This window comes from Terrabacter sp. 2YAF2 (assembly GCF_052114705.1).
Taxonomy (GTDB): Bacteria; Actinomycetota; Actinomycetes; order Actinomycetales; family Dermatophilaceae; genus Terrabacter.
On record NZ_JBFRFG010000018.1, the window covers coordinates 1 to 56016 of the forward strand.

General features: G+C 71.1%; 57 protein-coding genes and 1 tRNA gene (1 of these 58 only partly in view). 46 read left to right on the forward strand and 12 right to left on the reverse strand.

Features of this window, described 5'->3' with window-relative positions; genetic code table 11:
• Positions 1-151 precede the first annotated feature (151 nt).
• A tRNA-Arg gene (locus AB4030_RS17465) sits at positions 152-223 on the reverse strand.
• Between the two features lie 160 nt (positions 224-383).
• Between AB4030_RS17465 and AB4030_RS17470 the strand changes: the two genes are divergently transcribed.
• From AB4030_RS17470 to prmC, 13 genes are all read left to right on the forward strand, one after another.
• Positions 384-1178, forward strand: a complete 795-nt coding sequence (locus AB4030_RS17470; RefSeq protein WP_442280480.1) for a DALR anticodon-binding domain-containing protein — start codon at positions 384-386, stop codon at positions 1176-1178.
• A gap of 2 nt (positions 1179-1180) precedes the next feature.
• Entirely contained in the window at positions 1181-2599 is a 1419-nt protein-coding gene (gene lysA / locus AB4030_RS17475; RefSeq protein ID WP_442280481.1) for a diaminopimelate decarboxylase, read from the forward strand.
• A gap of 84 nt (positions 2600-2683) precedes the next feature.
• A complete protein-coding gene (locus AB4030_RS17480) occupies positions 2684-4000 on the forward strand; it encodes a homoserine dehydrogenase (protein WP_442280482.1) in 1317 nt (438 codons plus the stop codon).
• Positions 4000-5094 carry a threonine synthase gene (gene thrC, locus AB4030_RS17485; RefSeq protein ID WP_442280483.1) on the forward strand — a complete coding sequence of 365 codons (1095 nt, stop codon included), beginning with the start codon at positions 4000-4002 and terminating at the stop codon, positions 5092-5094. Before AB4030_RS17480 ends, thrC begins: the two co-directional genes overlap by 1 nt.
• Before the next feature lie 4 nt (positions 5095-5098).
• Positions 5099-6076, forward strand: coding sequence for a homoserine kinase (locus AB4030_RS17490; protein ID WP_442280484.1), 978 nt, complete (start codon positions 5099-5101; stop codon positions 6074-6076).
• 283 nt (positions 6077-6359) lie between these two features.
• A complete protein-coding gene (gene rho / locus AB4030_RS17495; RefSeq protein WP_442280556.1) occupies positions 6360-8471 on the forward strand; it encodes a transcription termination factor Rho in 2112 nt (703 codons plus the stop codon).
• Positions 8472-8636: 165 nt separating this feature from the next.
• Entirely contained in the window at positions 8637-8990 is a 354-nt protein-coding gene (locus tag AB4030_RS17500; RefSeq protein WP_442280485.1) for a response regulator transcription factor, read from the forward strand.
• 13 nt (positions 8991-9003) lie between these two features.
• Positions 9004-10062: a HEAT repeat domain-containing protein gene (locus AB4030_RS17505; protein WP_442280486.1), complete on the forward strand. Its 1059-nt coding sequence runs from the start codon at positions 9004-9006 to the stop codon at positions 10060-10062.
• Complete coding sequence (locus tag AB4030_RS17510) at positions 10059-11507, forward strand: glycosyltransferase (protein ID WP_442280487.1); 1449 nt, start codon at positions 10059-10061, stop codon at positions 11505-11507. Before AB4030_RS17505 ends, AB4030_RS17510 begins: the two co-directional genes overlap by 4 nt.
• On the forward strand, positions 11504-13585 hold the full coding sequence (locus AB4030_RS17515) for a sensor histidine kinase (RefSeq protein ID WP_442280488.1): 2082 nt from the start codon (positions 11504-11506) through the stop codon (positions 13583-13585). Before AB4030_RS17510 ends, AB4030_RS17515 begins: the two co-directional genes overlap by 4 nt.
• A gap of 169 nt (positions 13586-13754) precedes the next feature.
• Complete coding sequence (rpmE, locus tag AB4030_RS17520) at positions 13755-13970, forward strand: 50S ribosomal protein L31 (protein WP_442280557.1); 216 nt, start codon at positions 13755-13757, stop codon at positions 13968-13970.
• A 98-nt stretch (positions 13971-14068) separates the two neighbouring features.
• Positions 14069-15157, forward strand: a complete 1089-nt coding sequence (gene prfA / locus AB4030_RS17525; RefSeq protein WP_442280489.1) for a peptide chain release factor 1 — start codon at positions 14069-14071, stop codon at positions 15155-15157.
• Positions 15154-16026: a peptide chain release factor N(5)-glutamine methyltransferase gene (prmC, locus tag AB4030_RS17530; protein ID WP_442280490.1), complete on the forward strand. Its 873-nt coding sequence runs from the start codon at positions 15154-15156 to the stop codon at positions 16024-16026. Before prfA ends, prmC begins: the two co-directional genes overlap by 4 nt.
• 36 nt (positions 16027-16062) lie before the next feature.
• Here the strand turns inward: prmC and AB4030_RS17535 are convergent, their stop codons facing one another.
• On the reverse strand, positions 16063-16653 hold the full coding sequence (locus AB4030_RS17535; protein ID WP_442280491.1) for a TetR/AcrR family transcriptional regulator: 591 nt from the start codon (positions 16651-16653) through the stop codon (positions 16063-16065).
• Positions 16654-16789: 136 nt separating this feature from the next.
• Here AB4030_RS17535 and AB4030_RS17540 point away from each other — a divergent pair, with 136 nt between their 5' ends.
• The 17 genes from AB4030_RS17540 (at position 16790) to AB4030_RS17620 (ending at position 32011) form a co-directional block, all read left to right on the forward strand.
• Positions 16790-17467, forward strand: coding sequence for an NADPH-dependent F420 reductase (locus tag AB4030_RS17540; RefSeq protein WP_442280492.1), 678 nt, complete (start codon positions 16790-16792; stop codon positions 17465-17467).
• Position 17468: 1 nt separating this feature from the next.
• Positions 17469-18347 (forward strand): SDR family oxidoreductase, encoded by an 879-nt coding sequence (locus tag AB4030_RS17545; protein WP_442280493.1) that lies wholly within the window; start codon positions 17469-17471, stop codon positions 18345-18347.
• A gap of 65 nt (positions 18348-18412) precedes the next feature.
• Complete coding sequence (locus AB4030_RS17550; RefSeq protein ID WP_442280494.1) at positions 18413-19213, forward strand: L-threonylcarbamoyladenylate synthase; 801 nt, start codon at positions 18413-18415, stop codon at positions 19211-19213.
• 48 nt (positions 19214-19261) lie between these two features.
• The gene (gene glyA, locus AB4030_RS17555; protein ID WP_442280495.1) at positions 19262-20539 is read left to right on the forward strand and encodes a serine hydroxymethyltransferase; all 1278 of its coding nucleotides are present in this window, start codon (positions 19262-19264) and stop codon (positions 20537-20539) included.
• Between the two features lie 44 nt (positions 20540-20583).
• A complete protein-coding gene (locus tag AB4030_RS17560) occupies positions 20584-21681 on the forward strand; it encodes a glycosyltransferase family 4 protein (RefSeq protein ID WP_442280496.1) in 1098 nt (365 codons plus the stop codon).
• 143 nt (positions 21682-21824) lie between these two features.
• Complete coding sequence (locus tag AB4030_RS17565) at positions 21825-22298, forward strand: hypothetical protein (RefSeq protein WP_442280497.1); 474 nt, start codon at positions 21825-21827, stop codon at positions 22296-22298.
• A 14-nt stretch (positions 22299-22312) separates the two neighbouring features.
• Complete coding sequence (locus AB4030_RS17570) at positions 22313-22606, forward strand: hypothetical protein (RefSeq protein WP_442280498.1); 294 nt, start codon at positions 22313-22315, stop codon at positions 22604-22606.
• A 151-nt stretch (positions 22607-22757) separates the two neighbouring features.
• The gene (gene atpB, locus AB4030_RS17575; RefSeq protein ID WP_442280499.1) at positions 22758-23540 is read left to right on the forward strand and encodes a F0F1 ATP synthase subunit A; all 783 of its coding nucleotides are present in this window, start codon (positions 22758-22760) and stop codon (positions 23538-23540) included.
• A 127-nt stretch (positions 23541-23667) separates the two neighbouring features.
• Positions 23668-23877 carry an ATP synthase F0 subunit C gene (atpE, locus tag AB4030_RS17580; protein WP_020142944.1) on the forward strand — a complete coding sequence of 70 codons (210 nt, stop codon included), beginning with the start codon at positions 23668-23670 and terminating at the stop codon, positions 23875-23877.
• Between the two features lie 56 nt (positions 23878-23933).
• Complete coding sequence (locus AB4030_RS17585) at positions 23934-24512, forward strand: F0F1 ATP synthase subunit B (protein ID WP_442280500.1); 579 nt, start codon at positions 23934-23936, stop codon at positions 24510-24512.
• On the forward strand, positions 24512-25324 hold the full coding sequence (locus AB4030_RS17590) for a F0F1 ATP synthase subunit delta (protein WP_442280501.1): 813 nt from the start codon (positions 24512-24514) through the stop codon (positions 25322-25324). Before AB4030_RS17585 ends, AB4030_RS17590 begins: the two co-directional genes overlap by 1 nt.
• 73 nt (positions 25325-25397) lie before the next feature.
• Positions 25398-27029, forward strand: a complete 1632-nt coding sequence (gene atpA / locus AB4030_RS17595; protein ID WP_442280502.1) for a F0F1 ATP synthase subunit alpha — start codon at positions 25398-25400, stop codon at positions 27027-27029.
• Positions 27030-27178: 149 nt separating this feature from the next.
• Entirely contained in the window at positions 27179-28117 is a 939-nt protein-coding gene (locus AB4030_RS17600; protein ID WP_442280503.1) for a F0F1 ATP synthase subunit gamma, read from the forward strand.
• A gap of 30 nt (positions 28118-28147) precedes the next feature.
• Positions 28148-29608: a F0F1 ATP synthase subunit beta gene (gene atpD / locus AB4030_RS17605; protein ID WP_442280504.1), complete on the forward strand. Its 1461-nt coding sequence runs from the start codon at positions 28148-28150 to the stop codon at positions 29606-29608.
• Positions 29609-29736: 128 nt separating this feature from the next.
• A complete protein-coding gene (locus tag AB4030_RS17610) occupies positions 29737-31164 on the forward strand; it encodes an NAD(P)/FAD-dependent oxidoreductase (protein ID WP_442280505.1) in 1428 nt (475 codons plus the stop codon).
• Positions 31165-31290: 126 nt separating this feature from the next.
• On the forward strand, positions 31291-31566 hold the full coding sequence (locus tag AB4030_RS17615; protein WP_344255666.1) for a F0F1 ATP synthase subunit epsilon: 276 nt from the start codon (positions 31291-31293) through the stop codon (positions 31564-31566).
• A gap of 7 nt (positions 31567-31573) precedes the next feature.
• The gene (locus AB4030_RS17620) at positions 31574-32011 is read left to right on the forward strand and encodes a DUF2550 family protein (RefSeq protein WP_442280506.1); all 438 of its coding nucleotides are present in this window, start codon (positions 31574-31576) and stop codon (positions 32009-32011) included.
• 80 nt (positions 32012-32091) lie between these two features.
• Here AB4030_RS17620 and AB4030_RS17625 read toward each other — a convergent pair whose 3' ends face one another.
• Positions 32092-32736, reverse strand: coding sequence for a cob(I)yrinic acid a,c-diamide adenosyltransferase (locus AB4030_RS17625; protein ID WP_442280507.1), 645 nt, complete (start codon positions 32734-32736; stop codon positions 32092-32094).
• A 66-nt stretch (positions 32737-32802) separates the two neighbouring features.
• On the opposite strand from AB4030_RS17625, the gene murA reads away from it, so the two are divergent.
• The 4 genes from murA (at position 32803) to AB4030_RS17645 (ending at position 37142) form a co-directional block, all read left to right on the forward strand.
• Positions 32803-34089 carry a UDP-N-acetylglucosamine 1-carboxyvinyltransferase gene (gene murA / locus AB4030_RS17630; protein ID WP_442280508.1) on the forward strand — a complete coding sequence of 429 codons (1287 nt, stop codon included), beginning with the start codon at positions 32803-32805 and terminating at the stop codon, positions 34087-34089.
• 194 nt (positions 34090-34283) lie between these two features.
• Positions 34284-34652 (forward strand): STAS domain-containing protein, encoded by a 369-nt coding sequence (locus tag AB4030_RS17635; protein WP_442280509.1) that lies wholly within the window; start codon positions 34284-34286, stop codon positions 34650-34652.
• Positions 34653-34755: 103 nt separating this feature from the next.
• Positions 34756-36774 carry a protein meaA gene (locus tag AB4030_RS17640; protein ID WP_442280558.1) on the forward strand — a complete coding sequence of 673 codons (2019 nt, stop codon included), beginning with the start codon at positions 34756-34758 and terminating at the stop codon, positions 36772-36774.
• 20 nt (positions 36775-36794) lie between these two features.
• Positions 36795-37142 (forward strand): hypothetical protein, encoded by a 348-nt coding sequence (locus tag AB4030_RS17645; protein WP_442280510.1) that lies wholly within the window; start codon positions 36795-36797, stop codon positions 37140-37142.
• A gap of 57 nt (positions 37143-37199) precedes the next feature.
• On the opposite strand, the gene nucS is transcribed toward AB4030_RS17645, so the two are convergent.
• Positions 37200-37895 (reverse strand): endonuclease NucS, encoded by a 696-nt coding sequence (gene nucS / locus AB4030_RS17650; RefSeq protein ID WP_442280511.1) that lies wholly within the window; start codon positions 37893-37895, stop codon positions 37200-37202.
• 85 nt (positions 37896-37980) lie between these two features.
• Here nucS and AB4030_RS17655 point away from each other — a divergent pair, with 85 nt between their 5' ends.
• Complete coding sequence (locus tag AB4030_RS17655) at positions 37981-39759, forward strand: 3-hydroxyacyl-CoA dehydrogenase family protein (RefSeq protein WP_442280512.1); 1779 nt, start codon at positions 37981-37983, stop codon at positions 39757-39759.
• Between the two features lie 16 nt (positions 39760-39775).
• The gene (locus AB4030_RS17660; RefSeq protein ID WP_442280513.1) at positions 39776-40084 is read left to right on the forward strand and encodes a hypothetical protein; all 309 of its coding nucleotides are present in this window, start codon (positions 39776-39778) and stop codon (positions 40082-40084) included.
• A 12-nt stretch (positions 40085-40096) separates the two neighbouring features.
• On the opposite strand, the gene AB4030_RS17665 is transcribed toward AB4030_RS17660, so the two are convergent.
• Positions 40097-40675: an LmrA/YxaF family transcription factor gene (locus AB4030_RS17665; protein ID WP_442280514.1), complete on the reverse strand. Its 579-nt coding sequence runs from the start codon at positions 40673-40675 to the stop codon at positions 40097-40099.
• A 114-nt stretch (positions 40676-40789) separates the two neighbouring features.
• On the opposite strand from AB4030_RS17665, the gene AB4030_RS17670 reads away from it, so the two are divergent.
• The gene (locus AB4030_RS17670) at positions 40790-41704 is read left to right on the forward strand and encodes an NAD(P)-dependent oxidoreductase (protein ID WP_442280515.1); all 915 of its coding nucleotides are present in this window, start codon (positions 40790-40792) and stop codon (positions 41702-41704) included.
• A 25-nt stretch (positions 41705-41729) separates the two neighbouring features.
• Here AB4030_RS17670 and AB4030_RS17675 read toward each other — a convergent pair whose 3' ends face one another.
• Complete coding sequence (locus tag AB4030_RS17675; RefSeq protein ID WP_442280516.1) at positions 41730-42236, reverse strand: DinB family protein; 507 nt, start codon at positions 42234-42236, stop codon at positions 41730-41732.
• Positions 42237-42295: 59 nt separating this feature from the next.
• Complete coding sequence (locus AB4030_RS17680) at positions 42296-43675, reverse strand: AI-2E family transporter (RefSeq protein ID WP_442280517.1); 1380 nt, start codon at positions 43673-43675, stop codon at positions 42296-42298.
• Positions 43676-43845: 170 nt separating this feature from the next.
• Here AB4030_RS17680 and AB4030_RS17685 point away from each other — a divergent pair, with 170 nt between their 5' ends.
• The gene (locus AB4030_RS17685; RefSeq protein WP_442280518.1) at positions 43846-45192 is read left to right on the forward strand and encodes a phosphoribosyltransferase family protein; all 1347 of its coding nucleotides are present in this window, start codon (positions 43846-43848) and stop codon (positions 45190-45192) included.
• Here AB4030_RS17685 and ccrA read toward each other — a convergent pair.
• The gene (ccrA, locus tag AB4030_RS17690) at positions 45170-46510 is read right to left on the reverse strand and encodes a crotonyl-CoA carboxylase/reductase (protein WP_442280519.1); all 1341 of its coding nucleotides are present in this window, start codon (positions 46508-46510) and stop codon (positions 45170-45172) included. The genes AB4030_RS17685 and ccrA overlap by 23 nt on opposite strands.
• A gap of 205 nt (positions 46511-46715) precedes the next feature.
• Here ccrA and AB4030_RS17695 point away from each other — a divergent pair, with 205 nt between their 5' ends.
• Positions 46716-47369, forward strand: coding sequence for a DUF998 domain-containing protein (locus AB4030_RS17695; RefSeq protein WP_442280520.1), 654 nt, complete (start codon positions 46716-46718; stop codon positions 47367-47369).
• On the opposite strand, the gene AB4030_RS17700 is transcribed toward AB4030_RS17695, so the two are convergent.
• Complete coding sequence (locus tag AB4030_RS17700; RefSeq protein ID WP_442280521.1) at positions 47297-48112, reverse strand: polysaccharide deacetylase family protein; 816 nt, start codon at positions 48110-48112, stop codon at positions 47297-47299. The genes AB4030_RS17695 and AB4030_RS17700 overlap by 73 nt on opposite strands.
• Positions 48113-48226: 114 nt before the next feature.
• Between AB4030_RS17700 and AB4030_RS17705 the strand changes: the two genes are divergently transcribed.
• Positions 48227-49480, forward strand: a complete 1254-nt coding sequence (locus tag AB4030_RS17705) for a glycoside hydrolase family 15 (RefSeq protein WP_442280522.1) — start codon at positions 48227-48229, stop codon at positions 49478-49480.
• On the opposite strand, the gene mce is transcribed toward AB4030_RS17705, so the two are convergent.
• Positions 49460-49903, reverse strand: a complete 444-nt coding sequence (gene mce, locus AB4030_RS17710; RefSeq protein ID WP_442280523.1) for a methylmalonyl-CoA epimerase — start codon at positions 49901-49903, stop codon at positions 49460-49462. The genes AB4030_RS17705 and mce overlap by 21 nt on opposite strands.
• A 138-nt stretch (positions 49904-50041) precedes the next feature.
• Here mce and AB4030_RS17715 point away from each other — a divergent pair, with 138 nt between their 5' ends.
• The 6 genes from AB4030_RS17715 to AB4030_RS17740 all read left to right on the forward strand — a co-directional run bounded on the left by AB4030_RS17715 (position 50042) and on the right by AB4030_RS17740 (position 55297).
• A complete protein-coding gene (locus AB4030_RS17715; RefSeq protein WP_442280524.1) occupies positions 50042-51247 on the forward strand; it encodes an acetyl-CoA C-acetyltransferase in 1206 nt (401 codons plus the stop codon).
• 20 nt (positions 51248-51267) lie between these two features.
• A complete protein-coding gene (meaB, locus tag AB4030_RS17720) occupies positions 51268-52233 on the forward strand; it encodes a methylmalonyl Co-A mutase-associated GTPase MeaB (RefSeq protein ID WP_442280525.1) in 966 nt (321 codons plus the stop codon).
• 100 nt (positions 52234-52333) lie between these two features.
• Positions 52334-52648: a thiamine-binding protein gene (locus tag AB4030_RS17725; protein WP_442280526.1), complete on the forward strand. Its 315-nt coding sequence runs from the start codon at positions 52334-52336 to the stop codon at positions 52646-52648.
• Positions 52641-53144 carry a GNAT family N-acetyltransferase gene (locus AB4030_RS17730; protein ID WP_442280527.1) on the forward strand — a complete coding sequence of 168 codons (504 nt, stop codon included), beginning with the start codon at positions 52641-52643 and terminating at the stop codon, positions 53142-53144. The genes AB4030_RS17725 and AB4030_RS17730 overlap by 8 nt, the downstream gene beginning before the upstream one ends.
• Before the next feature lie 213 nt (positions 53145-53357).
• Positions 53358-54338 carry a hypothetical protein gene (locus AB4030_RS17735; protein ID WP_442280528.1) on the forward strand — a complete coding sequence of 327 codons (981 nt, stop codon included), beginning with the start codon at positions 53358-53360 and terminating at the stop codon, positions 54336-54338.
• A 14-nt stretch (positions 54339-54352) separates the two neighbouring features.
• Positions 54353-55297: a co-chaperone YbbN gene (locus tag AB4030_RS17740; protein ID WP_442280529.1), complete on the forward strand. Its 945-nt coding sequence runs from the start codon at positions 54353-54355 to the stop codon at positions 55295-55297.
• 104 nt (positions 55298-55401) lie between these two features.
• Here AB4030_RS17740 and AB4030_RS17745 read toward each other — a convergent pair whose 3' ends face one another.
• Complete coding sequence (locus AB4030_RS17745) at positions 55402-55899, reverse strand: hypothetical protein (protein ID WP_442280530.1); 498 nt, start codon at positions 55897-55899, stop codon at positions 55402-55404.
• Positions 55896-56016: the 3' portion of a phosphoglucomutase (alpha-D-glucose-1,6-bisphosphate-dependent) gene (pgm, locus tag AB4030_RS17750; RefSeq protein WP_442280531.1), read on the reverse strand. Its footprint extends 1526 nt past the window's final position; 121 of the gene's 1647 nt are visible here — the last part of the coding sequence; its start codon lies off the right edge, out of view — the gene reads right to left on this strand; the stop codon is at positions 55896-55898. The genes AB4030_RS17745 and pgm overlap by 4 nt, the downstream gene beginning before the upstream one ends.

Sequence of the window (56016 nt, forward strand, 5' to 3'; positions counted from 1 at the left end):
CGGCCACCGGCGAGCTCCTGCGCCAGCTCGTCCTGGACCCCAGCCGTGACTACCAACCCACCGGACGCCCCACCCGGACCCGCACAAACGAATGAGCCGGACCTACATTCCGTAGGTCCGGCTCATTCCGATGTCCTGAGACATCACACAGTGCCCCCGGCAGGATTCGAACCTGCGCTCCCGCCTCCGGAGGGCGGTGCTCTATCCCCTGAGCTACGGGGGCGGCTCGCACTTTCGTGCGCTCGGTGAGATTAGCAGGGCCCGGCCGGGAACGCTGCATGCCCCCCGCGGTCAGGGAGCAGCTGCGGCGACGGGCGCCCGAACGGTCGAGGCGCGTCCGGGCGCCTGGCGAAGCGGGCTCGTCCGCCTCGTAGACTCACCGCATGACGCCGGACCAGCTGCGCGCCCTTCTCGAGGAGGTGGCCGCGCAGGCGGCCCGCACCGGCGACCTGCCCGACGAGGCGGAGGCGGGCCCTCCAGCGGGGCTGGTCTTCCGGCCCGCCGAGACCCGTGCCGCCGGCGTCGTCGCCGACTGGGTGACGCCCGTGGCGCAGCGCTGGGCTCCCCGGTTGGACCTCGGCCCCCGGGACCTCGCTCGCGTCTTGGCCCAGGGGCTGACGCTCCAGAAGCCGGTGGCGGCCGTCGAGGTCGCGCCGAGCGGCCTCATCGCCCTCACCCTGGAGGACTCGGCCCGCTCCGAGATCGTCGCTCGTGTCATCGAGGACCAGGACCACTACGCCCTCGGCGCCGGTGCGCAGCGCGACGAGATCGTCGAGGCCCCCGGGAGCCGCCCCGCGGACGACCCCGTCCGCGGGGCCCAGCTCTCGCACGCCCGCCTGTGCCGGATCATCCGCAACGCCGAGGCCGCAGGGGTGGATCGCCGCCCCTCGGCGCGCCTCGCCGAGCTGACCCACGTCGGCGAGCGCCAGCTCCTCGTCGCCCTCGCAGACCTCCCTCAACGCCTCGAGAGGCATGCCGGCGACGAGGTCCAGCAACGCCGCGCCGTGACCGACCTCGCTGCGCTCGCCGACGCCTGGGACCACCCGGTGCGACCGCTCGCCGTGGGGGCCCACCCCGCGCCGATCCACGGCGCTCGGCTCCTGCTCGCCGACGCCGTCCGGATCGTCTTGCGCAATGGACTGACGCGTCTCGGCGCCGCGGCCCCGGAGAGGATGTAGCCATGCGCGCACACGAAGCAGGAGCGCTGCACGCGGAGGGCTATCGCGGCCCCGCGTGGCTCCAGACCCCGGCCGACGTCAACACTCTCGTACCGGCACTCTGGGCGTCGTCCGTAGGACGGGGGAGCGACGGCGTCCTCACGGTCGGTGGGGTGAGCGTCACCGAGCTGGCACGTGACTTCGGCACGCCGGCATACGTCATCGACGAGGACGACTTCCGTTCGCGCGCAAGGGAGTTCAAGCAGACGTATGCCGAGGTGTTCGAGGGCCTGTCGGGTGGCGCCGACGTCTTCTATGCGGGGAAGGCCTTCCTGTGCACCGAGGTCGCACGGTGGGTCCATGACGAGGGCCTGCACCTCGACGTGTGCACCGGCGGCGAGCTCGCCGTGGCCAAGCGCGCCGGCGTCCCCGGCGACCGGATCGGCCTGCACGGCAACAACAAGAGCGTCGCCGAGATCCGCGATGCCCTCGACTACGGCGTCAGCCGCATCGTCGTCGACTCCTTCGACGAGATCGAGCGCGTCGCCACGGTCGCCGCCGAGCTCGGTGTCGTCGCGCCCGTCCTCGTCCGTGTCACCGTGGGGGTCGAGGCCCACACGCACGAGTTCATCGCGACGGCGCACGAGGACCAGAAGTTCGGGCTGTCGTTGTCCGGCGGGCACGCCTTCGAGGCCGCGCGCCGGGTCCTCGCCAAGCCCGAGACGCTGCGCTTGCTCGGACTGCACAGCCACATCGGGTCGCAGATCTTCGACACCGCCGGCTTCGAGGTGTCTGCCCGGCGCATCGTCGGCCTCCACACGCAGATCGCACGCGAGCTGGGCGTCGAGCTCCCCGAGCTCGACCTCGGAGGCGGCTTCGGCATCGCCTACACCACCGAGCACGACCCGATGCCGCCGAAGAACCTCGCCGCCGGCATGGCCGAGATCATCGAGCGCGAGTGCCGCGCCGACGCCGTGGCCGTGCCCCGCATTTCGATCGAGCCCGGCCGGGCCATCGCGGGCCCCAGCACGTTCACCCTCTACGAGGTGGGCACCGTCAAGCCGGTCGAGCTCGACGGCGGCGCCCAGCGCCTCTACGTCTCGGTCGACGGCGGCATGAGCGACAACGTCCGCACGGCCCTGTACGACGCCAACTACTCGTGCACGCTCGCGAGCCGGGCGTCCACCGCGGACCCGGTGCTCGCCCGCGTCGTGGGCAAGCACTGCGAGAGCGGCGACATCGTCGTCAAGGACGAGTTCCTCCCCGGCGACGTCGGCGCCGGCGACCTCGTCGCCGTCCCGGGCACGGGCGCCTACTGCCGGTCCCTCTCGAGCCAGTACAACCACACGCCGCGGCCACCGGTGGTCGCCGTCCGGGACGGGGTGGCCCGCGTCATCGTCCGGCGCGAGACCATCGACGACCTGCTCGCCCTCGACGTCTGATGGGCCTGCAGATCCTGCGCCGCCGATGTCCGGATCGCGAAACAATGACCGTCCGGCACGCGGACAGACGGCAGGATTGCCGCCGTGGACAGCGCCGTGAGTGACCCCCAGCCGTTGCGCGTCGCCCTGCTCGGGGCGGGTGTCGTGGGCGGAGCCGTGGCGCGCCTGCTCGTCGAGCACGCCGACGACATGGCAGCGCGCGTCGGCGCCCCCCTCGAGATCGTCGGCATCGCGGTGCGCCGCGCCGGCCGGGACCGGGCCGCGCTCGGCGTCGACCCGGCGTTGTTCACGACGGACGCCGAGGAGCTCGTCACGCGGGCGGACATCGTCGTCGAGGTCATCGGTGGCATCGAGCCGGCCCGGTCGCTCATCCTGCGGGCCATCGAGCACGGGGCGTCCGTCGTCACGGCCAACAAGGCCCTCCTCGCCGAGGACGGCCCCGCCCTCTACGACGCGGCTGCCCGTCACGGCGTCGACCTGTACTACGAGGCCGCGGTCGCCGGCGCCATCCCGCTGCTGAGGCCGCTGCGTGAGTCCCTGGCCGGGGACGAGGTGCGCAAGGTCCTCGGCATCGTCAACGGCACGACGAACTACGTCCTCGACAAGATGGACACGACGGGCGCCGGTTTCGCCGACGCCGTCGAGCAGGCCCAGGCGCTCGGCTACGCCGAGGCCGACCCGACCGCCGACGTCGAGGGCTTCGACGCGGCCGCCAAGGCCGCCATCCTCGCCTCGCTCGCCTTCCACACCCGGGTCTCGGGCACCGACGTCTATCGAGAGGGCATCACCGAGGTGTCGGCCGCCGACGTCGCTGCCGCCCGCGAGATGGACGCGGTCGTCAAGCTCCTCGCGATCTGCGAGCGCAGCGACAAGGGCGTCAGCGTCCGCGTGCACCCGGCGATGATCCCGCGCTCCCACCCGCTGGCCGGGGTCCGGGAGGCCTTCAACGCCGTCTTCGTCGAGGCCGACGCCGCCGGTGAGCTGATGTTCTACGGCAAGGGTGCCGGCGGGGACCCGACGGCCTCCGCGGTCCTGGGTGACCTCGTCGCGGTCGCCCGCCACCGCGTCGGCGGCGGCCTCGGTCCGGGGGAGTCGAGCTACGCCGACCTGCCCATCCTCACGATGGGTGACGCGCAGACGAGGTACCACATCAGCCTCGACGTCGAGGACCGCTCGGGTGTGCTCGCCCAGGTGGCGGCGACCTTCGCCGACCACGACGTGTCCATCGAGACCGTGCGCCAGCAGCTCGTTCCCGCTGGTGACGGCGAAGGCGCCCGGGCCAACCTCATCATCGTCACCCACACCGCCAGCGACGAGGCCCTCTCGTCCACGGTCGAGCGACTGCGCACGCTCGACGTCGTCCGTGGCGTCAACTCCGTGATGCGCGTGGAAGGTTCGTGATGGCCCACCAGTGGCGCGGAGTCATCCGCGAGTACGCCGACCGCCTCCCGATGCTCGAGGGTGCGCCCGTCGTCACGCTCCACGAGGGCGGTACCCCCCTCATCCATGCCGAGAAGCTCTCCGAGCGCGTCGGCGCCGAGGTCCACCTGAAGTACGAAGGCCTGAACCCCACGTGCTCGTTCAAGGACCGCGGCATGACGACCGCGATCAGCGTCGCCGCCCGCAAGGGTGCGAAGGCCGTCATCTGCGCGAGCACGGGCAACACGAGCGCGTCGGCGGCGGCATACGCCACGAAGGCCGGCATGACGTGCGGCGTCCTCGTGCCCGAGGGCAAGATCGCGATGGGCAAGCTGAGCCAGGCGATCGCCCACGGCGCGACGCTGCTGCAGGTCGACGGCAACTTCGACGACTGCCTGACCCTCGCGCGCAAGCTGGCCGAGGCCTACCCCGTCGAGCTGGTCAACTCGGTCAACCCGGCCCGCATCGAGGGTCAGAAGACGGCGAGCTTCGAGGTCGTCGACGCGCTCGGTGACGCGCCCGACATCCACTGCCTGCCCGTCGGGAACGCCGGCAACATCACCGCCTACTGGCGCGGCTACCGCGAGTACTCCGCCGACCCGGCGGTCAGCCACCAGCCCGGCCCGGCCACGCACCTGCCGAGGATGTGGGGTTTCCAGGCGGCCGGCGCGGCGCCGATCGTCCTCGGCCATCCCGTCGACCACCCCGAGACGATCGCCACCGCCATCCGGATCGGCAACCCCGCGTCGTGGGAGCAGGCCGTCGCCGCCCGGGACGAGTCCGGTGGCCGCATCGACGCCGTGACCGACGAGCAGATCCTCGACGCCCACCGTTACCTCTCCTCGCAGGAGGGGGTGTTCGTCGAGCCCGGCTCGGCCGCCTCCGTCGCGGGGCTGCTCGCGAGCCACGCAGCCGGCCTCGTGCCGCCCGGGGCACGCATCGTCTGCACCGTCACCGGCCACGGACTCAAGGACCCGCAGTGGGCCCTGCGCACCGCCGACGGGAACGAGGTCGTGCCGACCCGGGTCTCCGTCGACGCGTACTCCGCGGCCCAGGCGCTCGGCCTCGAGGGCTGACCGCGTGAGCCGGGTTCCGGCGGGCCGCTCCGTCCGCCTGCGCGTGCCCGCGAGCAGCGCCAACCTCGGACCCGGCTTCGACTCGATCGGGCTGGCCCTCGGCCTGTGGGACGACTACGTGGTCAGCACGTGCGAGCGCCCCGGACTCGTCATCGAGGTCAGTGGGGAGGGCGCCCAGGACGTGCCCACCGACGAGCGGCACCTCGTGTACGCGACGATGCTGCACACGTGGCGCGTCATCGGCGTCGAACCGCCGACGGGTCTCCGCCTCGAAGCCGTGAACGGCGTCCCGCACGGCCGTGGCCTGGGCTCCTCTGCGACCGCCATCGTCGCGGGCGTCATTGCCGCCCAAGCTCTCTCGTTCGGCGTGCTCGAGAGTGCGTATGCCGCGTGGCCGGCTCCCGGTGTCGCCGTCCCCGTCGATCTCGACCTGGCTACGCACCTGGCGAGTGAGCTCGAGGGGCATCCCGACAACGCGTCGGCGAGCGTGCTGGGTGGCCTCACGGTCAGCTGGATGCCTGACGGCACCGGGCTCGATCGCGGCGAGCGCACCGTGACGGCGCGCATCGAGCCGCACCCCGACGTCGACGTGGTCGTCTTCGTCCCGGAGACACAGCTGGCGACCCGCACCGCCCGCGCCGTCCTGCCCGCGCTGGTCCCGCTGGCGGCGGCGGCCGCCGGCGCCGGACGAGCGGCCCTGCTCGTCCACGCGCTGACGGCCGATCCCGGGCACCTGCACGCCGCGACCCGTGACTGGCTCCACCAGGAGGCGCGGCGACCTTCCTACCCCGCCACGATGGAGCTCGTCGACCTGTTGCGCTCGCAGGGGCATGCCGCGGTCGTGTCGGGGGCCGGTCCGAGCGTCCTCGTCCTCACCACCCGCGAGGCCGCCGCGGATGTGCAGGCGGGGCACCTCGCACCCCACTGGGAACGGCTGACCCCCACCGTGCCGCCGCACGGCGCCACGGTGCACGTTCGCTGAACACACGCCCGACCACGACCTCAGCGGCGCCTACCCGCCAGCCGGCGGTCCCCGAGTGGTATCCTGAGCGTGCACCACAGGCCGCGACAACGCAGGCTGGTGCACCACCCCCACACTGAGGCGATCTTCTGTGCCTCTCGGCGCGTTCTGCGCCGTCGTGGATCTCAGACGGCCAGGTCATCTGGTCCAAGTCCGGCCCGCTGGAGTCTCCCGGGCCGCAAACGAGGGGGAAGGATCCTTCGTGTCAGAAACAACCACCCGTCCGCTCTCTGGCCTGTCGGCCATGAAGCTGGACGAGCTCAAGGGCGTCGCGTCGTCGATGGGAATCACCGGGACGACGAAGATGCGCAAGAGCGACCTCGTCGAGGCGATCAAGGCCCGTCAGGCCGGCGGCTCGTCGGCGACCGGCGCTCCGACGGCTTCGGCCGCTCCGACGGGCGGGACGGAGTCCACGGGCTCCGCCGAGATCCCTGCTGCCCCTCCGGCGACGCGAGCCCGCGCAACGCGCCGGGTCAGCCGGCCGGCGGGCTCCGCTGCGACGGCTGAGCCGTCCGCAGAGGTACCGGCTGCCGCGACCGTCCCGGACCAGCAGCGCAACGAGGACCACAACGAGGACCGCAACGAGCGCAAGCCGGAGCGCGACGAGGCGACGGCCGAGGGCTCAGCCCCGCGATCCGAGCGTGCCCCGAGGGGCTCTCGGGAGGCGCCGGCAGCGCGTGCCGACGCGCAGAACGCACCGTCCGCCGAGCGCGCCGAGGCGGCCGAGGAGCGGGGCTCCGAGACCGACGACCGGGCCGGCCGACAGCGTGACCGGGCTCAGCAGGGTGACCGTCAGCAGGGTGACCGTCAGCAGGGCGACCGCGAGCAGCGCTCCGACCGTCAGCAGAGCGACCGTCAGCAGGGCGACCGCGAGCAGCGCACCGAACGCCAGCAGGGTGATCGTCAGCAGGGTGGCCGCAACGACCGGCAGAGCGACCGCCAGCAGTCGCGCCAGCAGCAGGACCGCCAGCAGCAGGACCGCCAGCAGGACCGCCAGCAGCAGGACCGTCAGCAGCAGGACCGCCAGCAGCAGGACCATGCGAACGACCACGGTCGTGGCCAGCAGTCCCCGTACGACGATGACGGTGGCAGCCGCCGCAGCCGCAACCGCCAGCGCAGCCGGGACCGCAAGCGCGGGCGCGGCCGCGAGGGTGGCCAGGACTGGAACGACTCGGAGCTGCAGGTGGGCGACGACGACGTCCTGGTTCCCGTGGGCGGCATCCTCGACGTCCTCGACAACTACGCGTTCGTCCGCACGTCCGGCTACCTGCCCGGCCCCAACGACGTCTACGTGCCGCTCGGGATCGTCAAGAAGAACGGGCTGCGCAAGGGCGACGCCGTGACCGGCGCCGTCAAGGCGCTGCGCGAGGGCGAGCAGCCCTCGGGAAGCGTCGGCCGCCAGAAGTTCAACGCGCTCGTGCGCCTGGACACGGTCAACGGTCAGACCTCCGAGGAGGCGGTCAAGCGCGTCGAGTTCGGCAAGCTGACCCCGCTCTATCCCCAGGAGCGACTGCGGCTCGAGACCGAGCCCCACGTGCTCACGACGCGCATCATCGACCTCGTGGCCCCGATCGGCAAGGGTCAGCGCGGCCTCATCGTGGCCCCGGCCAAGGCCGGCAAGACGATGATCATGCAGACCCTCGCCAACGCGATCACGACGAACAACCCCGAGTGCCACCTCATGGTCGTCCTCGTCGACGAGCGTCCCGAGGAGGTCACCGACATGCAGCGCGCGGTCAAGGGTGAGGTCATCGCCTCGACCTTCGACCGGCCGGCCGAGGACCACACGACCGTCGCGGAGCTCGCCATCGAGCGGGCCAAGCGTCTCGTCGAGCTGGGTCACGACGTCGTCGTGCTGCTCGACTCGATCACCAAGCTGGGCCGCGCCTACAACCTCTCGGCCCCCACGAGCGGCCGCATCCTCTCGGGCGGTGTCGACTCGGCCGCGCTCTACCCGCCGAAGAAGTTCTTCGGCGCCGCGCGCAACATCGAGAACGGCGGCTCGCTGACGATCCTCGCCACGGCGCTCGTCGAGACGGGCTCGAAGATGGACGAGGTGATCTTCGAGGAGTTCAAGGGCACCGGCAACATGGAGCTGCGCCTGAACCGCGAGCTCGCCAACCGCCGCATCTTCCCGGCGGTCGACATCAACAGCTCCGGCACCCGTCGCGAGGAGATCCTCCTCGCGAGCGAGGAGCTGAAGATCATGTGGAAGCTGCGTCGGGTCCTCGGCGGCCTCGATGCGCAGCAGGCCATCGAGCTGCTCATCGACCGTCTCAAGAAGACGCGGACGAACTACGAGTTCCTCACGCAGGTCCAGGCGACGAGCGGGTCCAGGCTCGGCGAAGAGTCCTGACCGATCGCTGGAAGGGGACGGCGCCACCGGGCGCCGTCCCCTTTCGGCGTTTCAGTCGGCATTGCACGGAAATGTCCATAAAGTAGGGCTGCCCACCCAATCGTCACCTGGAGTGCCATGTCTGCGCCTGCCGGCGGCCCTGATGCCAGCCCCGTCCGTATCCTCGTGGCAGACGATGACGCAGACATCCGAGACCTCGTCGAGTTCAAGCTGACCCAAGCGGGGTATGCCGTCGAGGCCGTTCCGGACGGGGTCAGCGCCTGGGAGGCCTTCGAGGCCAGCCCGCCGCAGCTGGCGGTGCTCGACGTCATGATGCCCGGGCTCTCGGGTATCGACGTCCTCCGCAAGATCCGCGAGAGCGAGTTCGGGGCGGTGCCCGTCCTCCTGCTCAGTGCCAAGTCGCGGGACTCCGACGTCGACACAGGCTTCGCGGTCGGCGCGGACGACTACGTCATCAAGCCGTTCAGCCCCAGGGAGCTGCTGCACCGGGTCAACGGCATGCTCGCCAGGGCGCGATGAGCTCCGGGGTCTCGTGATCATCGGGGCGACCCTTCTGGTCGGCGCCACGGTGGTCGTCCTCGGCGCTTGCCTGCTCCTCGTCCTGCTGGTCGTCGCCGTCCGTGCACGTCGGCACGCGCGCCTCCAGCGCGAGGCGATGCTGCTCTCACCGCTTCGAACGCCGTTGATCACGGTGGCCTCGGGCGAGGACGACGACGGCTCTGCCGCAGACGAGCTGCGCCAGGCGACCGGTGTGACCCGTGACGTGCTCGACCGCAACGTCGTCGCGATGCTCAGCAAGATCCGTGGCGTGCCCGCCGACCAGCTCGTCCAGGTGCTCGAGGACCACGGCGCCGTCGAGCTGGCGGCGGTCGAGCTGACGAGCCGCTCGACGGTGAAGCGGGCGCGCGCGGCCCAGCTGCTGGGCCTGGCTCGCGCCGGGCATGCCGTCCCGCTCCTCGTCGAGGCGCTCGGGGACGAGGCGGTGGAGGTCCGCAACAGTGCGGCATACGCCCTCGGCCTCATCGGTGACCCCGTGGCGGCGGGTCCCGTGCTGGCGGCGATCGGCGCGCCCGAGCGTGGACTGCCTGCGGCAACGGCCGCCGAGGCCCTGCAGTCGATGGGCGTCGGCATCTCGGACGTGCTGCGTGGCGGGATGGCTGACGCCAATGCCCGCACCCGCATGGTCGCCGCCCACCTCAGCGCCGAGCGCAGCTTCACCCGGGGGCTGCCCGAGTTGCGGCAGCTGCTCGACCACGACCCCGACCTCACGGTTCGCGAGACGAGCGCCACCGCCATCGGGCGGCTCGGTCGCGGCGAGGACGTCGACATCCTCGTGCGCCACACCGCCGAGACGGAGCCGCTCGCGCTCCGCCGCGCCTGTGTGGTCGCGTTGGGCGAGCTCGGTGAGACCCGCGCGGTCCCAGCCCTGACGGCGCTCCTCGACGACTCCGACCCGCGTCTGGCCGAGCTCGCCGCGACTGCGCTGCTGACCATGGGCCCCGACGGCACTGCCGCCCTGATGGGCCACGAGGACGACCCGGCCGTGCGCACCGCGCGGCTGCTCGTCAGCCTCCAGAAGGCGTCGGCATGACCTGGGAAGCGATCACCTCGGGCTTGCGGTCCTTCGTCGTCTGGAGCATGGACGTCACGGCCGTGCCGATCATCCTCTACTTCATCCTCATCAACACCTCCCTCCTCGTGATCATCGGGCTGGCCTACCTCGAGTTCCAGGCGCAGCAGCGCCGGCGGTCGACGGCCGTGGTCTGGCAGGGAGCCGGCCTGGCGCCAGGGGTGTCCCTGCTCGTGCCGGCCTACAACGAGGAGGCCGGCATCGTCATGGCGGTCAAGTCCTTCCTCACGCTGCGCTACCCACGGCACGAGGTCGTCGTCGTCGACGACGGAAGCAGCGACGCGACCTTCGACCGCCTCGAGCAGGCCTTCGACCTCGTCCAGGTGCCCCGTGAGCTGCCGCACGAGATCCCGATCCGGGCGAAGGTCCTCGGCATCTTCGTCCCGCGTGACGGCCGCACCAGGCTCGTCGTGGTCCGCAAGGAGAACTCCGGTCGCTCCGAGGCGATCAACGTGGCCATCAACGCCGCGAGCGAGCCCCTCGTCGCGATGATCGACGGCGACTCGATCCTCGAGCCCGACGGCCTGCTGCACGTGACCCGTCCCTTCGCGGACGACCCGACGCGCATGGTCGCCACCGGTGGGGCCATCCGCCCGGTCAACGGCAGCCGGGTCGTCTCGGGTCGAATCGTGCGCGTCGAGATGCCGCAGACCTGGATCCCTCGGATCCAGCTCGTCGAGTACCTCCGTGCCTTCCTGCTCGGGCGTACCGGGTGGTCCCGCCTCGGTGGCCTGATCCTCATCAGCGGCGCCTTCGGTCTCTTCCGCCGCGACGTCGTCGTCGAGGTCGGCGGCCTCGACCCCAACAGCATCGGCGAGGACTTCGAGCTCGTCATGCGGATCCACAAGAAGCTGCTCGACGAGGGCCGCGACTACCGCATCGAGTTCGTGCCCGAGCCGGTCTCGTGGACGGAGGTGCCGGTGACGGCCAAGGTGCTGCGCAACCAGCGGCGTCGCTGGCACCGGGGCCTCTGGGAGACCCTGTGGGCCTACCGGTCGATGCTCTTCCGCCCGAAGTACGGCCGCATCGGCTGGCTCGCGCTGCCCTACTACTGGCTCTTCGAGCTCATCGCGCCGCTGCTCGAGCTGTTCGGCATCCTCATCGTCCCGCTCGCCCTGCTGCTCGGCGTCGTCAACGTCCCCTTCGCGATCCTCTTCCTCGTGCTCGCCTACGGGTATGCCGTGCTCGTGACCCTGGCGGCGATGGTCGTCGACGAGTGGGCCTTCCACAAGCACGACCGGTGGCGGGCCATCTGGCAGACCATCGCCGCCTCGGTCCTCGAGAACATCGGCTACCGCCAGGCCACCGTGTGGTGGCGTCTCGAGGGGTGGTGGTCCAGCCTGCGCGGGAAGAAGCACGTCTGGGGTGTCATGACCAGGACCGGCTTCGACGAGGACCCGGCGTGACGAGCGCGCTGCCCGGGGTCTCGAGGCGCTCGGTCGGCAGTCACATCCGGCGGCTCGTCGCCATCCTCGTCATCCTCGTGCCGGTCGGCGCGATCATCTCCGTCGCGACGATCCACTCCCAGGGTGCGGCCGTCCGGGTGCTCACCCTGGCCCTCGGACCCGCACGCGAGGCCAATAGCACGATCCTGCTCGACATGACCCGTGCCGAGGGGGCGTGGCAGCAGGCGGCCGCCGGGGTCCCCTCCGCGCTCGACCCGCTGACGGTCCAGCCCGCCGTCGCCGCGGAGCTGGACCACCTCGCCGCGGCCACCCGGAGCGAGGAGCTGCCGAGCGCCGACCAGGCCCGCTACGCGACCCTCGTCTCCGAGGAGCGGGCGGCGGTCGACGACTGGTTCGTCGCGGTCCGGCAGTCCCTGCAGGGAGTCTCCGCCGGCACGACTGCGACCGCGTCCGACCGGGCCCGGGCGTCGGCGGCCTACGCCCGCTTCCGCACGACCAACGAGTCGCTGGGCTCGAGCATCCAGACCAAGCGTGACGCGGCCCGCGTCGACTCGCGCGAGGCCACGACCATCACGTCCGGCGTCATCGTCGCCGTCGCCATCGCGGTGGTGCTCGTGCTCGTCGCCGCGGGCTTCGGGATGGATCGTGCCGTCGGGCGCCCGCTCGCGCGGCTCCGGGAGGTGGTGCGTCGCCAGGCGGAGGACGACGTCATCTCGATGGCCAACCAGGAGGAGGGCGCCTTCGAGGTCCGGATGCTCGCGCGTGACTTCAACGACCTCACCCGCGCCAACGCCCGTCTCGTCGACCAGCAGGCGGCCGTCCTCGAGATGCAGGAGCTCGTCCTCGACGTGGGCCGGACCGTTCGCTCGGCCAGCGACGTCCACGAGGCGCTCCAGCGCGTCACGACCAAGCTCGGCGCCGGTCTCGGCGCCGACCGGGTGCTGCTCTACACCCTGGCCGACGACGGCCAGACGGTCGAGGACCGCCTCCAGTGGCACACCGAGGACCTTCCCGACCTGCCGCCGCTGCCGCGGTCCCTGGCCCAGCAGGTGGGCGCCGTCAACGACGAGCTGCGTCGCGATGCCGGCTTCTTCGACATCGGTGACCTGCTGGCGCACCAGGCCTACGACGACGAGAGGGCCCGCGCCTTCCACCGGGCGACCGGGACCCGGAGCCTGCTCATGCTGCCCGTCGGCACCGGCGGCCGCGGCCTCGGCATCCTGTCGATCATGATGGTCGGCGCCCCGAGACGCTGGCACCGCCACGAGATCCAGGCGGCCCAGCAGTGCTGCGCCATCGCCGCCCAGTCGATCGTGGCGCTGCGGCTGTCGCAGATGCAGGACGAGCAGGTGCGTCGGCTCACCGAGCTCGACCGGCAGAAGACCGACTTCATGGCGACGGTCAGTCACGAGCTGCGCACCCCGCTGACCTCGATCAGCGGCTACCTCGAGCTGCTCGTCGACGGCGACTTCGGCGACGTCACCGACGGGCAGCACGTGGCCCTCGACATCATCGGCCGCAACGCGACCCGCCTGCGCGGCCTCATCGAGGACCTCCTCGTGCTCAACAAGATCGAGATCAGCGGTCTGCAGGCGGTCTCCGAGGAGGTGGCCGTCCGCGACCTGCTGCGCACCGTCACCGAGACCATGAAGCCGGTCGCGGCCAAAGGTGGGGTGCACCTCGTCTGCGACGACACCCCCGACGACCTCGTCGTCAGGGTCGACCGGGGGCAGGTCGAGCGGGCACTGATCAACCTCGGCTCGAACGCCGTGAAGTTCACGCAGGAAGGTGGGCAGGTGCTGCTGTCTGCCGAGCGCTCGGGCGACTCGACGATCATCTCGGTGCACGACACCGGTATCGGCATCCCGGCCGCCGACCTCGCGCGCCTGTCCGAGCGGTTCTTCCGCGCGGGGAACGCGACGGCCGCCGCCATCCCCGGCACCGGCCTCGGTCTCGCCATCGTGCGTGCCATCGTCGAGGGTCACGGCGGCGAGCTCGTCATCGCCTCGGTCGAGGGGGAGGGGACGACGATGCAGGTCGTGCTGCCCGTCGCCCAGCCCGCCACCGTGCGAGCCTGACGAAGGCGCCCTGACGCGCACGGGCGGGGAATGCCGGGGCCACCTCGCGCGTTTGGGAGGAGGTGCGCCTTTCTGGCACACTCTTCCTTTGGACCGGTTCACGGCCGAGCGACCCACCACGGTGGCTAGCGACGACTCCGACCCGGCCGACTACCTCGAGGAGACAATCTTGAAGAAGGACCTTCACCCCGACTACGTGGACACCACGGTCACCTGCACCTGTGGCAACACGTTCACCACCCGCAGCACCGAGACGTCCGGCAAGATCGCTGCCGACGTGTGCTCGCAGTGCCACCCGTTCTACACGGGCAAGCAGAAGATCCTCGACACCGGTGGCCGCGTGGCCCGGTTCGAGGCCCGTTACGGCAAGAAGGCCGCCAAGTAGGTCTCCCGCACGCCGGCTCCCACGACTTCGGTCGCCGGGGGCCGGCGTTCGTCGTATCCGTCCGTCTCCCCGTACGTCCCTGAGCCGAAGGGCCTGCCGTGCTCGAATCCGTCCAGTCGATCCTCGACGAGTACGCCGAGCTCGAGCAGCAGCTCGCCGACCCGGCCGTCCACGGGGACCAGGACCTCGTGCGTACGCTGAACAAGCGGTATGCCGCCCTGGCCCCGACCGTCGCCGCCGCGCGGGAGTGGACGGCGGCCGGTGACGACCTCGCCGCCGCCCGTGAGCTCGCGGCCGACGACGAGTCCTTCGCCGCCGAGGTGCCCTCCCTCGAGGTCCGCCTCGCCGAGGCGGAGCAGCACCTGCGCCGGATGCTCGTGCCCCGGGACCCCGACGACGACCGCGACGTCATCCTCGAGGTCAAGGCGGGCGAGGGTGGCGACGAGTCGGCGCTCTTCGCCGGCGACCTGCTGCGGATGTACCTGCGCTACGCCGAGCAGCGTGGCTGGCGTACCGCCATCGAGGACGCCACCGAGAGCGACCTCGGCGGCTACAAGGACGTGCGGGTCTCCGTGCGCGCCAAGGGTTCTCCCGGCCTGGGCGAGGGACCGTGGGCCCGTCTGAAGTACGAGGGGGGCGTGCACCGGGTGCAACGCGTGCCCGTCACCGAGAGCCAGGGGCGCATCCACACCTCGGCCGCGGGCGTGCTCGTCATGCCCGAGGCCGAGGAGGTCGAGGTGACCATCGACCCGAACGACCTGCGCATCGACGTCTACCGCAGCAGTGGCCCCGGAGGCCAGAGCGTCAACACGACCGACTCCGCCGTGCGCATCACCCACCTGCCGACCGGGCTCGTCGTCTCGTGCCAGAACGAGAAGTCGCAGCTGCAGAACAAGGAGGCGGCGATGCGCGTCCTGCGGGCGCGCCTGCACCAGCTCGCGCAGGACGAGGCCGACGCCGAGGCGAGCGCCGCACGGCGGTCTCAGGTGCGCACCGTCGACCGCTCCGAGCGCATCCGCACCTACAACTTCCCGGAGAACCGCATCTCCGACCACCGCACCGGCTACAAGTCCTACAACCTCGACTCCGTCCTCGACGGCGACCTCGACCCGGTGGTCCAGTCCGCCCTCGACGCCGACGAGGCCGCGAAGCTCGCGGCCCTCGGCCACGACGGGCCGCGCGCGTGACCGACCTGCGTGACGGCGTCCGTGCGGCGACCGCGCGCCTGCGCGACGCCGGCGTCGCCTCCGCCGACGTCGACGCCGTCGAGCTCGCCGCCCATGTGCTCGGCGTCGAGGCCTCCGAGGTCCGTCGCCTCATGGTGCTCGGCGGCCGCACGCTCCCGGGGGCGTATGCCGTCCTCGTCGACGAGCGGGCCGCCCGGGTGCCGCTGCAGCACCTCACGGGGCGGGCCCACTTCCGCAGGCTGACGCTGTCGGTCGGTCCAGGCGTCTTCGTGCCCCGGCCGGAGACCGAGGTGCTCGTCGACCTGGCCCTCGTCGAGGTCGACCGGGTCCAGTCGCTCGACCGGCCGCAGCCGGTCCGGGTCGTCGACCTGTGCTCAGGGTCCGGCGCGATCGCTCTCTCGGTCAAGGACGAGAGGCCGGACACCGAGGTGCGCGGACTCGAGCTGTCGCCCGATGCCTACGCCTGGGCGGTTGCCAACCGCGACCGGCTGGGTCTCGACGTCGACCTCGTGCAGGGAGACGCGACGCGGCCCTGCTTCGAGGACTGGACGAACGCCGTCGACGTCGTGACGATCAACCCGCCCTACATCCCTGTCGGTGCCGTGCCCCTGGACCCCGAGGTGCGCGACCACGACCCCGAGCTCGCCCTCTACGGCGGCAGCGAGGACGGATTGGGCATCCCGCTCGCCGTCGCGAAGGTGGCCGCTGGACTGCTGCGCCCCGGCGGGTTGGTGCTGATCGAGCACGCCGACTCCCAGGGCGAGAGCCTCCCGGCCCGGCTCGGGCGCACGGGGGAGTGGGTCGAGGTCAGCGACCACCTCGACCTCGGTGGTCGCCCGCGCGTCACTCGGGCCAGTCGCGCAGACTGAGGTCGCTGCCTCGAGGCTCCGGCGGGCGCACGTGCCTCAGACGGAGCCGCCGGTGGCAGCCGACACCAGGGCGGCGGCGCAGTCCCGGGCGACGTTCGGGGCCTCCGGGCTGGCGTCCAGCGAACCGCTCGCGAGCCCGCCGTCGAGCAGCAGGGTCAGTGACCGGGCGAGGGTCTCGGGGTCCGGCGCTCCGGCCTGCTCCGCGAGCTCGCGCACCCAGCCGAGCACGGCTGCCTTGTGCGCCACCGTCCGGTCGTGGACCGGGGTGCCCGGCTGCGACTCGGCTGCGGCGTTGATGAAGGCACAGCCGCGGTAGCCCTCGCGCCGGCACGCCGTGCCGAGTGCGTCGAAGAGGCCGACCAGCTGCGCGGCGGGGGCCTCGCCCGCAGCGCGCGCCGCCTCCCGGAGCTGGCCGGTCCAGACGCCGTCGACCTTGTCGAGGTAGGCGACGACGAGATCGTCCTTGGCGGGGAAGTGCTTGTAGAACGTCGCCTTGGCCACGCCCGACTGGGCGATGATGAGATCGACCCCGACGGCGCGGATGCCCCGGGCGTAGAACAGGGCGAAGGCGGCGTCGAGGATCCGCTCGCGAGCGGCACTGGGGCGGGTCGGCGTGGCGGTGGACATCAGGCTCCTCAGGTGGTGCGGCGGCGTCGTCCTGAGCACATTCTTGCATATAGACAGACCTGTCTGTTACTTTCTGGACATAGGGTAGACAATCTTGTCTGCCCCGCCCACTTGGACCAGCACGCAGGAGACCCTCATGAAGATCGCAGTCCTCGGCACCGGCACGGTCGGCCGGACCGTCGCCGCCCGCCTGTTCGGCCTCGGCCACGAGGTCACCATCGGCACCCGAGACCCGCAGGCCACCCTCGCCCGCACCGAGCACGACGGCATGGGCAACCCGCCCTACGCGGACTGGGTGGCGGACCACGCAGGGGTGTCCCTCGCCACCTTCGCCGATGCGGCAGCAGCGGCGGAGCTCGTCGTCAACGCCACGAGCGGGCACGGCGCGCTGCCGGCCCTCGAGGCGGCCGGCGCGGACAACCTGGCCGACAAGATCGTCCTCGACATCTCGAACCCGCTCGACTTCTCGAACGGCTTCCCGCCCACCCTCTTCGTCAAGGACACCGACTCCCTCGGCGAGCAGGTGCAGCGGGCCTTCCCGCAGGCCCGTGTCGTCAAGACGCTCAACACGCTCACGGCCGAGCTCATGGTCCACCCGAAGAACCTCGGGCAGGAGTCCTCCGTCTTCGTGTCCGGCGACGACGCGGAGGCCAAGGCCACCGTCACCGAGCTGCTGGAGTCGTTCGGCCACACCGACGTCATCGACCTCGGGGACATCAGCACGGCGCGCGGCACCGAGATGCTGCTGCCCGTGTGGCTGCGCCTGATGGGCGCCTTCGGCACGGCAGCGTTCAACTTCAAGATCGTCCGCTGACATGGGCACCCCGACGACCGGCCCGGTGGCTGGCCCGATGGCCGGCCGGACCGTTCTGGTCACCGGGGCGACCGGTGGGATCGGCCTGGCCACGGCCAGGCGTCTGGCCGGTCTCGGGGCCCGGGTCGGGCTCGTAGGGCGCGACGAGGCGCGCGCTGCCGCCGTGGCGGGGCGGCTGCGCGACGGCGGCGCAGAGGTCGACGTCTTCCTCGCCGACCTCTCGTCGCAGCGGGACGTCCGTGCGCTCGCGGGCCAGGTGCTCGCGGCATACGCCCGTCTGGACGTCCTCGTCAACAACGTGGGCGGCTACTGGGCCACCCGGCACGAGACCGTCGACGGGCTCGAGCGCACCTTCGCCGTCGACCACCTGGCCCCGTTCCTGCTCACCAACCTCCTGCTCGACCGGCTGCGGGCCAGCGCCCCGGCGCGGGTCGTCACGGTCTCGTCCGGTGCGCACGCCATGAGTCGGATCGACCTCGACGACCTGCAGGGAGCGCAGGGGTACAACGGCCAGCGTGCCTACAACCAGTCCAAGCTCGCCAACGTCATGTTCACCTACGAGCTGGCGCGCCGGCTCGAGGGTTCTGGGGTCACGGCCAACGCCCTGCACCCCGGGGTGGTCCGGACCGCCTTCGGGCAGGAGGACTCCGGCCGGTGGATGCGGCTCGTGCTCCCCGCGGTCCGGCCGTTCATGAAGAGCCCCGAGCGAGGTGCGGACACCTCGGTCCTGCTCGCCTCTTCGCCGGAGCTGGAGCACGTCTCCGGCCGCTACTTCGCGGGTGGCAAGGTCAAGCGGTCGTCGCCGGCCTCCTACGACACGGACGTGGCGGCACGGCTGTGGCGCATCTCGGCCGAGCTCGTCGGCGTCGATCCGTCCTGACGCCCCTCGAAGCCTGTCCGACGGCCCCGTCCGTCGCCCCAGACGACGCCAGTAGGCTCTGGCCCGTGAGCGAGCGCTACGACTGCACCGATCCCGACGGTCGCGCCGAAGGCATCCCGGCCGCGGCCGCGGCCGTCCGACGCGGCGAGATCGTCGTCCTGCCGACCGACACGGTCTACGGGATCGGCTGTGACGCCTTCGACGCCACCGCCGTCGCCTCCGTCCTCGCCGCCAAGGGACGCGGGCGCGACATGCCGCCACCCGTGCTCATCCCGACCGCGCGCACCGCCCAGGGGCTCGCGACGCAGGTGCCGGACTACGCGCAGCGGCTCATGGAGAGGTTCTGGCCCGGGCCGCTGACCGTCGTGCTCAAGGCCCAGACGTCACTGCACTGGGACCTCGGGGAGACGAACGGCACCGTCGCCCTGCGCGTCCCGGACCACGAGATCACCCTCGAGCTGCTCGGGGACATCGGCCCGATGGCCGTCACGAGCGCCAACACGACGGGCGACCCGGCGGCCCGCACCGTCGACGAGGCGGTCGGCATGCTCGGGGAGTCGGTCGGGGTCTACCTCGACGGTGGTCCGGTCGACGGGGGTCAGCCCTCGACGATCGTCGACTGCACCGGAGAGACCCCGGTGACGCTCCGACTCGGTGTCATCAGCCAGGCCGAGCTCGACGAGGCGCTCGTGCCGGAGCCCGTGCTCGAGGCACCCGCACCCGACGTGGCGCCCGACACGCAGCCCGACCCGGAGGTCGACACCCCGCCCGACGCCGAGGCCGGCGACGCGACCCACACGCTGGGGGAGTGGCGCGATGTGTCCACCACCGAAGGTCCGTACGGCGGTTCCAGCACGACGCAATAGAGTTGGCTCGCGCTCGCGCCCCACTCCCGACCCACCCGGAGAACTTCCATGGCTGACGACACGTTCTACGGCTCCGACTTCGGCGCCCTGCAGTCCTTCGACCCCGACATCGCGGGGGTGCTGCTGTCCGAGCTCGACCGCATCCGCGGCGGTCTGCAGCTCATCGCGAGCGAGAACCTCAGCTCGCCGGCCGTGCTGACGGCGCTGGGGTCGACGCTGTCCAACAAGTACGCCGAGGGCTACCCCGGCCGTCGCTACTACGGCGGCTGTTCCGAGGTCGACAAGGCCGAGACCATCGCGATCGAGCGGGCCAAGGCGCTCTTCGGCGCCGACCACGCCAACGTCCAGGCCCACTCGGGTGCGAGCGCCAACCAGGCCGTCTACGGCGCCTTCATGTCGCCCGGCGACACGATCCTCGCCATGGCTCTGCCCATGGGCGGCCACCTCACGCACGGCACGAAGGTCTCCTTCTCCGGCAAGTGGTTCAACGCCGTCCACTACGGCGTCGACAAGCAGACCGAGGACATCGACTACGACCAGGTGGAGGCGCTCGCCCGCGAGCACCGCCCGAAGGTCATCTGTGCCGGCGGCTCCGCCATCCCGCGGCTCATCGACTTCCAGCGCTTCCGGGCCATCGCCGACGAGGTCGGCGCGATCCTCTGGGTCGACGCGGCCCACTTCATCGGCCTCGTCGCCGGCAAGGCCATCCCGTCGCCGGTGCCGTACGCCGACGTCGTGACCTTCACGACCCACAAGGTCCTGCGCGGCCCGCGCTCCGGCGCCCTCGTGTGCAAGGCCGAGCACGCCGCCGCCATGGACAAGGCGATCTTCCCGATGATGCAGGGCGGCCCGCAGATGCACACCATCGCGGCCAAGGCGGTCAACTTCAAGGAGGCCGCCACCCCCGAGTACGCCCAGTACGCGAAGGACGTCATCGCCAACAGCCAGCAGCTCGCGGCGAGCCTGTTCGAGATGGGCATCCGGCCGACGACCGGGGGCACCGACACCCACCTGTCGCTCCTCGACCTGCAGGGCGTCGGCGTCACCGGCAAGGAGGCCGAGGAGCGGGCCGACGCGGCCGGCATCGTGCTGAACAAGAACGCCATCCCGTTCGACCCGCAGAAGCCCAACATCGCCTCCGGCATCCGCGTGGGCACGCCATCGGTCACCACCCAGGGCATGGGCCTGGAGGAGATGAAGCAGATCGCCCTGCTCATCCACCAGGCCGTGACCACGGGTGACGCCGACCCGGACCACGCGGTCAGCAAGCAGGTGCGTGCCGAGGTCACCGACCTCGTGACGCGCTTCCCGGCATACCCTCGCTGAGTCAGCCCACTCGCCAGCGTCGGCGTCCGAGCGAAGGTCGGTAGGTGCACGAGTACGTCCTCGTCCTCATCGTGGCCGCTGCGGTCACGTACCTCGCCACACCCTTCGTGCGCAGCCTCGCCGTCGCGACGGGCGCTTTCACGGCGGTCCGTGAGCGGGACGTCCACAAGACGCCGATCCCACGGCTCGGGGGAGTGGGGATCTACATCGGGTTCGTCGCGGCTGCCCTCGTGGCGCGGGCGCTGCCCTACCTCGGCACGCTCTTCTCCGACCGGCGCATCCTCGGGGTCATCGCTGCGGGCGGCATCGTCTGCCTGCTCGGTGCCTTCGACGACATCCGCGAGCTCGACTGGCTGACCAAGCTGGCCGGGCAGATGCTCGCCGCGGGTCTGATGGCCTATACCGGCGTGCAGCTGCTCTCGCTGCCGATCTTCGGCACGACGATCCTGCCGACCCCGGTGCTGGTGCTCTTCACGGTGCTCGTCGTCATCGCGTCCACGAACGCCGTCAACTTCATCGACGGCCTCGACGGGCTCGCCGCCGGCGTCGTCGGCATAGCGGCGTTCGCCTTCTTCATCTACAGCTACCTCGTGTCCCGCTCCTTCGTGCCGGCCAACGTGTTCTCGACGTCCACGTTCATCTGCGCCGCGCTCGTCGGGTGCTGCGCCGGGTTCCTGCCGCACAACTTCCATCCCGCCCGGCTCTTCATGGGCGACTCCGGGGCGCTGACCCTGGGACTTCTCCTGTCGGCGGCGACCATCACCCTGACGGGCAACGTCGATCCCGGACAGATCAGCGACAACGCGGTGTCGGCAGCATTCCTGCCGATCCTCGTGCCGCTGGCCGTCCTGCTGCTGCCGTTCCTCGACATGGTGCTCGCCGTCGTCCGCCGCACCCGGGCGGGCCAGCGCCCGTGGCAGCCCGACGCGATGCACCTGCACCACCGCATGCTGCGCATCGGCCACGGCCACCGCCGGGCCGTGCTCATCCTCTACCTCTGGGCCGCCATCGTGGCCCTCGGTTCGGTGTCCTTCGTCATCTGGGACGGACCCCGTCCCGTCGCGGTCGTGGGGGTGGCCGCCGCGATGGGTGTCGTGCTCACCGTGTGGCTGCCGCGGTGGAGGCCTTCCGAACGCTTGTGATAGCATTCACAAGCGCCTGAGGGGAGTCTGAGAAGACCGTCGCAGGCGCCCGATCTCCTTGTGAACAGAGCCGATCCGAACCAGATCCGGACCTGCTCCCGCCCCGCCCGCACCACGCCTCTCGACGCACCAGGCAGGTTTCCTTGAGCGCCACACCGGCACGCGACGCATCCCAGTCGGATGCCTTCGCGCAGCTCCTCCGGGGCTCACTGCTCCCGACGGCCGCTGCCGGTCTCGTCTGCGTCGTCGTCGGACTGTTCTCGAGCCCCAAGGCCGCGTGGTCCGCAGCGCTCGGCGCCGCCATCGTCATCTTCTTCTTCAGCCTGACGCTCCTCGTCATGAAGCGCACGGCCGACCTGCCGCCGACGACGACCATGATGATCGTCATGGCCACCTACACCTTCAAGGTGCTGGTGCTCGGCATCGTCATGTTCGCCCTGCGCGACGTCACGTGGGCCTCCGGCTACGCGATCGGGGTGTCCGTCACCGTCTGCGCCGTCGTGTGGCTCTTCTTCGAGATGCGCGCCTACAAGCGACTGCGGATCTTCGCGTACGACCCCGACGGCGCCGCCTCGCTGGACGCGAAGCCCGACCGGGAGCCGCGTGATGAGCCGTGAGACCGGAGGTGGACATGACCACGCCCTCGACGCCCGACCCGGACGAGCCCACTCGGGCGACCGAGCCCGCCCAGCCGAGCGAGCCCTCGGAGGTGGACAAGGCGGAAGAGCTGCGCGCGTTCAACATCCGCGAGCAGGACTCGGCCTGGCGAGCGGTCGCCTACCTGCTGACCGGACCCTTGATCTACGGGGGACTCGGGGCCATCGCGGACCACCTGCTGGGGACGTCGTGGCTCGTCGGGGCGGGGATCGTCGGTGGGATGGCCCTGTCGCTCTACCTCATCTGGTTCCGATACGGTACCCATTGAGCCAGCCCGCGAGCCTGACAGCCCTCGTGCCGCCCACCGGCGCACCACCCGCTGACCCGCGCACCTGCGGATCCACGCACCCGAGCACCGAACCCCCACCGCTGACGTCCGTCGTCAGCCCAAGCGCCCAGAACCTACCAAGGAGCAACCCGTGAGCATCGTGGCCGCCGCCCCGACGGACTACACCGCCCCCGGCGTGGGGGAGTTCTGGCAGCCCCTCTTCGGCACTGACGGCCCTTGGGCGATCACCCGCCCGATGCTGCTCATGGCCCTCTCGCTGATCCTCATCGCGGCCTGGCTGCTGATCACGACCCGCAAGCGGGCCCTCGTCCCGAGCCGGGGGCAGATGGGAACCGAGGCCGTCTACGGCCTGGTCCGCAACGGCGTCGCCAAGGACCTCATCGGCAGCCACGAGTTCATGCGGTTCGTGCCGCTGCTCTTCACGATGTTCGTGCTGATCCTCGGCAACAACCTCTTCGGCGTCATCCCGCCCATGAGCTACCCGACGATGAGCCGCATCGGCTTCCCGATCGCCCTGGCCCTGATCGTCTGGATCGTCTTCCACGTCGTCGGCATGAAGAAGCACGGCTTCATCGGCTACTGGAAGTCACTCGTCCCCTCGGGCCTGCCCAAGGGCATGATCGTCCCGATCTTCTTCCTCGAGCTGATCACCGACCTCTTCACGCGTCCGGTCACGCTCGCGCTGCGACTCTTCGGAAACATGTTCGCCGGCCACATCCTCATGGTGCTGTTCATCACCGGCGGCTGGTACATGCTGACCTCCGGCGGCATCCTCGTCATCGCCGGTGGCGTCACCTGGATCTTCGCCTTCGTGATGACGCTCTTCGAGATCCTCGTCGAGTTCCTGCAGGCCTACGTCTTCACGCTGCTCGCCGCGCTCTACATCGCCGGTGCCGTCGCCGACGAGCACTGAGCCCCCGCGCGCCCGGCGCGCACCACGACTGCACTACTGCACCACCCGCACGAGCACCACCAACCAGCTTCGCCCCCGCCCGTCTGGTAACCGCCAGCCGGACAAGACAAGAAGGAATGGATTACACATGACTGGCAACATCGCCATCCTCGGTTACGGCCTCTCCGCCATCGGCCCCGGTATCGGTGTCGGTCTGATCTTCGCCGCCTACATCAACGGCGTCGCCCGTCAGCCCGAGGCCCGCGGCATGCTGCAGCCGATCGCCTTCCTGGGCATGGCCATCACCGAGGCGCTCGCCATCTTCGGTATCGCTCTCGCGTTCGTCTTCAAGGGCTGACGCCCCCTCCCGGGGCAGCTCGAAGCACCGTTCGTCATTCTCTCTAGGAGACCCGCATGCAAGCAGTGACCGTGACCGCCGAGGGCGGCGAAGGCGGCTTCTGGGCCACCGCGGCACCGATCATCCCGCACCCGCTGGAGTTCTTCTTCGGCCTCGCGTGCTTCGCGATCCTGTACTTCATCGTGGCCAAGGCGGTCGTGCCGCGGCTCGAGCAGATCTATGCCGAGCGCACCGCTGCCATCGAGGGCGGGATGAACAAGGCGGAGGAGGCCCAGGCCCAGGCCCAGGCCGCGCTCGAGCAGTACCAGGCCCAGCTCGTCGAGGCCCGCTCCGAGGCCGCCCGCATCCGTGAGGACGCCAAGGCCCAGGGTGCGCAGATCATCGCCGAGATGCGTGAGCACGCGGCTTCCGAGGCCGCGCGCATCACCGAGACCGCGCACAAGCAGATCGACGCCGAGCGCCAGCAGGCGGTCGTGTCGCTCCGCGCGGACGTGGGGCGCATCTCCACCGACCTCGCGAGCCGCATCGTCGGCGAGTCGCTTCACGACGAGACCCGTCAGAAGGGCATCGTCGAGCGCTTCCTCGCCGAGCTCGAGTCGGGCGACGTCGTCCGTGAGAAGGTCGGGGACCGCTGATGCAGGGATCCTCACGCGCAGCAGCGGCCGCGAGCCGCGATGCGTTCACCGGCGCGCTCGCCGCCGGTGCCGACCGCTCACGGTTGGCCGAGGAGCTCTTCGCGGTCGTCGGACTCCTCGACGGCAGCACGGCCCTGCGCCGTGCTGCGGCCGACACCTCACGTGAGGGCGCGGACAAGGCGCAGCTCGCCGAGCGGCTCTTCGCGGGCAAGGTGAGCGCCGAGACGCTCGTCGTCCTCAAGGGCGTCTTCACGCAGCGGTGGACCTCCGAGCGTGACCTCACCGACACGATCGAGGCGTATGCCGTCGAGGCCGTCATCGCCCAGGCCGAGGCCGAGGGGCGTGCCGACCAGGTCGAGGACGAGCTCTTCCGCTTCGAGCGGATCGTCGCGGCCGACGCCGGACTGCGCTCTGCGCTGACCGACACGCAGGCTTCCGACGACCGGCGCACCGCGCTCGTCGAGTCGCTGTTGCGCGACAAGGTCGCCCCGGAGACCCTAGGGCTCGTCCGCCAGGCCGTGCGCGCCCCGCGGGGTCGCCGGTTCGACCGGACGGTCGAGGGCTACCTCGACACGGCCTCGCACCGCCGCCAGCAGCAGACGGCCACCGTCACCTCGGCCGTGCCGCTCTCCGACGAGGACCGCCGCCGGCTCGCCGCCGGCCTCGCCACCGTCTACGGCGGCACGGTCCACGTCAACACCGTCGTGGACCCCCGGGTCATGGGCGGGGTCAAGGTCGAGATCGGTGACGAGGTCATCGACGGCACCGTCATCCGCAAGCTCGACGCGGCGCGCCGCGCCATGGGTGCCTGAGGCACCGCCCACCCACCAGCTGTGAACAACCACCGGCCCGTCATGCGGGTCGAAACCGAGGAGAAGATCTGACATGACGGAGCTTTCGATCCGTCCGGAGGAGATCCGCGACGCACTGGACTCGTTCGTCCAGTCCTACGAGCCCGGCACGGCCTCCCGCGAAGAGGTCGGCCGCGTCACCGACGCCGGTGACGGCATCGCTCACGTCGAGGGTCTTCCCTCGGCCATGACCAACGAGCTGCTCCAGTTCGAGGACGGCACGCTCGGCCTCGCCCTGAACCTCGACGTCCACGAGATCGGCGTCGTCGTCCTCGGTGACTTCGCCGGCATCGAGGAGGGCCAGGTCGTCAAGCGCACGGGCGAGGTCCTCTCGGTCCCGGTCGGCGACGACTTCCTCGGTCGCGTCGTCGACCCGCTCGGCAACCCGATCGACGGTCTCGGCGAGATCAAGGCCGAGCAGCGTCGTGCCCTCGAGCTGCAGGCGCCCACGGTCGTCCAGCGCAAGTCGGTGCACGAGCCGCTGCAGACCGGCATCAAGTCCGTCGACGCCATGACGCCGATCGGGCGCGGCCAGCGCCAGCTCATCATCGGCGACCGACAGACCGGCAAGACGACGGTCGCGATCGACACGATCATCAACCAGAAGCGCAACTGGGAGTCCGGCGACCCCGACGCCCAGGTCCGCTGCATCTACGTCGCCATCGGCCAGAAGGGCTCGACCATCGCGTCGGTCCGCAGCACCCTGGCCGAGGCCGGCGCGCTGGAGTACACCACGATCGTCGCCTCGCCGGCCTCTGACTCGGCCGGCTTCAAGTACCTCGCGCCCTACACCGGCTCGGCCATCGGCCAGCACTGGATGTACCAGGGCAAGCACGTTCTCATCGTCTTCGACGACCTGAGCAAGCAGGCCGAGGCCTACCGTGCCGTGTCGCTGCTGCTGCGCCGTCCGCCGGGCCGCGAGGCCTACCCGGGCGACGTCTTCTACCTGCACTCGCGGCTCCTCGAGCGTTGCGCGAAGCTCTCCGACGACCTCGGCCACGGTTCCATGACGGGTCTGCCGATCATCGAGACCAAGGCGGGCGACGTCTCGGCGTACATCCCGACCAACGTCATCTCGATCACGGACGGCCAGATCTACCTCCAGGCCGACCTGTTCAACGCCAACGTGCGTCCGGCCATCGACGTGGGTGTCTCGGTCTCCCGAGTCGGCGGTGCGGCGCAGATCAAGGCGATGAAGTCGGTCGCCGGGCGTCTCAAGCTCGACCTCGCGCAGTTCCGCGCCATGGAGGCGTTCGCGATGTTCGCCTCCGACCTCGACCCCGCCTCGCGAGCCCAGCTCGCCCGTGGTGCGCGTCTCGTCGAGCTGCTCAAGCAGCCGCAGAGCTCGCCGTACCCCGTCGAGGAGCAGGTCGTCTCGATCTGGACCGGCACCACCGGCAAGCTCGACGACATCGCCGTCGAGGACGTCCGCAACTTCGAGCAGGAGCTGCTCGAGACGCTGCGTCGCGACGGCTCGATCCTCCAGACGATCCGAGAGACCCTCAAGCTCGACGAGGACACCGAGACGGCCCTGACGAAGGTCGTCGACGACGTCAAGTCGACCTTCCGCGGCACCGGTCGCGACGGCCTCGAGGCCGGCAACGAGGAGTTCGACGAGATCGCCGACGACCAGATCACCCAGGCAAAGATCGTCAAGCAGAAGTAAACGCTCGGGGGGCTGCGCCCCCCGAGTGCCCCCCGAATGCCCGCGTGGCTCGGAGGGTGCTCGGGGGCGTGGCTGCCCACACGGCATACGCGATGTCGTGACCCTGCAGGTAACCACAGACTTTCATCAGACCAAGAGAGGCGGAGCACATGGGAGCGCAGATGCGGATCTACCGCCAGCGCATCAAGTCCGTCAACTCCATCAAGAAGATCACCAACGCGATGGAGCTGATCGCCGCCGCACGCGTCGTCAAGGCTCGCCAGCGGGCGACCGAGGCGATGCCGTACACGACCGCACTGACGCGCGCCGTGTCCGCCGTGGCGACGAACACGAACGAGGACCACCCGTTGACGACGGCGAAGGAGACCGCGAAGCGGGCCGGCGTCGTCATCATCACGGCGGACCGCGGACTTGCCGGTGCCTACTCCGTCGCGGCGATCAAGGAGAGCGCGGAGCTCATCTCCAAGCTGACCGCCGAGGGCAAGGAGGTCGTGCCCTACCTCGTCGGTCGCAAGGCCGTGAGCTACTACAAGTTCCGCAAGCGCGACTACGCCGCCGAGTGGACCGGCTTCTCCGACGCACCGACGTTCGAGAACGCCAAGGAGATCGCCGACCGCATCACGGCCGACTTCCTCAAGGACACCGAGGAGGGTGGCAACGACGAGATCCACGTCGTCTTCACGCGCTTCCGCTCGATGGTCCGACAGGACCCGCACGTGCTGCGCCTGCTTCCCCTCGAGGTCGTCGAGGCCGACGAGGCCGGCGACGACGAGGGGCTCGACCTCAGCGTGCACCACTACGAAGAGGGCCAGATCCCGCCCGAGTACTCCTTCGAGCCGAACGCCTCCGAGGTGCTCGACCTGCTCCTGCCGAAGTACGTCCGCAACCGCATCTTCACCGCGCTGCTCAGCTCGGCGGCCTCCGAGCTCGCCGCCCGCCAGCGGGCGATGAAGTCAGCCACCGACAACGCGACCGAGCTCATCAAGAAGTACGAGCGCCTCGCGAACCAGGCACGTCAGGCCGGCATCACCCAAGAGATCAGCGAAATCGTGGGCGGCGCGAACGCCCTCGCCGACGCCAAGAAGTAACCCGCCCAGAAGGTAAGGAAGTCAACAACCATGACTGCAACCGTCAGTGACACCGGCTGGACGGCCCCGCCCGCGGGCGGCGTCGGCCGCGTCTCGCGGATCATCGGCCCGGTCGTCGACGTGGAGTTCCCCGTCGAGGCCATGCCCGAGCAGTACAACCTGCTCACGACCGAGGTGACCCTCGCCGGGGAGACCAAGCGCCTCAACCTCGAGGTCGCCCAGCACATCGGCGACAACATGGTGCGCGCCATCTCGCTCCAGCCGACCGACGGCCTCGTGCGGGGTTCGGCCGTGCAGGACACCGGTGGGCCGATCACCGTCCCCGTGGGCGACGTGACGCTCGGCAAGGTGTTCAACACCACCGGTGAGTGCATGAACCTCAAGGAGGGCGAGACCCTCGAGGTCAAGGAGCGCTGGGGCATCCACCGCAAGGCTCCGGCCTTCGACCAGCTCGAGTCCAAGACCACGATGTTCGAGACGGGTATCAAGGTCATCGACCTGATGACCCCGTACGTCCAGGGTGGCAAGATCGGCCTCTTCGGTGGTGCCGGTGTCGGCAAGACGGTGCTCATCCAGGAGATGATCGCCCGTGTCGCCCGTGACCACGGTGGTGTGTCGGTGTTCGCCGGCGTCGGTGAGCGCACCCGTGAGGGCAACGACCTCATGGTCGAGATGGAGGAGGCCGGCGTCCTCGGACAGACCGCCCTCGTGTTCGGCCAGATGGACGAGCCGCCGGGCACGCGTCTGCGTGTCGCGCTGTCGGCGCTGACGATGGCGGAGTACTTCCGCGACGTCCAGAAGCAGGACGTGCTCCTCTTCATCGACAACATCTTCCGCTTCACGCAGGCCGGCTCGGAGGTCTCGACCCTCCTCGGCCGTATGCCGTCCGCCGTGGGTTACCAGCCCACCCTGGCCGACGAGATGGGCACGCTCCAGGAGCGCATCACGTCGACCCGCGGTCACTCGATCACCTCGATGCAGGCGATCTACGTGCCGGCCGACGACTACACCGACCCGGCCCCGGCCACGACGTTCGCGCACCTCGACGCGACGACCGAGCTCTCGCGTGACATCGCGTCGATGGGCATCTACCCCGCCGTCGACCCACTGTCGTCGACCTCGCGAATCCTCGACCCGCGGTACGTCGCCCAGGATCACTACAGCACCGCGGTGCGGATCCGGTCGATCCTCCAGCGCAACAAGGAGCTGCAGGACATCATCGCGATCCTCGGTATCGACGAGCTCTCCGAAGAGGACAAGATCCTCGTCAACCGCGCCCGTCGCATCCAGCGCTTCCTGTCGCAGAACACCTACGTCGCCAAGCAGTTCACCGGCATCGAGGGCTCGACCGTGCCCCTGAAGGACACCATCGAGGCGTTCACGAAGATCGCTGACGGCGAGTACGACCACGTCGCCGAGCAGGCGTTCTTCATGTGCGGTGGCCTCGACGACGTCGAGCGCCAGTGGGCGGAGATCCAGAAGAACCTCTGAGGTCCGCACCGCTCTGCCGCCACTGTGACCGAGCAGACATGAGCCAGCGCCGGTGTCCCGAAAGGGATGCCGGCGCTGTCGTGTTGTAGGAGTTGACGAGTACCGTCGAGCAGCGAGGAGCCGCCGTCATGAACCAGCCCATCCAGCCCACCCAGCCGACCTCGGCACGTCATCGTGTCGTGGTGATCGGATCGGGCTTCGGGGGACTGTTCAGCACGCAGAAGTTGAAGGGGGCCGACGTGGACGTGACCCTGATCGCACGCACGACCCACCACCTCTTCCAGCCGTTGCTCTACCAGGTGGCGACCGGCATCCTCTCCGAGGGCGAGATCGCCCCGTCGACGCGCGAGGTGCTGCACCGTCAGCGCAACGCCAAGGTGCTGCTCGGCGACGTGACGCAGATCGACCTCGCGGCGCGCACGGTGACGCACAACGCCGTCGGGCGCGAGACCGTCACGCCCTACGACTCGCTCATCGTCGCCGCCGGCGCCGGCCAGTCCTGGTTCGGCCACGACGAGTTCGCGCGGCACGCCCCCGGCATGAAGTCGATCGACGACGCCCTCGAGCTGCGTGGCCGCATCTTCGGTTCGTTCGAGCTCGCCGAGCTCGCGTCCACCCAGGCCGAGATCGACCGGCTCATGACGTTCGTCGTCGTCGGCGCCGGCCCGACCGGCGTCGAGATGGCGGGTCAGATCTCCGAGCTGGCCCGGCGCACCCTCAAGCGAGACTTCCGGCGCATCGACCCCACGAAGGCGCGCATCATCCTGCTCGACGCCGCGCCGGCGGTGCTCGGCTCGTTCGGGGAGAAGCTCGGCGACCGGGCCGTCAAGCGGCTGACCGACATGGGGGTCGAGGTGCGCCTCGGCGCCAAGGTCGTCGACGTCGACTCCACCGGCATCGAGGTGGAGCGCGGTGACGGTGGGCGCGAGCGCATCGAGTCCGTCTGCAAGGTGTGGGCTGCAGGCGTCAGCGCCTCGCCGCTCGGTCGCCAGCTCGCCGACCAGACGGGCGCCCGGCTCGATCGGGCCGGTCGCATCGAGGTGCAGGACGACCTCACCCTCCCGGGCCACCCCGAGGTCCACGTCGTCGGCGACATGATGGCCCTGAAGGGACTGCCCGGCGTCGCGCAGGTCGCCATCCAGGGTGGGCGCTACGCCGCGGAGCAGATCGTGCGCGGGCTCGAGGGGCGAGAGCCGCAAGGGCCGTTCACGTACTTCGACAAGGGCTCGATGGCGACGATCTCGCGGTTCTCGGCCGTGGCGTCCGTGGGCAAGGCGCAGTTCAGCGGGTTCTTCGCCTGGATCCTCTGGCTGGCCGTCCACCTCGTCTACATCATCGGCTTCAAGCACCGCATCACGACGCTGTTGCACTGGGTCGTCACCTTCATCGGTCGAGGCCGCTCGGAGCGTGTGGTCACCGAGCAACAGGTGTTCGCCAGACAGGCGATCTCCGACCTCGGCTCGGACTTCAGCCCGGAGCTCCCGCGCCTCGCGAAGGACCGGCAGCGGGAGCAGCCGGGCGCGAGCGAGCCCACGGATGCGTCCACGATCGACTGACCGCAGCCGATAGCGACCCCCGGCTCCTGCCTGGGGAGCTGGCCGAGGGCATACGCCTCCCGCGCGTCAGGAGCACCGGCGCGGAGGCACTAAACTGCAGTACACACCCCATGATCCGGAGGAAACGTGAGTTCGCTCAAGGTTGAGATGGTTGCCGCCGACCGCAAGGTCTGGGAGGGCGAGGCCAAGTTCGTACGCGCTCGGTCCATCTCGGGCGAGCTGGGCATCCTGCCCGGCCACGCGCCGCTGCTCGGCGTCCTCGTCGAGGGTGAGGTCGCCATCGAGTCGCTCGAGGGCGAGCGTCGCACCGTGACGGTCGACGGCGGGTTCCTCTCGGTCGACTCCGACGTGGTGACGATCGTGGCCGAGCACGTCGACGCCTCGTCACTGCAAACGAACTGAGCTTCGCGTGCCGTCCGCTCTCGTCTCCACCGAGGTCGTGGTCGGCACGCTGGTGGTGGTCGCGGTGGTCGTCCTTGCGACGACCTTCCTCCGTCGTCGCTACATCGCCAAGGGCCTGCCCCTCACCTTGTGCGGCATGCGCCGGTCGCAGTCCGACCGCTGGCGCCTGGGGCTCATCAGGTTCGGCGACAACGCCCTCGAGTGGTACTCCCTCGGGGGCGTCTCCGTGCGTCCGAAGCACCGCTGGCTGCGCCAGCGCCTCCTGCTCGACGTCCCCGAGCTGCTGCGCGGCGGCGACTCGATCCCATTGCTGCCGGGCGCGAGTCGGGTGCCGTGCAGCGACGGCGACAGCGGCTTCGAGCTGGCGCTGCAGGGTCCTGCCTACACCGCGCTGCGGTCGTGGCAGGAGGCCTCGCCTCCCGGCTACAACGTCAACGTCGCCTGACGCCTGGAAGGGGCGCCCCGACGTCTCCAGATCGGGCGCGAGAGTCTGGCCGCCGTGTGCCGTATGCCGCTTCCGCCGGGTCAGTGTCGCTTGGCGCGCTCGGGCTTCTCGACCCTGCCGCCGCCGGGCTGCCACAGCACGTCGCCGCCGATGCGCTTGTTCGCGATGCGGGCCAGGATGAACAGCAGGTCGGACAGGCGGTTGAGGTACTTCGCCGTCAGCACGTTGACACCACCGACCCCGCGGGCATCGGTGCCCTCGGCGGCCGGTGCGGTGCCGTGCTGGTCGACGGCCGCCCACGCGGAGCGCTCGGCCCGCCGCACGATGGTCGTCGCGAGGTGCAGGTAGGCCGAGCCGGGCGTGCCGCCGGGCAGGATGAACGAGCGCAGCTTCTCGACCTGCTCGAGGTAGTGGTCGCAGTCCTTCTCGAGGTCGTCGATCCACGGCTGCTCGACGCGGAGCGGGGGGTAGTCGTAGCTGTGGCGCAACGGGGTCGACAGGTCGGCCCCGACGTCGAAGAGCTCGTTCTGCACCCGCTGCAGGGTGGCCGTCACCTCGTCCGGCAGGTCGCCGCAGGCCACTGCGATGCCGATGGCGGCGTTGGCCTCGTTGGAGTCGGCGTACGCGTGCAGCCGGGCGTCGTTCTTGCTGACCCGTGAGAAGTCGCCGAGGCTCGTCGTGCCGTCGTCGCCGGTGCGCGTGTAGATCCTCGTCAGGTTGACCATGGGCCCACTCTCTCACCCTCCCCGCGGAGTCCAGCGGCCGCCCGGGACCCCGCTAGGGTTCAGTGGGTGAGAGAGCGATTCCGCGTCGTCGGTGGCGCCAACCTCGTGGGCGAGGTGGCCGTGGTGGGCGCCAAGAACAGTGCCCTCAAGCTGATGGCCGTGGCCCTGCTGGCCGTCGGACGGACCACCTTGACGAACGTGCCGGCCATCGCCGACGTGACGATCATGGCGGAGCTCCTGCGGCGCCTCGGCGTGGACGTCGACTACGACGCCGCAGCCGGCACCGTGGTGCTCGACGTGCCCGAACGCGTCGGTCACCGCGCGGACTACGAGCTCGTGCGTGCGCTTCGCGCCTCCATCTCGGTGCTCGGGCCGCTCCTGGCGCGGATGGGGGAGGCCGATGTCGCCGTTCCGGGAGGGGATGCCATCGGCTCCCGCGGGCTCGACCTGCACGCGGCGGGTCTCGAGGCCCTCGGCGCCGAGGTGCACGTGACCCACGGTTACCTCGTCGCCACCGCGCCCCAGGGGCTGAAGGGCGCGGACATCCGCCTCGACTTCCCGAGCGTGGGTGCGACCGAGAACATCCTCACCGCGGCCGTGCTGGCGCGCGGCACGACGAGGATCGACAACGTCGCCAAGGAGCCCGAGATCGTCGACATCGCCGAGATGCTCGTGTCGATGGGGGCGTGCATCGAGGGAGCCGGCACGTCCCGCATCGTCGTCCACGGTGTCGAGGCGCTCGCTCCGACCGAGCACGCCGTCGTCTCAGACCGCATCGCGGCCGGCACCTGGGCCTTCGCCGCGGCGACGACCCGCGGCGACATCGAGGTGGTGGGCGGCGTGGCCGACCACCTGCGTGCACCTCTGGGGGCGCTCGAGCGCGCGGGCTGCCACGTCGAGGTCACCGAGCGCGGCTTCCGGATCTCGGCGCTCGAGCGCCGGCCGCGGGCCTTCGACGTCGCGACGCTGCCCTACCCGGGCTTCCCGACCGACCTGCAGCCCTTCGCCCTGTCCTACAACGCCGTCGCCGACGGGTCGGCCATGATCACGGAGAACCTGTTCGAGGCGCGTTTCCGCACCGTCCAGGAGCTCGCGCGACTCGGGGCCGACACCCAGGTCGACGGCCACCACGTCATGACGCACGGCGTGCCGATCCTGTCCGGGGCTCCGGTCGAGAGCAGTGACATCCGCTCCGGGGCGGCGCTCGTGATCGCGGGCCTCGTGGCCGAGGGCGACACCCTCGTCAGCGGCGTGCACCACATCGATCGCGGCTACCCGCGCTTCGAGGAGGCGCTGCGCACCCTTGGCGCCGAGGTCGTGCGCGAGCCCGACGACGAGTTCCGCCTCCACTAGTCGGCCTCGGCATCCCGAGAGCCGGCGGGGCTGGCGTGTCCGCTTTGTCGGGAGTGGTGGGACGCCTGCGCGTCGACGTCACGATGTTCGTTTCCCGGACGTATTTTCTTGACCAGTTCTTGACTCCGAAGAGCAACGTTTTCGTCGGCTGAGGCGTCATCATTGGTGACGGCACAGCGTTGAGAGGGGTCCAGATGACGCTGAACACCCACCGTAGGGGTCCGGTCCGAGTGCTCGACGCGCCTGACGGCCACGATGTCATCATCGAGGGGCGTCTCGACGTCCACACGGTGCCAGACATCCGCGACGCGATCCACGCCGTCATCAACCAGGGTCCGGGCGAGCTGCGTCTGCATCTCGGCGGCGCCGAGATCGGCGACGCGACGGGGCTCGGGGTCATCGTGCACCTCCATCGGCGGGCCACGAGAGCCGAGCGTCGGCTGCTGCTCGTCGACGCGAGCGACCGCACGACGCGCCTGCTGCGCGGGTGCCGTCTCGAGCGCATCCTCGCCCCGCGCCACCCGGCGTCGGCGGGCGAGACTGTGGCGCCTCTCACCGCCTGAGCGCCTGCCCACGGCGAGACGCCGCCGCTACCGTCGAGCCATGTCTTCGACGGAGAGCACACAGTCCCCGCCTGCCCGGGTGACGCCCGACCGTCCCTGGGTCATGCGCACGTATGCCGGCCACTCGAGCGCCGCTGCGAGCAACGCGCTCTACCGCCGCAACCTCGCGAAGGGCCAGACGGGCCTGTCGGTCGCCTTCGACCTGCCGACCCAGACCGGCTACGACCCGGACCACGTGCTCTCCCGGGGCGAGGTGGGCAAGGTCGGCGTGCCGATCAGCCACATCGGCGACATGGCAGCACTCTTCGCGGACATCCCGCTGCGCGAGATGAACACCTCGATGACGATCAACGCGACGGCCATGTGGCTCCTGGCGCTCTACCAGGTCGCCGCAGAGCGCCAGGCCGAGGCCGCCGGGGAGGACCCGGCCGAGTGGGTGCACGCCCTGGCCGGGACGACGCAGAACGACATCATCAAGGAGTACCTCTCGCGCGGGACGTACGTCTTCCCGCCAGCTCCCTCCCTGCGCCTCATCACCGACATGGTCGCCTACACGGTGCGCGAGATCCCGAAGTGGAACCCGATCAACATCTGCAGCTACCACCTGCAGGAGGCCGGGGCCACGCCGGTGCAGGAGATCGCCTACGCCATGTCCACGGCGGTCGCGGTCCTCGACGCTGTGCGCGACTCGGGGCAGGTGCCACCGGAGGAGTTCCCGAGCGTGGTGGCCCGGATCTCCTTCTTCGTCAACGCCGGCGTCCGGTTCGTCGAGGAGATGTGCAAGATGCGCGCCTTCGTCGAGCTCTGGGACGAGCTGACCCGTGAGCGCTATGGCGTGACCGAGGCCAAGGCGCGGCGCTTCCGCTACGGCGTCCAGGTCAACAGCCTGGGCCTGACCGAGGCCCAGCCCGAGAACAACGTCCAGCGCATCGTCCTCGAGATGCTCGGGGTGACGCTCTCGAAGGACGCGCGGGCGCGGGCCATCCAGCTGCCCGCCTGGAACGAGGCGCTCGGCCTGCCCAGGCCGTGGGACCAGCAGTGGAGCCTGCGCATGCAGCAGGTGCTCGCCTACGAGTCCGACCTGCTCGAGTACGACGACCTCTTCTCGGGGTCGGTCGTCGTCGAGGGCAAGGTCGCCGAGCTCGTCGCGGGTGCCAAGGTCGAGATGGCGCGCGTCGAGGAGATGGGCGGTGCGGTCGCCGCCGTCGAGTCCGGCTACATGAAGTCCGCGCTCGTGGCCTCGCACGCCGAGCGTCGTCGCCGGATCGAGGCGGGCGAGGCCGTCGTCGTCGGTCTCAACAAGTTCGAGACGACCGAGCCCAACCCGCTGACCGCCGACCTCGACACGGCCATCCAGACGGTAGACGCCGACGTGGAGCGGCAGGCGTCCGAGGCCGTACGCCGGTGGCGTGAGACGCGCGACGCCGACCCCGAGCGCCGGGCGCGGGCGTCGGCCGCGATGACGCGGCTGCGCGCCGACGCCGCCTCCGAGGCCAACCTCATGGTGGCCTCGCTCGAGTGCGCCCGCGCCGACGTCACGACGGGGGAGTGGGCCGCGGCCCTGCGCGAGCAGTTCGGCGAGTACCGCGCACCCACCGGCGTCTCCGGCTCGGTGGGCGTCGGTTCGAGCGAGCCGGGCGACGCCCTCTCCCACGTCCGTGAGCTCGTCGCACGCACCGGGGAGGAGCTGGGGGAGAAGCTGCGCATCCTCGTCGGCAAGCCCGGGCTCGACGGCCACAGCAACGGCGCCGAGCAGGTGGCCGTGCGCGCCCGCGACGCCGGTTTCGAGGTGGTCTACCAGGGCATCCGTCTGACGCCCGAGCAGATCGTCGCGGCCGCGGTGGCCGAGGACGTCCACCTCGTCGGGATCTCGATCCTCAGCGGCTCGCACATGGAGCTCGTGCCCGAGGTGCTCCGCGGCCTGCGCGAGGCGGGCGCCGATGACGTCCCCGTCATCGTCGGCGGCATCATCCCCGAGTCTGACGCCACGGCGCTGCGGGCGGCCGGGGTCGCGATGGTCTTCACGCCCAAGGACTTCGGCCTCAACGACATCATGGGCGAGCTGGTCGGTGTGATCCGCACCGCGCGTGGTCTCGCGCCGCTCGAGCCCGCGCCCGCCTGAGCAGGCGTAGCGTCGCAGGTATGAGCGACCTGCAGTGCGCCGCGCGCCTCGTCGTCGTCAACCCGCCGGGCCTCACGGACGTCGCGTGGCTCGCGTCGGCCGTCCACCTCGAGAAGATCCAGGCGGTGTATGCCGCCGACGACGTCCCCGACACGGGCCCCGTCGAGTCGCTCGCCGACGACCTCGGGGTCCCCTCCCACCTCGGTCACGGTGACCTGCACGACGGCTCTCCGGGGCTCGAGGAGCTCGTCGACCGGCACCGGGGCGAGACGGTCGTCGTCGTGCGCGGTGGCGACGACACCGACCCCGTCCTGCTGCTCGTCGACGCGGACGGCACCACCCGGCAGCCGATCGAGGGCCTGTCCTGACGCGTCACCCGGTCGTGGCCGCCCGCGCCGGGCACACGGCATACGCCCGTGACGGGCTCAGAAGAGGCGTGACTCCGCGTCGTCGATGCCCTTGAGAGCGTCGTAGTCGAGGACGACGCAGCGGATGCCGCGGTCCTCGGCGAGGGTGCGCGCCTGCGGCTTGATCTGCTGTGCGGCGAAGACGCCGGTCACGGGCGCGAGGTGCGGGTCGCGGTTCATCAGCTCGAGGTAGCGGGTCAGCTGCTCGACGCCGTCGATCTCTCCGCGGCGCTTGATCTCGACCGCGACGCTGGTGCCGCCTGAGTCCTTGGCGAGGATGTCGACCGGGCCGATGGCGGTCATGTACTCGCGCCGGACGAGCGACCAGCCGTGGCCGAGCGTGTGGATGTGCTCGGCGAGGAGCTTCTGCAGGTGCGCCTCGACGCCGTCCTTGACGAGGCCGGGGTCGATGCCCAGCTCGTGCGCCGAGTCGTGGAGCACCTCGTGGATGTGCACGGTCAGGCGGTCCTCGCTCTTGGCGTGCTGGACGCGCCAGACGGCGACGACCCCCTCGGCGGCCTGGCCGTCGTCGGGTTCGGCCTCGGCCATGGTGCAGGGCGGCGACATCCAGTTGAGCGGCTTGTAGGAGCCGCCGTCACTGTGGACGAGCACCGAGCCGTCGGCCTTGACGACGAGCAGGCGGGTCGCGAGCGGGAGGTGGGCCGTGAGGCGCCCGTCGTAGTCGACGCTGCACCGGGCTATGACGAGACGCACCGGTCCACCCTAGAGGAGGTCGCGTGGGGAGCGTCACGCCCCGGGCGGGTGTGGGCGGCGCACACCCTCTGCGAGACTTTCGCCCATGGCTCGAGAGTTCACCAAGGTCGGCGTCATCGGACTCGGCACCATGGGTGCCGGCATCGTCGAGGTCTTCGCGCGCAACGGCATCGACGTCGTCGCGGTCGAGGTCAGCGACGAGGCGGTAGAGAAGGGCCGGGGCGTGCTCCAGCACTCGACCGACCGCGCCGTCTCCCGCGGCAAGCTGGGCGCCGAGGACCAGGCGGGCCTCCACGCCCGGGTGCAGTTCACGAGCGACATGGCCGACCTCAAGGAGTGCCAGCTCGTCGTCGAGGCCGTGCCCGAGCACCTCGACCTCAAGAAGGACATCTTCGCCAAGCTGGACGCGATCGTCTCCGACGACGCGATCCTCGCGACCAACACGAGCTCGCTGCCGGTCACCGAGATCGCGGTCGCGACGATCAACCCCAAGCGCGTCGTCGGCATGCACTTCTTCAACCCCGCTCCCGTGCTCCAGTTCGTCGAGGTCATCAAGACCGTCATCACCAGCGACGAGATCTTCGAGGAGGTCAAGGCGCTCGCCGAGCGGCTCGGCAAGAAGCCCGTCATCGTCGGCGACAAGGCCGGCTTCATCGCCAACGCCCTGCTCTTCGGCTACCTCAACCACGCCGTCGCGATGTTCGAGAGCAAGTACGCGACGCGCGAGGACATCGACGCCGCGATGAAGCTCGGCTGCGGCTACCCCATGGGCCCGCTCGCGCTGATGGACCTCATCGGGCTCGACACGGCCTACGAGATCCTCGACACGATGTACAAGCAGGGCCGCGACCGGCTGCACGCGCCGAGCCCGATCATCAAGCAGATGGTCAGTGCCGGCCTGAGGGGCCGCAAGAGCGGTCGCGGCTTCTACACGTATGCCGCGCCGGGCAGCTCGGCGGTCGTCGACGACGCGCTGACCCCTCGGGCGCAGGACGGCGCCCACGTGGCGACGCGTCCGATCCGCACGGTGGGCGTGGTCGGATCGGGCACGATGGCGACCGGGATGGTCGAGGTCTTCGCCAAGGCGGGCCTCGACGTGACCTTCGTGGCGCGCAGCGAAGCCAAGGTCGAGGCCGTGCGCACCGCCCTCGCCAAGAGCCTCGAGAAGGCGGTCCAGCGCGGCAAGGCCACCGAGGAGGAGCGCGACGCGGCGCTCGCCCGGGTGCGCGGCACGACGCGCCTCGAGGACCTCGCTCAGATCGACCTCGTCGTCGAGGCCGTCGTCGAGGACCTGAAGGTCAAGCGCGCCCTCTTCGAGAACCTCGACGAGATCTGCCGCCCCGGGGCCATCCTCGCGACGACGACGAGCTCGCTGCCCGTCGTCGAGTGCGCGGCCGCGACGAAGCGCCCGCAGGACGTCATCGGCATGCACTTCTTCAACCCGGCCCAGGTGATGAAGCTCGTCGAGGTCGTGCACACGGTCTCGACGGCGGACGACGTGGTGGCCACCGTGCGAGCCCTGTGCGAGACGGTCGGCAAGCACCCCGTGACGTGCGGCGACCGCGCCGGCTTCATCGTCAACGCCCTGCTCTTCCCCTACCTCAACGACGCCGTCAAGATGCTCGAGGCCAACTACTCGACGGCCGACGACATCGACACCGCGATGAAGACCGGCTGCGGCCTGCCGATGGGCCCCTTCGAGCTGCTCGACGTCGTCGGTCTCGACGTGTCACTCGCCATCGAGCGCGAGCTCTACCTCGAGTTCCGCGAGCGCGGCTACGCGCCCGCCCCGCTGCTCGAGCACCTCGTCACGGCCGGCTACCTCGGGCGCAAGACGGGGCGCGGCTTCCGCACCTACGCCTGACACCTACCCTTGGGACATGCCCTCGCGTCGTCGTCCCAGCAAGCACGCGCGTGAGCACGTGCCGCTCGACGTGACACGGATCCAGGGCGGCTCCACGCGGGAGGAGTCGTATGCCGGCACGCGCTGGACCGTGCGCTCCGTCAGCGGGGCGTCCGCCACGCGTGACTACCTGTGCCCGGGGTGCCAGCAGGACATCCCGCCCGGACTGCCGCACGTCGTCGTGTGGCCCGCCGAGGGCGTTGGCGGCCTCGGCGACCGGCGCCACTGGCACACGGGCTGCTGGCAGCGCCGCGACGCCCGGCCGCCGGGCAACTCCTACCGCTGAGGTCGGGCGGCCTCAGGCGTCGAGGAGCGGTGCGAGCTCGCGGGCGACGAGGCGCAGCGGAGCGGTGTCGTGCTGCGCCCGGGCGAGGACGAGGGCCCCTTCGAGCGCGCACAGCATGAGGGTCGAGAGGGTCTCGGCGCGCCGTCGGGTCCGACCCATCGTCACGAGCGCCTCGGTGATCGGCCGGCGCCACGTCTCCAGGGCGGCCGAGGCCGCCTGTCGGACGGCCGGGTTCGTGTCGGCGCAGTCGACGACGGCGCCGGCGACCGGGCAGCCGCGCTCGAAGTCGCGGGCGTGCAGCTCCGCCGCCCAGTCGTCGAGCATGGCGGTGAAGAGCCGGCTGGGGGAGGGGCGGCGCATGCCCGAGAGGTGCCGGACGACACGCTCGGCGGCCCACGAGCCGGACCACTCGAGCGCCTCGGCGACGAGCTGGTCCTTGCCGCCGGGGAAGTAGTGCTGGAGCGAGCCGCGGGGCGCCCCCGCCTCGGCGACGACGTGACGCAGCCCGGTGGCGGTGACGCCCGCCCGTCGCAGCTGCTGCGCCGTCTCGTAGACGAGGCGTTCGCGGTGTCCGACCGGTCCGTCCGACATCGGCGGCCTCCTGGTTCTGCGTCGACGGCTTTCCCTGAACTATGACATGTGTCATGATCCGAGAGCGACTATGACAGTCGTCATAATCGCCGGCAGGGCAGTGAGGAGGACGTCATGGGACGAGTGGGCTTCATCGGTCTCGGCATCATGGGTGGTCCCATGGCCACGAACCTCCTGCGGGCGGGGACCCCACTGTCCGTGTGGAACCGGTCACCCGAGGCGGCGGCGCGGCTGGCACGGCAGGGCGCGCGAGTCCTGGACTCGCCGGCGGCCGTCTTCGCCGAGTGCGACGTCGTGCTGCTGATGCTCGCCGACCAGTTCGCCGTGGACACCGTGCTCCGGCGCGGCACGCCCGAGCTCGACGCCATGGTGAGCGGCCGGACCGTCGTCGCCCTCGGCACCACGTCCCCGACCTTCTCGGCGGGTCTCGAGCGCGACGTCGTGGCCGCCGGCGGTCGCTACGTCGAGGCACCCGTGTCCGGGTCCCGGGTCCCCGCGGAGCGTGGCGAGCTCGTGGGCCTCGTCGCCGGTGCCGAGGAGGCGGTCGAACAGGTGATGCCGCTCCTGCGGGGGATGTGCCGGACGGTGGTGCGCTGCGGACCCGTGCCGGCCGGCCTCGGCACCAAGCTCGCCGTCAACCTCTACCTCTGCACCATGGTCGCCGGGCTCGCGGAGGCCTACCACCTCGCGGCCGCCCTCGACCTCGATCTGACCGCCTTCCAGCAGGTCCTGGACTCCGGGCCGATGGCGAGCGCCGTCTCGACCCTGAAGCTCGCCAAGCTGCTCGCGCGGGACTTCGACGCGCAGGCCGCCGTCCGGGACGTCCACACCAACACCCGGCTCGTGGCCGAGGCGGCGCGGTCGGCCGGCGCGGCGAGCCCGTTGCTCGACGTGACCCGTGAGCTCTTCCGGGCGACGGAGGACTCCGGGGCCGGGGCTCTCGACATGGTCGCCGTCGTGACCGCCCTGGAGCACCGCGACGGGATCGCCCGGACACGGCAGCCTGCCCCGGTGCGCCACGGCGGCTGACGGGGACCGGGTGCCCCGGCTCGCGCTAGCCCGCGGGTCGGGCCGCGAGCACCTGCTCCCGCAGGATGTCGGCGTGCCCGCAGTGCTGGGCGAGCTCGCGCAGCACGTGGAAGTAGACCCAGCGCAGCGGCAGCGGACCCCGGCGGTTGCCCTGCAGCAGGTCGTCGAGCCCGAGCCCGGCCGTGGCCGCGCGCGAGGCATCGCACGCCTCTCGGTGCGCCTGCTGCACCGAGGCCACGGTGTCGCCGTCGTCGAGGACGAACGACTCGTCCGGGGTGGCCGGGATGCCGATCTCGGCTCGCGACCGACAGCTCACCGCCTCGTCGAACCACACCTTCTCGACGAACGTCGCGTGCTTGACCAGGCCGAGCAGCGTCGTCGCCGAGGGAACGAGCGACCGACGGGTCTCCTGCTCGGTGAGCCCGTCGAGCGAGTCGCGCAGGGCCGTCCGGTGCTCGTCGAGGAAGACCTCGAGCTGGACGCGGGCCGGCTGGTCGATGACGTCCTCGGCGAACGTCGGGGGCAGCGTCATGGAGGAGAGCCTGCCACGACGGCCCGAGGCGCGCGCGTCACGGGGGCGACGGCATACGACTAGTGCCGTCGCTGGCGCGGGACGAGCACCTCCTCGTAGAGCAGCAGGGCGCCGGCGGCGAAGGGGATCGCCAGGAGCGCGCCGAGGATGCCGAGGAGCGCCCCGCCCGCGAGGGCGGCGACGACGGTGACGGCGCCCGGCACGGCCACCGTCCGCTGCATGATGCGCGGCATGACGGCGTAGTTCTCGATCTGCTGGTAGACGATGAAGTAGATGATGACGATGAGCGCCTTCTTGGGCTCGTCGAAGAACGCCACGATCGCGACGACGGACGCGCCGAGGGTCGCACCGACCATCGGCACCAGCCCGAGGAAGCCCACCGCGACGGCGAGCACGGCGGCGAACTTGAGGCCGATGAGGCTCATCATGATCCACGCGCAGAACGCGTTGATGGCCGCGACGGCCACCTGGCCGATGGCATACGCCCCGACCCGGCGCATGACCTCCTCGGCGAGGGAGATGGTGCGTGGTCGCCGGCTCGCCGGGACGACCGCGTAGGCCGCCTGCTTGACGGCCGGGAACGAGGCGAGGAAGTAGAGGGTCAGGACGAGGACGGTCAGGGCGCTGAAGACGCCGGTCGCGATGAGCTTGCCGGCGTCGAGGACGCCGCCGAAGACCCCGGCCCACAGGTTGCCGTCGGCGACCCGCTTGTTGACCTCCTCCTGGATGCGCTGGACGAGGTGGTAGCGGTGGTCGACGTCCTGCACCCACGGGTTGGCCAGGAGGTTGTCGAACATCCGGGGTGCGTTCGTCGTGAGCTCGCTGCCCTGCTCGACGACAGGTGGGATGACGACCCACCCGACGAGCGTGAAGACCGCGAGGACGCCGAGGAAGACGATCGTCACGGCCCAGCCCCGGCGCAGGTTTCGGCGGGTCAGGGCCTCGACGAGCGGGTTGAGCGTGAGCGTCAGGAAGAAGGAGATGACGAGCAGCGTGATGACGGTGCCCAGACGACCGACGGACTGGACGACGGCGTAGGCCGTGAGCACGCCGACGGCGCCGACGAAGCCGACGTAGAACGGCGACTGCCGGTTGAACGGCGTGCCGCTGGGGCCGAAGTCACGGCGCTTGTCCTTGCCCTTCCTGCCGTCGTCACGGCTGGGGGCGCCGGGCCCGGGGGGTGCCGGGGGCGCGGCATCCGCTGGGGGCGATGCGGGCGACGCGGGCGACGCGGCGACTTCCTCGTCCAACGGCCCCGGGGCGAAGGGCAGGGTGCTCGCGATGAGGTCGGGCTCGGATGCCCGGTCGCCGGACGCGGCGGGCTCGTCGTACTGCGCCCGCGAGGCCGGCGCGCCGAAGCCGAGGTCACGAGCCCGGAACTCGTCCATCCGGGCGCGCTGGGTGCGGCGGTAGCGCGCCCAGCGTCCCCAGATGCTCACGGTCGCGAGCCTACGTCAGGTGCTGCCGCGCGACCCTTCGGGACCAAGGTCTCTGACCCGGGGCTCGGCCTTCGGGCCACGATGGTGGGAGACACGCGTAGCCGGCGGGTGGCTGTGCTGTCGCGCGACCTGCGCTTCCGCCGCTCGGTGTCCGAGCCAGGGAGGTCACCATGCTCGTGTTCGAGGACCGGCTCGACGCGGGCCGGCACCTGGTCGGGAAGCTGGACTTCCTCCGCGGTGAGGACGTCGTCGTGCTGGGGCTGCCCCGGGGAGGCGTGCCCGTCGCGGCTGTCGTCGCCGAAGGGCTCCGGGCCCCCCTCGACGTGATCGTCGTGCGCAAGCTCGGTGTGCCCTTCCAGCCGGAGCTCGCCATGGGCGCCATCGGAGAAGGCGGGCTGAGGGTCGTCGACCGCGCCATGGTGGCGCGTGCCCGGGTCACCGACGACGAGCTCGAGGCCGTCGAAGGCCGCGAGCGCGCAGTCCTCGACGCCCGGGTCGAGCGCTTGCGGCGCGGGCGGCCCCGAGTCGACCTGCGCGGCCGGGTGGCCGTCGTCGTCGACGACGGGATCGCGACGGGATCGACGGCACGGGTGGCCTGCCTCGTGGCCAGGCAGCTCGGGGCCAGACGCGTCGTCCTGGCTGTCCCGGTCGCCCCGGCGGACACCCTGGGGCACCTGCCGGAGGCTGAGACGGTCGTGTGCGTGTCGGCGCCGAGGTACTTCAGGGCCGTGGGGGCGCACTACGAGGACTTCTCGCCGACGACCGACGACGAGGTCATCGCGCTGCTGGAGCAGGCCGACCGCCGGTTCCGCCTGCCCGATGCGGTCGGGAGCTCGGACGGGGACACCGACGAGGACGTCGTCATCCCGGCGGGTCGAGTGGCGATCGAGGGACACCTGCGGGTGCCGCAGGGCGCCTCGGGCGTCGTCGTGTTCGCCCACGGCAGCGGCAGCAGCCGGCACAGCCCCCGCAGCCGCTACGTCGCGGACGTGCTCCACGCCGCCGGTCTCGGCACGCTGCTGCTCGACCTGCTGACCCCCGAGGAGGAGCACGACCGTCGCAAGGTGTTCGACATCCCGCTCCTGGCCGGTCGCCTCGGGTTCGCGACCGGCTGGCTGGGCACCCGGCACGACACCGCGGCGTGCCGGGTGGGGTACTTCGGGGCGAGCACCGGCGCCGGCGCAGCGTTGTGGGCCGCTGCCGAGCCCGACGCCCGCGTGGCGGCCGTGGTGTCCCGTGGTGGTCGCCCCGACCTCGCCGCCCCGCGCCTGAAGGACGTCCGCGTCCCGACGCTGCTCGTCGTCGGGGGCGCGGACGATGTGGTGCTCGAGCTCAACCGGCAGGCGCGGGAGGACCTGTCGGGGTGCACCAGCGAGCTGGCCATGGTTCCCGGCGCGACCCACCTCTTCGAGGAGCCCGGCACCCTCGCGCAGGCCGCGCTGCTGGCCCGCGCCTGGTTCGTGCGCCACCTGGCCGAGGGCCGGGCCGGGGAGGCTACTGGTCGGCGAAGCGGTTGATCGCCGACTCGAAGCCGGCGCGCTTCCCGGGGTCGGTGACCCCGAGGCCGGGCTCGGGGGAGAGCGTCAGCACGCCGACCTTGCCCTGGTGGGCGTTCCGGTGGACGTCGAGTGTCGCCTGCCCGACCTCGTCGAGCGAGTACGTCTTGCTCAGGGTCGGGTGGATCAGGCCGCGGTTGACCAGCTCGTTGGCCTCCCACGCCTCGCGGTAGTTCGCGAAGTGCGAGCTGACGATGCGCTTGAGGTTCATCCAGAGGTAGCGGTTGTCGTACTCGTGCATGTAGCCCGACGTCGACGCGCACGTGACGATGGTGCCGCCCTTGCGCGCGACGTAGACGCTGGCGCCGAACGTCTCCCTGCCGGGGTGCTCGAAGACGATGTCGACGTCGTAGCCGCCGGTCAGCTCGCGGATCTTCTTGCCGAGGCGCTGCCACTCGCGCGGATTCTGCTCGGTGCCCTCGTCGTTCCAGAAGCGGTAGCCCTCGGCGTTGCGGTCGATGATGAGCTCGGCTCCCATGGCGCGGCAGATCTGCGCCTTCTCGGGTGAGGAGACCACGCAGATCGGGGTGGCGCCGCCGGCGAGGGCCATCTGAGTGGCGTAGGAGCCCAGGCCGCCGGACGCGCCCCAGATGAGCACCCGGTCGCCGAGCTTCATCGCGGCACCGTTCTTGGAGATGAGCTGCCGGTAGGCCGTGCTGTTGACGAGGCCGGGCGAGGCCGCCTCCTCCCAGGTCAGGTGGCCGGGCTTGGGCATCAGCTGGTTGGCCTTGACGATCGCGAGCTCGGCGAGGCCGCCGAAGTTCGTCTCGAAGCCCCAGATGCGCTGCTGCGGGTCGAGCATCGTGTCGTTGTGGCCCTCGGCGTCCTCGAGCTCGACCGAGAGGCAGTGGGCGACGACCTCGGTGCCCGGCTTCCACTTGGTGACGCCGGGGCCGGTGCGCAGGATGACGCCGGCGAGGTCGGATCCGACGACGTGGTACGGCAGGTCGTGGCGCTTGGAGAACTCCGACATGCGGCCGTAGCGCTCGAGGAAGCCGAAGGTCGAGACGGGCTCGAAGATCGAGGTCCACACGGTGTTGTAGTTGATGGCGCTGGCCATGACGGCGACGAGCGCCTCGCCGGGGGCGAGCTCCGGCACCGGTACCTCGTCGATGTGCAGCGACTTGCGCGGGTCCTTGTCGCGCGTGGCGAGCCCCTCGAACATGCCGACCTCGTCCTTGTGGACGGTCGCCCCGCGGTACGTCGCGGGGATCTCGATGTTCGCGTAGGTCTCCTGGGTGCGGTCGCCGGAGAGGATGGCGTCGCGGATGGCCTGCATGTGAAGGTCCTTACGTCGCAGCGTCATTGGTGGGTCGAGACCGTGTCGAACCGGTGTCGAACCAGCGCGGTGTGCCCCCGAACGTAGCGAGACGTGACCCGCCGGTAGCCCGTTCTGAGACGGCCACCACAGGTGACCTGGGTCACGAGGACCGTTCAGGGGGTCGGCGGGGTGGGGCGGCGCGGTTGCCGGGTACGTTCGGCGCGTGCGACGACTCACGGCAGGGCTGGGGTGCTGGCTGGTGCAGCCGGCCTACGTGCTCGTCGAGTTGCTCGTGGCGGCCGGTGCCTCGGCGGCATACTCCCTGCGCGACGACACGATCAGCGCGCTCGGGATGCTGACGTGCTCATCGGGCCACGCGGGGTCGCTCGTCGACGTGTGCTCACCGGGACACGCGGTGATGAACCTCGCGTTCGTCGTCTTCGGCCTGCTGCGTGCATCCGGCGCCCTGCTCCTGCGGCCAAGGCTGGGCGCCGGGACGTGGGGAGGGACTGCCGTCTGGCTGTGGGTCGTCTCGGCGCTCGCGGCTGCCGCCGTCGGCCTGGTGCCGGTGGACCAGCAGCCGGGATGGCACGTCGTCGTGGCCCTGCCCGTCTTCGTGCTCCAGCCCCTCGCCGTCCTGGCCACCGCGGAGGCCCTGCGGYGCTCGGGAGTCGTGTCGCGGGCCGTCGCCCGGTCAGGCACGTTCGTCGGCGCCCTCACCCTCGCCGCTGCGGCTGCGTTCGGTGCGCGCCTCGGTGGCCCGACGTGGGTCGGCGGCCTCGAGCGTCTTGCTCTCTGGCCGGCCTACGTGTGGCTCGGCGTCGTGGCGCTGGCCCTGCTGGTCGCCAGCAGGTCGGAGACCGTGGCGAACGTGTAGCCGTCGTCGCGCAGCCGGCGGATGATCGCCGGCAGCCGGTCGATGGTGACGAGCCGGTCGTCCGAGCCCGTGTCGTGCGCGAGCACGATGGAGCCCGGGCGAACCTGCGATGCGATGTCGTCGACGATGCCGTCCGGCCGACCCGCCACGAGGTCCTCGCGCGCCTGGGCCGACCACAGCACGCTCGTCAGCCCGGCCTCGGTGGCGGCCAGGAGGGCGGCCCCGCCGAGGTGGCCGTAGGGCGGCCGGAAGAGGGTGGGAGCGATCCCGTACGTCTTCTTCATGAGCTGGGTCGTGCGCTCGATCTCGTCCCGGCAGCGCGACCAGTCGTAGCGCCCGAGGTCAGGGTGGTCGAAGGTGTGGTTGGCCAGCTCGTGGCGTCCGACGCTGCCGCGGTGCAGGTCACCGTGGTCGCGGACGTTCCGTCCGAGGCAGAAGAAGGTGGCCGGCACGTCCTCGGCCTCGAGGGCCTCGAGCACGCGCGGGGTCCAGTCGGGGTGCGGCCCGTCGTCGAAGGTCAACGCGACCCGGCGCCGGTCGCCCGGGCCGCTCCAGACGACGGATGCCCCGGCTGCGGACGGTGGGGACCGGTCCGGCCGGACCGCGCTGACGGGACTGCCGTAGAAGGGCAGCGGGGTGGACTCGTCGAGGTGCTCCTTCACCCGCACCGCTCCCACCGCTCCGGCCGCCCCCACGGCCGCCCCGGCCGCCGCGGTCAGGGCCTGACGGCGTGTCACCTCCATGGCAGCCGATGCTACGTGGAGGGCGTCTCGATCCTGCGCCGAGCGGGCCCGGTGCGTGCCACACTGGCGCCCTCTAGGGCGGTGAGGTCGAGCCGGGAACGAGGGGAGGTGCACGTGCGACGTGCCGTGCTGGGCGCCGTCGCTGCCGTGGTGACGGCAGGCCTCGGCCTCGTCCCGCTGCTCGTCGAGCACGACCTTCCCCTCCCGGTCCTGCGCAACGACGCGACCTGGCGCACGAGCTCCGTGCTCGGCCCGGCGACGCTGGGCGGCCGGCTCATCGACCCCCTGGAGGAGAACATCTGGCTCGCCGACGGGACGGTGCCGGCCGCGGGTGCGCGCACCCGGGCCACGGCGCAGGCCCTGCGTGACCTCCGTGGTCTGACCCAGCCCAACGGTGCGGTCGCGGCCGGGCCCGACGGACCCTGGGCCTACGCGTGGCCGAGGGACTCCGCCTTCGTCGCCGCGGCCTACGCAGAGACCGGACACGTCGCCGACGCCCGACGCGTGCTCGGCTTCCTCTCCCGCGTCCAGCGCGCCGACGGCGGTTTCGAGGCCCGCTACCGGCTCGACGGGTCCGGTCCGCCGGACGACCGTCCTCGCCAGAGCGACGGCGCCGGATGGGTGCTCTGGTCCCTCGAGCGGGTCCGCACGGCCGGGACGGGACGGACCCTTCCCGCCGAGCTGCGGGCGCTGCGGGACCGGGCCTTCGGCTTCGTCATGGCCCAGACGGCTGCAGGCACGCGGCTTCCGGAGGTATCACCGGACTACTGGGAGGTCTCGGAGCGCGAGGTGACCCTCGGGACCGCGGCCCCGCTCGCGGCCGGGCTCGAGGCCGCCGCTGCCACGTACGTCGCCGAGGGGGATGTGCACCGGGCCGACCGGGCGAGTCGAGCGGCCCGCGCCCTGCGGTCGCTGATCCGCGCGCAGTTCGGCCCCGACTACCAGCGGCACGGGCACTCCGGAGGGCTCGATGCCGGGGTCGCGATGCTCATGCCACCTTTCGCCGTCGTCGGCGACGAGGCCGCCGAGCGTGCCTGGGAGCGCTACCCCGTCCTCGCCCAGCGCGAGGCGGGAGGTCTGGCTCCCGGCGTCGAGTGGAAGAGCGACGGCGTCTCGTGGACCCCGGAGACCGCGATGGTCGCCTACACGGCCGCTGCCTCCGGTCATCCCCTGGTCGCCGAGCACTGGATGACGTGGCTCGACCGCCACTGCACGACGTGGGGCAGCCTCCCCGAGAAGGTCCTCCCGGACGGGCGCCCCGCCGGGCCGGCACCTCTCGCCTGGACCGCCGCCCTCGTCGTGCTGACCGAGACGGAGCTCGCCGCCCAGCGCTCCGGTGTCGACGCGTCAGTGCCCGGCGTGGCCTGAGGGCTCGACGAGCTCGACGAGGACGCCACCAGCGTCCTTGGGGTGGATGAAGTTGACGCGGCTGTCGCTCGTGCCGCGCTTCGGGGTGTCGTAGAGCAGGCGCAGGCCACGCTCGCGCAGCGTCGCGCACACGGCGTCGATGTCGGCCACGCGGTAGGCGAGCTGCTGGATGCCGGGGCCGCTGCGGCCCAAGAACTTCGCGATCGTCGACTCGGGGGAGAGTGGCGCCAGCAGCTGGATGCACGAGCCGGACTCGCCGACGCCCATCATGGCCTCGCGCACGCCCTGCTCGTCGTTGGTCTCCTGGTGGAGCAACGCCATGCCGTACGTCTCCTCGTAGAACGCGATGGCCGCGTCGAGGTCGGGCACCGCGATGCCGACGTGGTCGATGTGGGTGAAGAGGGGGGCGGGAGTGGCGCTCATGGTCCCAACGTAGGGCGGCGTGACGGCATACGGAGTGCGTATGCCGTGTGCGCTTGGTCATGCTTGGCGAGGGCCCCACGAGGGCCCGGACTACAGTTTGTCGGGACATCCCCAACGACGTCGGAAGAGGCCTCACCCATGACTGCTGACCGTCCCACCTCCGTGATCGTCGCCGGTGCCCGGACCCCCATGGGTCGGCTGCTCGGCTCGCTCAAGGACTTCTCCGGGTCGGACCTCGGTGGCATCGCCATCAAGGGCGCTCTCGAGAAGGCGGGCCTCGCCCCGGAGCAGGTCGAGTACGTCATCATGGGCCAGGTGCTGCAGGCCGGCGCGGGCCAGATCCCGGCCCGCCAGGCCGCGCACGCCGCCGGCATCCCGATGACCGTCCCGGCCCTGACGATCAACAAGGTCTGCCTCTCGGGCATCAACGCCATCGCCATGGCCGACCAGCTGATCCGCGCCGGCGAGCTCGACGTCGTCGTCGCCGGCGGCCAGGAGTCGATGACGAACGCGCCTCACCTCATGACGAAGTCGCGCGAGGGCTACAAGTACGGCGACGTGACGATGCGCGACCACATGGCCTTCGACGGCCTGTGGGACGCCTTCACCGACCAGGCCATGGGTCTGCTCACCGAGCAGGCCAACACGGGGGAGCAGGCCTTCACGCGCGAGGAGCAGGACGAGTTCTCGGCCCGCAGCCACCAGCTCGCCGCCAAGGCGTGGAAGGACGGCCTCTTCGACGACGAGGTCGTGCCGGTGAGCATCCCGCAGCGCAAGGGCGACCCCGTCGTCTTCAAGAACGACGAGGGCATCCGCGCCGACACGACGGCGGCCTCCCTCTCGGGCCTGCGTCCGGCCTTCAGCAAGGACGGCACGATCACGGCGGGCTCCGCCTCGCAGATCTCCGATGGTGCCGCCGCGGTCGTCGTCATGAGCAGGGCGAAGGCCGAGGAGCTGGGCCTGACGTGGCTCGCCGAGATCGGTGCGCACGGCATGGTGGCCGGACCCGACTCGACGCTCCAGCAGCAGCCGGCGCGTGCCATCGCCCGCGCCTGCGAGAGGGAGGGCATCACGCCCGCCGACCTCGACCTCGTGGAGATCAACGAGGCCTTCGCGGCTGTCGGTCTCGCCTCCGCCAAGGAGCTCGGCATCGACGTCGACAAGGTCAACGTCAACGGCGGCGCCATCGCGCTCGGCCACCCCATCGGCATGTCCGGCGCCCGCATCGCCCTGCACCTCGCGCTCGAGCTGAAGCGCCGCGGTGGCGGTGTCGGTGCCGCCGCGCTGTGCGGTGGCGGCGGTCAGGGCGACGCCCTCATCGTCCGCGTCCCCGCCTCCGCCTGAGCAGCCGGGGTCCGCGCCGCGTGGCACGCCGATCCGTCGACGTCCCCGCCCTGGTCGAGTCGGCCAGGGCGGGTTCGCCGCGTGCCGTGGCGCGTCTCATCTCGCTCGTCGAGGACGGTCACGAGTCGCTCCGAACGGTGATGGCCGCACTCGCGCCGCACGCGGGCAACGCCTACGTCATCGGGCTGACCGGCTCTCCGGGAGTGGGCAAGTCGACGACGACGACGGCTCTCGTCGGGGCGTTCCGCGAGCGGGGGCTGCGGGTCGGGGTGCTTGCCGTCGACCCCAGCTCGCCCTTCTCGGGCGGCGCGCTCCTGGGCGACCGCATCCGCATGCAGGACCACGCCCTCGACCCCGAGGTCTACATCCGGTCGATGGCGTCACGTGGACACCTCGGCGGCCTGTCCTTCACGACGCCGCAGGCGATCCGCGTGCTCGACGCGGCCGGGTGCGACGTCGTGCTCGTCGAGACCGTCGGCGTGGGCCAGTCCGAGGTGGAGGTCGCCGGCCTCGCCGACACCTCGGTCGTGCTCCTCGCGCCCGGGATGGGCGACGGCATCCAGGCGGCCAAGGCCGGCATCCTCGAGATCGGCGACGTCTTCGTCGTCAACAAGGCCGACCGTGACGGCGCCGACGCGACCGTGCGCGACCTGCGTCACATGATCTCCCTCGGCGACCGCACCGAGCCCGGCCTGTGGCGGCCACCGGTCGTCAAGACCGTTGCGGCCCAGAAGACCGGGATCGACGAGGTGATGGAGGCGCTCGACAAGCACCGGGCGTTCATCGAGGAGAACGGCGAGCTCATCCGCCGCCGCGAACGCCGCGCCGCCGTCGAGATCGAGACGATCGCGCTCGCAGCACTGCGCTCGCGGTTCGACCACCTCGGAGGTCACCACGGGGTGATGGCACTGGCCCGCGAGGTGGTCGCCGGTCGCACCGACCCGTACGCTGCCGCCGACCGCCTCCTCGCGCAGCTCGACTCCTGACCCGACCCGGACTGCGCCCGAGGAGGGGGTGGGCCCTCGGAGTGCGGCGCAGGCGAAGGGTGGTCGCGCGGCGGCGTTCACGGCGGCATACGGTGAGGGCATGCTGATCGCCTTCTCCGTCGCACCCACCGTCGCGGCCGACGACACCGGGTCGGTGTCGGACGCCGTCGCCCGAGCCATCCGTGTCGTGCGCGACTCCGGCCTGCCGCACCGCACCGACGCGATGTTCACGACGATCGAGGGGGAGTGGGACGAGTGCATGGGGGTCGTCAAGCAGTGCTGCGACGTGCTGGCGCAGACCTCGCCGCGTGTCGGGCTCGTGCTCAAGGCGGACATCCGCCCCGGTTGGACGGGTGAGCTCGACGGCAAGCTCGAGCGACTCGAGGACGCGCTGGACCGTCAGCAGGATGATTGAGGGCGGCTGGGGCCTCAGGCCGCTCGGGCTCGAGGACTGCGACGAGCTGGGGCGCGTGCACATGGCGATCTGGCGCGACGCATACGCCGGCTTGATGCCCGCCGACTACCTGGCCGGGCTGAGCGACGAACGGTGTGCGGACAACTGGCGTGAACGGACCGCCGAGCCTGCGGGCGCGGCCGGACGCACGCTCGTCGTCGTGGGTCCCGACGGTCACCTCGCCGGCTTCGGCAGCGCCGGCCCGAGCCGCGACGAGGACGCCCCCACCGAGTGGGAGCTGTATGCCGTCAACCTGGTGCCGCAGGCCCGCGGCACCGGCGTCGCCGACCGCCTCCTCGACGAGCTCGTCGAGGACCGTGCGGCCACGTTGTGGGTCGTCGAGGGCAACGCCCGCGCCAGGGCCTTCTACGCCCGTCGCGGGTTCGTCGACGAGGGCGGGCGCGACGCGCATCCGGCGACCGGGACACCGGAGATCAGGCTGGTCCGTCGCGTCTGAGGGCGCATCGTCACGAACGAGGCAGTCCGGGCATTCGCGACGTGCGACCGGCGTGACCCGTCTGACACGGATCCCTCTCCTGGATGTGTCCTGACTGCCCGAAATGCCCTCAGCGGGGCCCGTCGCCGATTGGGAACCCGTAGCCTCCGTGCGTATCGTGGGTCGCGGTCGGCCGTGCTCGACCTGTCCCCTGAGTCACTGAAAGGCTTCTCCATGCCCCGCGCCGCGATCCGTCGACGTGCTCTTGCCGCCGCGCTCGCCAGTGCTGCCATGCTCTCCGCCTGCACCAGCAGCTCCGGCGACGCCGGGGCCCCGAAGACCCCTGCCGTCGCTCCGGACGCCGCCCAGACGACGGCCGCCACTGCGGTGGGTGCCGTGGCGGCGTCGTCGCTCGATGCCACCGCGGCAGGGGCCGCTGCCAGGGAGAAGGCCTTCGTCGGGGCGGCGCTCCAGTCGGCCAACGCCTACGCCAAGACGCTGCCGGGTCGCACGGCTGCGGACAAGGCCGCCGGGGAGCTCTCGACGACGGGCGTCAAGGTGCTCGCCATCTCGCGTGGTGGGGACGCCCCGCAGCAGGTGCTGGCGCAGACGACGCTGAAGAAGACCGGGGCCGCCGTTCTCGTGCTGCTCGTCGGCGGCCAGGCCGGTGCACCGTTCAAGGCGGCCGCCGTCACGCCGATGCTCCCGGAGGCCAAGCTCGACGCCCTCGATGCGACGACCGACGGGTCTGCCGCCGTGGGCGACGGTGCAGGCCTCAGCGCGAAGCCTGACGACGTCGTGGCTGCCTTCGCCGCCTCCGTGAAGTACCCGAAGCCGACCGCGACCAAGATGCTCGCCGACGACCCGTTGTCGCAGCAGCTGCGCCAGTCGGCCGCCGCCCAGTCGCAGGCCCTCAACAACCAGGGCGCGTTCACCCAGGAGCACGACCCCAAGGGCATCATCGGCGGACTGCGGCTCAAGGACGGTAAGGGAGCCATCGTCTTCGCCCACCTCGTGCGCAGCGACGCGATCGCCATGCGCGCGCCCGTCAAGCTGACGCCGGCCAAGGACCTCACGCTCCTGACCGGTATCAAGCAGATCACGACCGAGGCCAGCCTGACCTCCAACGAGATCATCGCCATCGTCATCCCTGCATCGGGACCGGCGCGAATCGTCGCCGCATCCGACCAGCTCGTCGCCGGCTCGGGTCGGTGAGACAGGATTGATCTATGAGTCACCAGCCATTCACCGCAGCAGCACTGCGCGGTGCCGTCGACCTGTCATCGCTCAAGCGTCCGGCCCAGCCGGCTGGCCCCGCCTCCGGCGCGGCCTCCACCTCCGCGGACGGTGCCGGCCTCGTCATCGAGGGCACTGACGCCACGATCCGTGACGTCATTGCGGCGTCCGATCGGCACCCCGTCGTCATGGTGCTGTGGTCGCCACGGCTCCAGGAGTCGGCCGACTTCGTCGCGTCCTTCGGCGCGGTCGCCCGTCGCTACGCGGGCCGCTTCCAGCTCGTGACCGTCGACGTCGATGCCAACCCCACGATCCTGCAGGCCTTCCAGGTGCAGGCCGTGCCGGTGAGCTTCGCGTTCGTGCAGAGCCAGCCGGTGCCGCTCTTCGAGGGTGTCCAGCCCGAGGCTCAGATCACGGCGATCATCGACCAGGTGCTGGCGCTCGCGGCGCAGCACGGCGTCACGGGCACCGTCGCGGCCGGCGACGTCGCTGCCGCGGCCGACGAGGTCGAGCAGGAGCAGCCCCTGCCGCCCCTGCACCAGAAGGCCTTCGACGCCATCGAGTCCGGCGACCTCGACGGTGCCGCAGCGGCGTACCGCGAGGCGCTGGCGCAGAGCCCCGCCGACACCGACGCCAAGCTGGGGCTCGCCCAGGTGGGTCTCCTGCAGCGCACCCAGGGGGTCGACCTCCAGACGGCCCGGGCCGCCGCCGCGGCCGCGCCGACCGACGTCGACGCGCAGATCCTCGTCGCCGACCTCGACCTGCTCGGTGGGCACGTCGAGGACGCCTTCCTCCGGCTCATCGACACCGTCCGGGTCACGGCCGACGCCGACCGCAACACGGTCCGTGAGCACCTCGTCGAGCTCTTCGAGGTCGTGGGCGTGACGGACGAGCGCGTCGTCCGGGCCCGCAAGTCCCTCATGAGCGCCCTCTTCTGACCGACCACCCCCCTGATCGAAAGAGCATTCCGTCCGCCTCGAGGCGGACGGAATGCTCTTTCGATTGTCGGGGGAGTTGGGGGGTGGGAGTTGGGGGGTGGGAGTCAGGCGGGCGGAGTCGTGAGCACACGTGACTCGTCGAGGTGCGCCACGACGTCCTCGGCGACGCACTCGACGTCGGACCCGACGTCGGTGCCCTCGACCCAGAGGCCCCATCGCGGCGTGGCCGGGTCGGCCTCGTCGGCCACGACGACCACGTGCACCGGTTCGGGCTCGACCAGGTCGAGGAAGTCCTCGAGCCGGTCGCCGAGCGCGTCCTCGGCGACGACCGCGTCGAAACCCTCGAGCTGGTAGGTCTCCGCCACCGACAGGGCGGCTGACCAGCGCAGCAGCCGCATCCGCAGCTGTTCCGAGGTCGGCGGTTCGTCCCACCCTGCCGCGTCACCGGCCGTGACCGCGAGCTCGAGCGCCGTCCCGTCGACGAGGACGGCCCGGCCGAGCCGTGTGGCCACCGCGGACGCGAGGGCGGCCCGGGCTTGCGCCCGGGCCGCCGTCACGAGCAGGAGGCGCCCGCGCGGACCGGACTCGTCGGAACTGCTCATCCGCCCAGAGCGGCCGACACGACGTCCTTGGCCTCGGCCTGCACGCGGGCCAGGTGCTCGGCGCCCCGGAAGGACTCGGCGTAGATCTTGTAGACGTCCTCGGTGCCGGACGGGCGC

Bases quoted from the DNA above. Each gene is read 5' to 3' on its own strand.
- lysA (WP_442280481.1), top strand. From the start codon at position 1,181: ATGCGCGCACACGAAGCAGGAGCGCTGCACGCGGAGGGCTATCGCGGC.
- AB4030_RS17635 (WP_442280509.1), top strand. From the start codon at position 34,284: ATGACGCTGAACACCCACCGTAGGGGTCCGGTCCGAGTGCTCGACGCG.
- AB4030_RS17725 (WP_442280526.1), top strand. From the start codon at position 52,334: ATGCTGATCGCCTTCTCCGTCGCACCCACCGTCGCGGCCGACGACACC.
- atpD (WP_442280504.1), top strand. From the start codon at position 28,148: ATGACTGCAACCGTCAGTGACACCGGCTGGACGGCCCCGCCCGCGGGC.
- AB4030_RS17655 (WP_442280512.1), top strand. From the start codon at position 37,981: ATGGCTCGAGAGTTCACCAAGGTCGGCGTCATCGGACTCGGCACCATG.
- AB4030_RS17735 (WP_442280528.1), top strand. From the start codon at position 53,358: ATGCCCCGCGCCGCGATCCGTCGACGTGCTCTTGCCGCCGCGCTCGCC.
- AB4030_RS17730 (WP_442280527.1), top strand. From the start codon at position 52,641: ATGATTGAGGGCGGCTGGGGCCTCAGGCCGCTCGGGCTCGAGGACTGC.
- AB4030_RS17700 (WP_442280521.1), bottom strand. From the start codon at position 48,112: ATGGAGGTGACACGCCGTCAGGCCCTGACCGCGGCGGCCGGGGCGGCC.
- AB4030_RS17745 (WP_442280530.1), bottom strand. From the start codon at position 55,899: ATGAGCAGTTCCGACGAGTCCGGTCCGCGCGGGCGCCTCCTGCTCGTG.
- AB4030_RS17640 (WP_442280558.1), top strand. From the start codon at position 34,756: ATGCGCACGTATGCCGGCCACTCGAGCGCCGCTGCGAGCAACGCGCTC.
- AB4030_RS17540 (WP_442280492.1), top strand. From the start codon at position 16,790: ATGAAGATCGCAGTCCTCGGCACCGGCACGGTCGGCCGGACCGTCGCC.
- glyA (WP_442280495.1), top strand. From the start codon at position 19,262: ATGGCTGACGACACGTTCTACGGCTCCGACTTCGGCGCCCTGCAGTCC.
- AB4030_RS17665 (WP_442280514.1), bottom strand. From the start codon at position 40,675: ATGTCGGACGGACCGGTCGGACACCGCGAACGCCTCGTCTACGAGACG.
- AB4030_RS17590 (WP_442280501.1), top strand. From the start codon at position 24,512: ATGCAGGGATCCTCACGCGCAGCAGCGGCCGCGAGCCGCGATGCGTTC.
- atpA (WP_442280502.1), top strand. From the start codon at position 25,398: ATGACGGAGCTTTCGATCCGTCCGGAGGAGATCCGCGACGCACTGGAC.
- AB4030_RS17535 (WP_442280491.1), bottom strand. From the start codon at position 16,653: ATGTCCACCGCCACGCCGACCCGCCCCAGTGCCGCTCGCGAGCGGATC.
- AB4030_RS17660 (WP_442280513.1), top strand. From the start codon at position 39,776: ATGCCCTCGCGTCGTCGTCCCAGCAAGCACGCGCGTGAGCACGTGCCG.
- AB4030_RS17685 (WP_442280518.1), top strand. From the start codon at position 43,846: ATGCTCGTGTTCGAGGACCGGCTCGACGCGGGCCGGCACCTGGTCGGG.
- atpE (WP_020142944.1), top strand. From the start codon at position 23,668: ATGACTGGCAACATCGCCATCCTCGGTTACGGCCTCTCCGCCATCGGC.
- AB4030_RS17510 (WP_442280487.1), top strand. From the start codon at position 10,059: ATGACCTGGGAAGCGATCACCTCGGGCTTGCGGTCCTTCGTCGTCTGG.
- rho (WP_442280556.1), top strand. From the start codon at position 6,360: ATGAAGCTGGACGAGCTCAAGGGCGTCGCGTCGTCGATGGGAATCACC.
- AB4030_RS17715 (WP_442280524.1), top strand. From the start codon at position 50,042: ATGACTGCTGACCGTCCCACCTCCGTGATCGTCGCCGGTGCCCGGACC.
- AB4030_RS17570 (WP_442280498.1), top strand. From the start codon at position 22,313: ATGACCACGCCCTCGACGCCCGACCCGGACGAGCCCACTCGGGCGACC.
- AB4030_RS17675 (WP_442280516.1), bottom strand. From the start codon at position 42,236: ATGACGCTGCCCCCGACGTTCGCCGAGGACGTCATCGACCAGCCGGCC.
- AB4030_RS17645 (WP_442280510.1), top strand. From the start codon at position 36,795: ATGAGCGACCTGCAGTGCGCCGCGCGCCTCGTCGTCGTCAACCCGCCG.
- AB4030_RS17545 (WP_442280493.1), top strand. From the start codon at position 17,469: ATGGGCACCCCGACGACCGGCCCGGTGGCTGGCCCGATGGCCGGCCGG.
- AB4030_RS17585 (WP_442280500.1), top strand. From the start codon at position 23,934: ATGCAAGCAGTGACCGTGACCGCCGAGGGCGGCGAAGGCGGCTTCTGG.
- AB4030_RS17610 (WP_442280505.1), top strand. From the start codon at position 29,737: ATGAACCAGCCCATCCAGCCCACCCAGCCGACCTCGGCACGTCATCGT.
- mce (WP_442280523.1), bottom strand. From the start codon at position 49,903: ATGAGCGCCACTCCCGCCCCCCTCTTCACCCACATCGACCACGTCGGC.
- AB4030_RS17670 (WP_442280515.1), top strand. From the start codon at position 40,790: ATGGGACGAGTGGGCTTCATCGGTCTCGGCATCATGGGTGGTCCCATG.
- AB4030_RS17600 (WP_442280503.1), top strand. From the start codon at position 27,179: ATGGGAGCGCAGATGCGGATCTACCGCCAGCGCATCAAGTCCGTCAAC.
- AB4030_RS17740 (WP_442280529.1), top strand. From the start codon at position 54,353: ATGAGTCACCAGCCATTCACCGCAGCAGCACTGCGCGGTGCCGTCGAC.
- AB4030_RS17470 (WP_442280480.1), top strand. From the start codon at position 384: ATGACGCCGGACCAGCTGCGCGCCCTTCTCGAGGAGGTGGCCGCGCAG.
- thrC (WP_442280483.1), top strand. From the start codon at position 4,000: ATGGCCCACCAGTGGCGCGGAGTCATCCGCGAGTACGCCGACCGCCTC.
- ccrA (WP_442280519.1), bottom strand. From the start codon at position 46,510: ATGCAGGCCATCCGCGACGCCATCCTCTCCGGCGACCGCACCCAGGAG.
- AB4030_RS17625 (WP_442280507.1), bottom strand. From the start codon at position 32,736: ATGGTCAACCTGACGAGGATCTACACGCGCACCGGCGACGACGGCACG.